This window comes from Aromatoleum sp., from assembly GCF_036675785.1.
Classification (GTDB): domain Bacteria; phylum Pseudomonadota; class Gammaproteobacteria; order Burkholderiales; family Rhodocyclaceae; genus Aromatoleum.
In genome coordinates this window covers 1-55,464 of sequence record NZ_JAKFEF010000001.1, presented here as the reverse complement: position 1 = coordinate 55,464, position 55,464 = coordinate 1, and the positions used below count along the sequence as shown (strand labels likewise).

Sequence of the window (55,464 nt, the reverse complement as noted above, 5' to 3'; positions counted from 1 at the left end):
CGGAACTCACCGGCGAGCGCCAGCGCATGCCGGCGCAGCACGCGCGCGCGTTCGCCTTCGATCGCCGGGAGCTTGCCGCTCGTGCGGCGCGCGAGCTGGAGGAGTTCGTCGTCGGTGAGGTGCGGACCCGCGGCGACGTACTCCGCGCGAGGAATCGTCGCCGCGGCGGTGGTCGCGACGTCCAGATGATGACGATGCGACAGCACCGTCACGCCCGCCTTGCCGAGTTGCTTCGCGGTGATGGTCGGCATTCCCTGCAACACCATCGCGCCGAGAAGGTCGTGCATCGCCTGGCACAGGTTCTCGTGGCCGAGTTCGAGTAGGTCGTTCGCTGCGGATAGTTCGAACTCGAACGCGACGCTGAGCTTCAGGTTGGGTCGGGACATCGGGGGCGGGGGAGGGCGAGGCCGGGTTGGTGCCGCGAATGAGCGGCTGTACCGCCCGCCGCCGATGCGGCAGGCGGAGGCGGCTGCGGTTTCAGCGAACGACCTGGGTCAGATCGCCGTTCTTGTAGCGCGCGGCGACCTTTTCGAGCGACACCGGCTTGATCCGGCTCGCCTGGCCCGCGCAGCCGAAGGCTTCGAAGCGCGCCTTGCAGACGAGCTTCGCGGCTTCGCGGGCGGGCTTGAGGAATTCGCGCGGGTCGAACTTCGACGGGTTCTCGACCATGAATTTGCGCACGGCGCCGGTCATCGCGAGGCGGATGTCGGTGTCGATATTGATCTTGCGCACGCCGAACCTGATCGCGGTCTGGATTTCCTCGACCGGCACGCCGTAGGTTTCCTTCATGTCGCCGCCGTACTGGCGGATGATCGCGAGGAGTTCCTGCGGCACGCTCGACGAGCCGTGCATGACGAGGTGGGTGTTGGGGATGCGCGCGTGAATCGCCTTCACGCGCTCGATCGCGAGGATGTCGCCGGTCGGCTTGCGCGTGAACTTGTACGCGCCGTGGCTCGTGCCAATCGCGATCGCGAGCGCGTCGCAGTCGGTCTGCTTGACGAAGTCGGCCGCCTGGTCCGGGTCGGTCAGCAGCATCGAGTGGTCGAGCGTGCCTTCGGCGCCGACGCCGTCCTCCTCGCCGGCCTGGCCGGTCTCGAGCGAGCCGAGGCAGCCGAGCTCGGCTTCGACGGTGACGCCGATCGCATGCGAGAACTTCACGACTTCGCGCGTAACCGCGACGTTGTAGTCGTACGACGACGGCGTCTTGCCGTCTTCCCTCAGCGAGCCGTCCATCATCACGCTCGAAAAGCCCGAGCGGATCGCGCCCATGCACACCGCCGGCGACTGGCCGTGGTCCTGGTGCATGACGACCGGGATCTGCGGATAGGCTTCGATCGCGGCGTCGATCAGGTGGCGCAGGAAGGCTTCGCCGGCGTATTTCCGCGCGCCGGCCGAAGCCTGCATGATCACGGGACTGTCGGCTTCGGCGGCCGCTTCCATGATCGCCTGGACCTGTTCGAGGTTATTGACGTTGAACGCAGGCAGGCCGTAGCCGTTTTCGGCAGCGTGATCGAGCAGCTGGCGCATGGAAACGAGGGGCATGTTACTTCTCCGGTTGGGTCGCCGGCATAGCGGGCGTGCGACGTGGCAAATTGGCTCGCATTCTAGCGCCAGTTGCACCGCGCGGGTGGGAGCGGCCGGCGGGCGTCGCGGACCGGAAGCGATCCGCGACGCCGGGCGCTCGCCGGATATCGACGGCAATCGGCGCGCCGCGCGGGCGCCCGCCGGTGACCGATCAGTGCGCCGCGCCGTCCGGCCGCGGATGGTCGCCGACGCGGACGATCTTCAGGGTGTTCGTGCCGCCCGACGCGCCGATCGGCTCGCCGATCGTCAGCACGATGAGGTCGCCGCGTTCGACGACGCCCTGATCGAGCAGGATCTGCTCGGCCTCCCACAGCAGCACGTCGCGGTCCTGGTGCGACTGTGACATCAGCAGCGGGAACACTTCGCGGTACAGCGTCATCTGGTTGCGCGCGGTGGGCTCCGGCGTCAGCGCGTAGATCGGCACGCCGCTGTTCAGGCGGCTCATCCACAGCGCGGTCGAGCCCGTCTGCGTCAGCGACGCGATCGCCTTGACCTTCAGGTGCCACGCGGTCCAGATCGCGGCCATCGCGATCGACTGGTCGATGCGCGTGAAGACGCGGTTCAGCACGTCGCGGTCGAGCGTGACGTCGGACGACTTCTCGGCCTCGAGGCAGACCCGGCTCATCGCCTCGACGACTTCGACCGGAAACGTGCCCGACGCGGTCTCGGCCGACAGCATCACCGCGTCGGTGCCGTCGAGCACCGCGTTCGCGACGTCCGAGACTTCGGCCCGCGTCGGCACCGGGCTCGTGATCATCGACTCCATCATCTGCGTCGCGGTGATCGTCAGCTTGTTGCGGTCGCGCGCGGCGCGGATCATCTTCTTCTGCAGCGCGGGGACTGCGGCGTCGCCGACTTCGACCGCGAGGTCGCCGCGCGCGACCATGATGCCGTCGGAGGCGTCGAGGATTTCGTCGAGGTTCGCGACGGCCTCGGTGCGCTCGATCTTCGCGATCAGCAGGGCCTCGACGCCGGATGCGCGCATCAGCTGGCGCGCCATGTACATGTCGGCCGCGCTCTTCGGGAACGACACCGCGACGAAATCGACGCCGATCCGCGCTGCCGTCTTGATGTCGTCCATGTCCTTCGCCGTCAGGGCGGGGGCGGTGAGACCGCCGCCCTGGCGGTTGATGCCCTTGTTGTTCGACAGCGTCCCGCCGACCTTCACGACGGTGTGGATCTCGTGGTTGAGCACGCGCACGACCGACAGCTTCAGGCGGCCGTCGTCGAGCAGCAGCACGTCGCCGGCCTTGACGTCCTTCGGCAGGTCCCTGTAGTCGAGCCCGACTCGTTCGGCATCGCCGAGCTCGCAGCGCGCGTCGAGGATGAACGGCGCATCGCGATGCAGCTCGACGCGGCCGTCGGCGAACTTGCCGACGCGGATCTTCGGCCCCTGCAGATCCGCCAGAATCCCGACCGGCCGGCCCGCGAGGGCGGCTGCCTCGCGGACGGCCGCGGCCCGCGCGACGTGGTCCTCCGCCGTGCCGTGCGAAAAATTCATCCGCACGACGTCGATGCCGGCATGCACCATCCGCTCGAGCACCTGCGGGTCGGATGATGCGGGGCCGAGGGTGGCGACGATCTTCGTATGGCGCGGCATGAGCTTTTCCGTGAGGGTTTGGCGGAGGCGGATCAATCGGCGAAACGCGCTTCGAGCGCGGCGATCGCCGGCAGCTTCTTGCCCTCGAGGAATTCGAGGAACGCGCCGCCGCCGGTCGAAATGTAGCCGATGTCCTCCGCGATGTGGAATTTCGCGATCGCCGCCAGCGTGTCCCCGCCGCCGGCGATGCAGAAGGCTTCCGAATGCGCGATCGCGGAGGCCATCATCTTCGTGCCCCCGGCGAACTGGTTGTGCTCGAACACGCCGACCGGCCCGTTCCAGACGATCGTGCCGGCGTGCGCGATGATCTCGGCGAGCTTTGCCGAGCTCTTCGGTCCGACGTCGAGGATGCGGTCCTCGGGGCCGACGTCCTCGACCGGAATGCGGTTCGCGCGCGCGAGGGCCGAGACTTCGTCGGCGACGACGACGTCGACCGGCAGCGGCACTTCGGCGCCGCGCGCCTTCATCATGTCCATGATCGCCTGCGCTTCCTTGACGAGCTCGGGTTCGGCGAGGGATTCGCCGATGCGCTTGCCGGACGCGAGCAGGAAGGTGTTCGCGATGCCGCCGCCGACGATGAGTTGGTCGACCTTCTCGGCGAGCGTCTTCAGGATCGTTAGCTTCGTCGACACCTTCGCGCCGCCGACGATCGCGACGAGCGGGCGCGCCGGGTTCTCGGTCGCCTTCGTCAGCGCGTCGATTTCGGCGCCCATCAGCATCCCGGCGCACGCGACCGGCGCGTAGCGCGCGATGCCGTGGGTCGTCGCCTCGGCACGGTGGGCGGTGCCGAACGCATCGTTGACGTAGACGTCGCACAGCGTGGCCATCTTCTTCGCGAGCTCTTCGTTGTCCTTCTTCTCGCCCTTGTTGCAGCGGCAGTTCTCGAGCAGCACGACTTCCCCGGGCTTCACGTCGAAGCCGCCCTCGACCCAGTCGCGGATCAGCCGCACCGGCTTGCCGAGCAGGTCGCCCAGGCGCACCGCGATCGGCGCGAGCGTATCTTCGGCGCGCACTTCGCCTTCGGTAGGGCGCCCCAGGTGCGAGGTCACCATCACCGCGGCGCCGCGCTCGATGCAGTAGCGGATCGACGGCAGCGACGCGCGGATGCGCGTGTCTTCGACGATGTTGCCGGCGTCGTCCTGCGGCACGTTGAGGTCGGCGCGAATGAAGACGCGCTTGCCGGCGACGTCGAGGTCAGCGAGTTTCTTGACTTGCATGGAGAGTTCTTCCGGACGAAAAAAACGCCCTGCGGGGCAGGGCGTCGGGATTGTTTCGAATTACTTGGCGAGATGCAGCGCGCGTGCCGCGTCGAGCATGCGGCAGGAATAACCCCACTCGTTGTCGTACCACGCGAGCACCTTGACGAGGTTGCCGTCCATCACGCGGGTCTGCGTCGCGTCGAACACCGACGAATGCGAATCGTGATTGAAGTCCATCGACACGAGCGGCTCCTCGTTGACCGCGAGAATGCCCTTCAGCGCGCCTTTCGCGGCTTCCTTCATCAGCGCGTTGATCTCGTCCTTCGACGTCGCGCGGCTCGCGTTGAACGTGAGGTCGACGAGCGACACGTTCATCGTCGGCACGCGCAGCGCGAAGCCGTCGAACTTGCCCTTCAGCGCCGGCAGCACGAGGCCGACGGCTTTCGCCGCGCCGGTCTTCGTCGGGATGATGTTCTGCGCCGCGGCGCGCGCGCGGCGCAAGTCCTTGTGGCGCACGTCGACCAGCACCTGGTCGTTGGTGTAGGCGTGCACCGTCGTCATCAGGCCCTTCTCGATGCCGATGTTGTCCTGCAGCACCTTCGCGACCGGCGCGAGACAGTTCGTCGTGCACGACGCGTTCGACACGACGGTCATCGCTGCCGTCAGCACGTTGTGGTTCACGCCATAAACGATCGTCGCATCGACGTCGTCGCCGCCCGGCGCCGAGATCAGCACCTTCTTCGCGCCCTGCTTCAGCAGCACTTCGGCCTTCGCCTTCGCGGTGTAGGCGCCGGTGCATTCGAGCAGCACGTCGACGCCGAGGTCGCCCCAATTGACCGCGAGCGGGTCCTTCGTCGAGAAGAACGGGATGCGGTCGCCGTCGACGATCATCACGTTGTCGCCTTCGGTCTCGACCGGGAAGCCGAAACGGCCGTGTGTCGTGTCGTACTTCGTCAGGTGGGCGTTGGTCGCGAGGTCGCCGGACGCGTTGATCGCGACGATCTCGAACTGGTCGCGCAGGCCCAGTTCGTACACTGCGCGGAGCGTGCAGCGACCGATGCGGCCGTATCCGTTGATGGCGACTTTGATGGTCATCGAAGAATCTCCCTCGAGGAAGGTGAAGTAAGCGTTGGACGGGCGATTAGAGAAGGACGGAGCGTACGGCGCGGACGACGGCGTCGGCGGTGATGTCGAAATGCTTGAAGAGGTCGGTCGCGGGAGCGGATTCCCCGAAGGTGTCGATGCCGACGACCGCGCCGTCGAGGCCGACGTACTTGTGCCACAGCCCGGTCACGCCGGCTTCGACCGCGACGCGCGGGATGCCGTGCGGCAGGACGTCGGCCTTGTATGCGGATTCCTGGCGGTCGAACACGTTCGTCGAGGGCATCGACACGACGCGCACCGCGACGCCGGCTTCGGCGAGCGTCTGCTGCGCGCTCATCGCGAGGCCGACTTCGGAACCGGTCGCAATGATGACGGCCTGGGGCGCGCCGTTCGCGGCATCCGACAGCACGTAGCCGCCGCGACGGATCGCTTCGACCTGCTCGGGTGTGCGCGCCTGGAACGGCAGGTTCTGGCGCGAGAACAGCAGCGACGACGGGCCGTCGCGGCGCTCGATCGCGTGCGCCCACGACACGGCGGACTCGACGGTGTCGCACGGCCGCCACACGTCCATGTTCGGAATCAGGCGCAGCGTCGCAGTCTGCTCGACCGGCTGGTGCGTCGGGCCGTCCTCGCCGAGACCGATCGAATCGTGCGTGAACACGAAGAGCTGCCGGATCTTCATCAGCGCGGCCATGCGCAAGGCGTTCCTCGCGTACTCGCTGAACATCAGGAAGGTCGCGGTGTAGGGGATCAGGCCGCCGTGCAGGCTGAGCCCGTTCGCGATCGCCGCCATGCCGAACTCGCGCACGCCGTAGTAAATGTAGTTGCCGCCGGTTTCCTTCGACACGCCCTTCGAGCCGGACCACAGCGTGAGGTTCGAGCCGGCGAGGTCGGCCGAGCCGCCGATGAGTTCGGGCAGCGCGGGCGCGAAGGCTTCGATGCTGTTCTGGCTCGCCTTGCGAGTCGCGATCGTCTCGGCCTTGGCAATGACCTTCGCGAGCACCGACTCGACGTGCTGCGACCAGTTCGCCGGCAGTTCGCCGTCCGTGCGGCGGCGGAATTCGGCCGCGGCGTCGGGGAACGCGGCCGCATACGCGGCGAACTTCGCGTTCCAGTCGGCTTCGTGCTGCGCGCCGGCCTCGCGCGCATCCCACTCGGCGTAAACGTCCGCGGGAACCTCGAACGGCGCGTGCGTCCAGCCCATCTGCTGGCGCGTCGCGGCGATTTCGGCGGCGCCGAGCGGTGCGCCGTGGCAGTCGTGGCAACCCTGCTTGGTCGGCGCGCCGGCGCCGATGATCGTCTTGCAGCAGATCAGCGTCGGGCGGCCGGTCTCGGCTTTCGCGGCACGGATCGCGGCGTCGATCTCGGCTGACACGTGACCCTGCACGTCGCGCACGACGTGCCAGCCGTAGGCTTCGAAGCGCTTCGGGGTGTCGTCGGTGAACCAGCCCGCGACTTCGCCGTCGATCGAGATGTTGTTGTCGTCGTAGAACGCAATCAGCTTGCCGAGACCGAGCGTGCCGGCGAGCGAGCAGACTTCGTGCGAGATGCCTTCCATCAGGCACCCGTCGCCGAGGAAGACGTAAGTGTGGTGGTCGACGATGTCGTGGCCGGGGCGGTTGAACTCCGCGGCGAGCACTTTTTCGGCGATCGCCATGCCAACCGCGTTGCTGATGCCCTGGCCGAGCGGGCCGGTCGTCGTCTCGACGCCCGCCGTGTAGCCGTATTCCGGGTGGCCCGGCGTCTGGCTGTGCAGTTGGCGGAAGCGCTTGAGCTCGTCGATCGGCAGGTCGTAGCCGGTCAGATGCAGCAGCGCGTAGATCAGCATCGAGCCGTGGCCGTTCGACAGCACGAAGCGGTCGCGGTCGGCCCATTTCGGGTTTGCGGGGTTGTGGCGCAGGTGGTGGCGCCACAGCACTTCGGCGATCTCGGCCATGCCCATCGGCGCGCCGGGGTGGCCCGAGTTCGCGTGCTGGACCGCGTCCATCGCGAGGGCGCGAATCGCGCCAGTTACCGGGTTGAAGACCGGGGGAGTGACGTTGCGCGGATTCGGCACGGCGACTGGCTGCATGGCTTTCTCTTGCCCGAAGGGCCTGGAAAAAGCGGAATTATCGCCGAAAACGAGGGGGCTTGGGTAGCGCGTGCTACAGCGCAAAAGAGGTAAGTGTCTGGTGGGGCGGAGTTATTACCGGCGGGGTAGAGCCGTGAGAACGCGTCAGACCCACTGTCGCCGCCGTTCCATCAGCTTCCAGATCAACGGGGTCAGGATCAGCTGCATTGCGAGGTCCATCTTGCCGCCCGGAATCACGATCGAGTTCGCGCGCGACATCGACGAGTCGTGGATCATCCGCAGCAGGTAGGGGAAGTCGACGCCGCGCGGGTCCTTGAAGCGGATCACGACCATCGATTCGTCGAGCGTCGGCACTTCGCGCGCGATGAACGGATTCGACGTGTCGACGACCGGAATGCGCTGGAAGTTGATGTGGGTGCGCGAGAACTGCGGAACGATGTAATGCACGTAGTCGTACATGCGGCGCAGGATCGTGTCCTGCACGGCTTCCATCGAGTAGCCGCGGATCTTGGTGTCGCGGTGCAGCTTCTGGATCCATTCCAGGTTGATCGTGGGCGCGACGCCGATCAGGAGGTCGACGTGGCGCGACACGTCGACCTTGTCGGTGACGACCGCGCCGTGAAGGCCTTCGTAGAACAGGCAGTCGGTGCCGACCGGCAGGTCTTCCCACTCGGTGAAGGTGCCGACCGGAAGGCCGAGCCGGGCGGAGTGTTCCTCGTTGTGGATGTAGTTGCGGAACCGTCCGGTCGCCGATTCGCCGTACGCCCGGAACAGGCTTTCGAGTTCCTCGAACAGGTTCGCTTCCGGGCCGAAGTGGCTGATGCCGCGCTGTCCGCCGCGCTCGGCGTCCTCGATCAGGCGTTTCATTTCGCTGCGCGTGTAGCGATGGAAGCTGTCGCCTTCGACGATCGCGGCATTGACGTGTTCGCGATGGAAAATCGCCGCGAAAGTGTCTTTCACCGTGCTGGTTCCCGCCCCCGAGGAGCCGGTCACAGCGATGATCGGATGTTTCATGGACATGACAGGTTCCGGAAAAGGGCAGTTGGAGGAAACGAAGGAATGATCAGGAAACGCCCGATTCGGTCGTGTCCGTTGCGTACATGCGGCGCGACGCGACGACGAGGACGTGTACCTCTTCAAAGGACAGTTCCGGATAACGGTCGCGGATCACGCGGTATGCGAGATGATCGAGGGTCGAATTACCCCAGCGGTTTTCCTTCGCGAAGAATGGCGCGATCAGCGCGCTCGCTTCCGCGAAAATCTCGCGGACATGGTCGTATCTGCGCCGCTCGGAAGTCGCAGGGGCGGGTGGCGCGGGCGAAAGCATCGGGATCTCGGGTGCTGCTGGCAGTCGAAAATGATAGCGTGAATCGGGCGCCGCGGCTCGGCGGTCAGGAGTGGACGGTCACCCAGTTGCGCCATTCGGTGAACAGGGTCGGATTGGCCGCGGCGATGACGCCCCGCTTGACCGCGGGGCCGGCCATCAGCGAGCCGCCGTCGAGCGCCGCGGCTTCGCCGCCGGCTTCGGACAGGATCAGGCGTCCGGCGGCGTAATCCCATAGCATCTGTCCGCCATGCAGGTAGACGTCGAGGCGCCCGGCGGCGACGAAGCACCACTCGAGCGCGCTCGAGCCGAAGTTGCGCTGCGAGAAGTACGGCGGACGGACCGCGAGCTCGTCGCCGAGGTGACGGCTGACGCGCTTGAAATCGACGCCGGCGACCGCGTCGAGCAGACGCGGGGCGGCCGGACGCAGCGGAAGTTCGACGCCGTTGAGGAAGGCGCCCGCGCCTTTCGCCGCGTAGAACGACTCGTCGGTGACCGGGTTGTAGACGACGCCGAACTGCGTCTCCTGCTCGACGAGATAGGCGATCGACACCGCGAAGAACGGGATGCCGTTGGCGAAATTCGTCGTGCCGTCGATCGGGTCGATGCACCACATTCCGCTGCGGCCGGCGCTCCACAGTCGCGCCTGTTCCGGGCCGGTCATTTCCTCGCCGAGCACCGGCCCGGGCATCAGTTCCGGCAGCGCCTGCGCGAAACGGTGCTGCGATTCGAGGTCGGCCTCGGTAAACAGCGAGCCGTCAGCCTTGCGGTTGCGCGCGGTCTTGAGGTAACGCGGCAGGATAACGTCACGCGCAATTTCGCGCACCAGCGATTCGAGCGCGTGCACCGAGGCGAGACGTTGTGCGCCGGTATGCACTAGCTGTCCTTCCACTTGATCGAACAGCCGATGCTCGGCGTCTGCACGCGCGGGCCTTCCCCGGTGCGCGCGACCTGCAGCATCGCGTCGAAGAGTTCGCGCGCGGCGTCGGGCGCCGCCGGGCCGCGCCCCGACGGGTCGAGACGGCCGCGATATTGCAGCTCGAGCCTGGCGTTGAAGCCGAAAAAATCCGGCGTGCAGACGGCGCCGTAGGCCTTCGCGACGGCCTGCGTCTCGTCCATCACGTACGGAAACGGAAACGCGAGTTCGCGCGCCACGCGCTCCATGTTCGGCCACGAGTCCTCCGGGTAGTCGGAGGGATCGTTCGACATGATCGCGATGCTGCCGATTCCGTGCGGCTCGAGCTCGCGGGCGTCGCGGATGATCCGGTCGATGACCGCCTTGACGTAAGGGCAGTGGTTGCAGATGAACATCACGAGCAGGCCGTTCGGCCCGCGCGCCGACGCGAGGCTGTGACGTCGGCCGTCAACGCCGGGAAGATCGAAATCCGGGCCGTGCCATCCGAAGTCGCACACCGGGGTGGTCATCGCGGCCATTCGGGCGCTCCCGTGAAACAAGTTTTTCTATAATAGCACGATGATTTCGCGCTTCTTTTTCCCCCAGCCCTTGCCTGCCGAGGGCGAAATTCCCCTTCCCGACGCGCTCGCGCACCACGCGTTCCGGGTGCTCCGGCTGCGCGACGGCGCCGCCGCCGTGCTGTTCGATGGCAGCGGCGATGAAGTCTCGGTCCGCCTGATGTCGCGCGGAAAGGGCGGCGTCGCGCTGCTGGCGGAGCGCCAGGCGGTCGGCCGCGAGTCGCCGCTCGAACTCGTGCTCGTGCAGGCGCTCGCGAGCGGCGAGAAAATGGACTGGATCGTCCAGAAGGCAGTCGAACTCGGCGTGTCGACGATTATCCCGCTGCAGGCCGAGCGCTCGGTCTTGCGCCTCGCGGGCGAGCGCGCGACGAAGCGCGTCGAGCATTGGCGTCAGGTCGCGATCGCGGCGTGCGAGCAGAGCGGCCGGAACCGCGTCCCGGCAATCGAGCCGATCGTCGGCTTGCGCGAATACCTCGCGCGCGGCGGTGACGCGCAGCGGCTCGTTCTGTCCCCGGTCGGCGGCGTGCGGGTCGCGACGCTCCCCCGGCCCGACACTGCGCTTCACCTGCTGATCGGGCCCGAGGGCGGCTGGTCGGACGAGGAGTTCGCCGCCTGTCACCGCGCCGGGTGCGTCGCGATCGGGCTCGGGCCGCGCGTGCTGCGGACCGAAACCGCCGGCCTCGCCGCGGTCGCTGCGCTGCAGACCCTTTGGGGAGATTTCTGACGGCCGAAGAACCGCCTGCACGCGCGCAGCCGTCTTCGACACGTCCCCCCGGTTACAGCGTGCAACCGCCGCAGCTTCGAGGAACTGTCATTCCGCTAGAATAGCGGCAGACAGCGCGCCCGCTCGCGACGGACGCGGCTCAACGACATGGACCGGTGACGGCTTGAACGGCGAAACGACTCAGACCCAGACTCTGGCTTCAAACGAAATGCCCGATACCACCGATCAGTTCGTCGCCTGGGTGCGCGGCGCCGCCCCCTACATCCATGCGTTCCGCGGAAAGACTTTCGTCATCGGCTTCGGCGGCGAGGTCGCGGCCGGCGAACGCGCGCAAAGCCTCGCGTACGACTGCAACCTGCTCGCGGCGCTCGGGATCCGCCTCGTGCTCGTGCACGGCGCGCGGCCGCAGATCGACGCGGAGCTCGCGCGCCGCGGGCTCGAGCCCCGCTATCACAACGGGCTCAGGGTCACCGACGCGGCGGCGCTCGAATGCGTGAAGGCGGCGATGGCCGTGACGCGGATCGAGGTCGAAGCGCTGCTGTCGCAGGGGCTGCCGAACACGCCGATGGCGGGCAGCTACATGCGCGTGACCGGCGGAAATTTCATCACGGCCCGGCCGGTTGGCGTTGTCGACGGCGTCGACTACCAGTACACCGGGGCGGTGCGGAAGATCATCGCCGAGGAGATCAACGCCGATCTCGACCAGCAGAACGTCGTGCTGATCAGCCCGCTCGGCGTGTCGCCGGCCGGCGAGATCTTCAATGTCCCGATGGAGGAGGTCGCCGAAGCGGTCGCGGTCGCGGTGAAGGCGGAGAAGCTGATCTACCTGTGCGACGCCCCGGGACTGCTCGATGCCGAGCAGCGTCTGATCGATTCGGTGACGGCCGACGAGGCCGAGCGCATGTTCGACGCGGGCGAGGGGTTGACCGAGGATCTGCACCTGTATCTGCCGTGTGCGATCCGCGCGGTGCGTCGCGGCGTCGCGCGTGCGCATCTGATCGATCACGACAAGGACGGCGGCCTGCTGCTCGAGTTCTTCACGCACGCGGGCGTCGGGACGATCGTGTCGCGCGACCCGCTGTTTCGCCTGCGCGAGGCGACTGTCGAGGACGTCGGCGCGCTGGTCGCGATGATGTCGCCGATGGAGGCCGACGGGACGTTGGTGCGGCGAGGCCGGGAGTTGCTCGAGCAGGAGATCGGCCGCTTCTCGGTCGTCGAGCACGACGGCGTGCTGGTTGGCTGCGCGGCGCTTTACCCGTTCAGCAACGAGCGCGCGGCCGAACTGGCGTGCCTTGCCGTCACCCCTGAATTCCGCCGCGCCGGGCTAGGCGACCAGCTCCTGCGGCGCATCGAACAACGTGCCCGCGGACAGCGGCTCGAGCGGCTGTTCGTGCTGACGACGCGCACCGCGCACTGGTTCCGGGAGCGCGGTTTCAGCGAGACGGATCCGGAGGCGCTGCCGCGGCAGAAGCGCGAGTTGTACAACTACCAACGCCGCTCCAAGGTCTTCACGAAGCCGCTATGACCGGAACGGGCCCTTTTTCGCCGGCGCACGGTCCGAAAGCGCGGGACCATCGGGTCGCGGCCGTGACGAAGAAGGGCGCCCGTCGCGCAGCTTGGGCGCCGTTCGTCGCGGGCGCGGCCGCGCTCCTGCTTTCGGCGCTGTCGGCCGTTGTCGGCTCGAGTTCGGCCGCCGACGGGAACGTCTTCGCGGTCGCCGCCGTCGTCGTCGCGACCGGTGTGCTGGCGGGTGTCGCCTATCGGCTCGAGTTCGTGCGACGCGACAGGCGCCGGGAGGACGACGAGAGCGTCCTCGGCGCCCGTCTCGATGCTCTTTTCGGCGCGCCGGACGAGGCGTCCCCGGACACGCGCGATCCCTTGTCGCGGCTCGATGCGGTAGGCGACGAATTGCGGCGCTTGCGCGAGATCGCGGAAGGCGTCCACGGCGTCGAAGCCTTGTTTGAAGACGAACGCGTGGCGTGGATCAGCCCGTCGATCGAACGCCTCACGGGGTGGCGGCCGGCCGACTGCGTCGCCGCACCCGACGCGCTCGCGCTGCTCGTGCATGAGTCGGACCGCGCCTACTGCCTGCGGATGGCGCAGCGTGTCGCCGACGGCGCGGCCGGCGAGGACTTCGAGATGCGGTTGGTGCACGACGATGGCAGCATCTGCTGGGTTGCCTGTCACTGGCGTCCGCTCGGGGACTGCAGCGCGAAGCCGCTGCGGCTGAGAATGTCGGCCGAAGACATCCAGGGGCGCAAGGAAACCGAGTATAAGCTGCTCGAAACCGTCACCGAGCTGCGCCGGGCGCAGGCGCTGCGCGAGCGCTACCTGTCGCGCAGCAACGACGAACGCCAGCGTCTGGCGGCGCTGCTGAATGTGATCCGGCTCGGCATTCTGTTCATGGACCGGGATCATCGCGTTCTTTACTACAACCGCGCGATGCTGCGCATCTGGGGGTTCGGGCCGGACGAAAACCTCATCGGTGTGCGCGATGTCGTGATCCAGAATCGCGTCGCCCCGTTGCTTGAACAACCGGAAGCGTATTTCGAGCATATCGAGGGCGTGCTGCACCAGCAGGGGGTCAGCGAGCCTTACGAAATTCACATGCGGGACGGACGCACGGTTACCGATATCTCGGCGGTCGTCGAAGCGGCGCAGGGACGTCGTTGGATCGGCCGCGTGTGGATCTACGAGGACGTCACCGAACAGCGGCAGATCGCGCAGCGGATGGTGGAACTGGCCGAACGCGACCCGCTGACGAACCTGTTCAACCGCCGACGATTCCATGAGGAGCTGGACCGCCTTCTTGCCGATGCCGAGCGTCGGGGCGTGAAAGTCGGGCTGGTCGCGATCGATCTCGACGGGTTCAAGCCGATCAACGACAAGTTCGGCCATCAGGCGGGAGACGAAGTGCTCATCGGTCTGGCTCACGAGGTCGGTGCGGTAATCCGCCGCAACGAAATGTTCTTCCGCCTCGGGGGCGACGAATTCGCCGTCCTGGTGGCCGACACACGAGAGGCGGATCTGCGCGAGCTCGCCCGGCGTCTTCTCGACGTCATCGGGACCCGTCGCTTCGTGTTCGCCGGCGAGACGGTCGGCGTCACCGCGAGCCTCGGGCTCGCGACCTTTCCGTGTCACGCGGATTGCGCCGAGCGGCTCATCGCGGTCGCCGACGAGGCGATGTACTGCTCGAAGAATCGCGGGCGCAATCGCTGGACGCTCGCGGGACAGGACGGCGAATCCGATAGAATGCAACGACTCGAGTCCGATTAACCCGATTGCGGAGGGGAATGAAAGATGGCCCGTATGGTTGAATGCATCAAGCTGGGGCGGGAAGCGGAAGGGCTGGACGTGCCGCCGGTGCCGGGCGCGCTCGGCAAGCGCATCTACGAAAACGTGTCGAAGGAAGCGTGGCAGCAATGGGTCAAGTACCAGACCATGCTGATCAACGAGAACAGGTTGAACCTGATGGACGCCCGCGCTCGCAAGTACCTCGCCGAGCAGATGGAGAAGCATTTCTTCGGCGGCGGGGCCGACCAGGTCGGCGGCTACGTTCCTCCGTCGCAATAAGCTCGGGTTCCCGGCAACGGTAAACGAAAAAAGGGACGGTGACTCCGTCCCTTTTTCGTGGGCCTTCGGCGGCCAGTCGGGTCTTAGCCCCGGTGGTGCGCGCCGTCCGCGGCGTCAGATCCGGCCCGCTTCCCGCTCCAGCGCCTCGATGCCCTCGTGGCGGACGTCGCGTCCCTTGACCATGTAGACGACGTATTCCGCGATGTTCTTCGCGTGGTCTCCGACCCGTTCGATCGATTTCGCGATGAACAGCACGTCAAGCGCTCGGGTGATCAGGCGCGGATCTTCCATCATGTAGGTGATCAGCTGGCGCGTGATTCCCTTGAAGATCGCGTCGACCTCCTTGTCCTTGCGCGCGATGTCCGGCGACGACGACGGATCCATCCGCGCGAAGGCGTCGAGCGAGCGTTGCAGCAGGTCGACGGCCATCGACGCAATGTGACGCAGCTCGACCTTGGGTACGAAGACGGCGTCCGAGTCGACGATATGCCGGCCCGCCTTCGCGATCTTCTTCGCTTCGTCGCCGACTCGCTCCAGGTCGGTGACCATCTGCACCATCGTCATGACCATGCGCAGATCCCCGGCTTGCGGTGCATGCCGCGCGATCAGCTCGATGCAGGCTTCGTCCAGCGCGACTTCCTGCTCATTCACGCGACGGTCGTCTACGATCACCGCCTCGATCGCGGCGAGATCTCCGCTGTCGAGCGCGTCGATCGCGCGCGTCAGTTGCTGGACGACGAGGCCGCCCATCTCGAGCAAGCGTTTTTGAAGGCCTTCGAGTTCCGTGTCGAATTGCGTAAAGGTGTGTTTGTTGGCCATCGTATGTCCTCTCGATCCGCGCAAGCCTAGCAGCGGAATGTGACGCCGGTGTTTAACCGCGCCGCCGCTCGATGACGGGCGCGACCCGTTGCGCGACGCCCTCTGCAGTCGCCAGCAGCAGCACGTCAGCACCGCGGCGGGCGAACAGGCCGTTGGTCACGACGCCGACGATCTGGTTGATCTCGGATTCGAGCGACCGGGGGTCGGTGATCTGCAAGCCGTGGAGGTCGATGATGAGGTTCCCGTTGTCAGTGGTGCATCCGTCGCGCAGCTTCGGCGAGCCGCCGAGGCGCGCGAGTTCGCGTTCGACCTGGGCCCGTGCCATCGGGATGACTTCGACCGGCAGCGGAAAGCGGCCGAGACGCTCGACGAGCTTGCTCGCGTCGCAGATGCAGACGAAGCGTCGGGCGACCGCGGCGACGATCTTCTCGCGCGTCAACGCCGCGCCGCCACCCTTGATCATGCAGAAGCCGCCGTCGATCTCGTCCGCGCCGTCGACGTAAATCGGCAAGTCGGCGACGTCATTCAAATCGAAGAGGCGGATGCCGAGCGCTTCGAGACGGCGCGAGCTCGCTTCGGAACTCGATACCGCGCCGGCGATCCGGCTCTTCATCGCGGCGAGCCCGTCGATGAAATGATTGACCGTCGAGCCGGTGCCGACTCCGACGATCATGCCGTCCTCGACGTAATCGAGCGCGGCGGTCGCGGCGGCTTTCTTGAGTTGATCCTGGTCCATTGCGATATCCCGCCCGTTGAGGTGCTTATACGAGACCGTCGAACAGCTGCACGAGCACCGCATCGCCGGCTGCGACGTCTCCGCGTTCCTCGGGAAGCACGATGAAGCAGTTCGCCTCCGACATCGAGCGCAGCACGCCCGAGCCCTGGGTCCCGGCGAGGCGGACCACGTTTCGTCCGCCGGCCGCGGAGAGATGTCCGCGCAGGAACTCGCGGCGGCCCGGCCGTTTAGGGATCGTTTCGGCAATCGTGACTTCGAACATCACCGGCTGCGGCAGCGGCGACACCCCGGAAAGTGCGAGCAGCGCTTCCTGGACGAACTGATAGAACGTCACGAGCACGGCGACCGGGTTGCCGGGGAGGCCGAACAGCCATGCGTCGCCGATGCGCCCGAACGCCATCGGGCGGCCGGGCTTGATGTCGATCTTCCAGAACGCGACTTCCCCGAGGCGGTTGACGAGCTCGCGAATGAAATCCGCCTCGCCGACCGACACGCCGCCGCTCGTCAGGATGACGTCCGCGTTGCGGGCGGCTTCGCGGAAAGCGGCTTCGAGCGCCGCCGGCTCGTCCTGCACGACGCCCATGTCGAGGATGTCGCAGCCGAGCCGCGCTAGCGCCCCGAAGAGCGTGTAGCGGTTGCTGTCATACACTTCGCCGGGGCCGAGCGGCCTGCCGATCGACGCGAGTTCGTCGCCGGTGGAGAAGAACGCGACGCGAAGCGGCCGCCGCACGACGACGTCGGCGATGCCGAGCGATGCGATCAGACCGAGTTCCGCCGGCCCGCAGCGCTTGCCGCGGGGGAGTGCGACGCTGCCGATCGCGAGATCCTCGCCGGCAAGCCGCAGATTCTGTCCCGATCTCTGGCCCGGCGGGACGAAAACGCGGCCGGCTTCGCTCCGTGTCATTTCCTGCACGACGATCGTGTCCGCGCCCTGCGGAATCGGCGCGCCGGTCATGATTCGTACCGCCTGGCCCGCGCCAACGATGCCGGTAAAGGGCTTGCCGGCGAACGCCGTGCCGACGACGGCGAGCGTGGTTTCATCCTCTCCGAGGTCCGCGAAGCGCACGGCGTACCCGTCCATCGCGGAGTTGTCGTGCGCGGGGACGTTGCAGGGGGCGATGACGTCTTCGGCGAGGACGCGGCCGAGTGCGTCGCGAACTGCGACCCGCTCCCAGCCTGTCACCGGTGACAGCCGTTCGAAGATCGCGCGCCGCGCATCCGTGGTCGAGAGGCTTGGGGGGCGGGGCGAGCGATCCTGCGCAGAGTTCTGTTCCATGGGTCGATTCCGGTGCTGCGGCCCGATGGCCGTCGTGAGGGCCATTATTATCACAGATGCCGCCTCGCCGGCATCCGCGTTTCAGGCAAGAAAAAAGGGCGGTCCGGCCGCCCCTTTTTTCATCCGCGATGCGGTGCGAATTTCAGCGCAGGCCGGCTGCGTAGTCCGAGACCGCCTTGATCTCCGCGTCGGTCATTTTCAGTGCGATCGTCTGCATCATCAGGTTGGGGTCGTTCTTGCGGACCCCGTCGCGGAACGCCTTTAGCTGCGCTTCGGTGTATTCGGCGAACTGGCCCGAGATGCGCGGGTATTGGGCGGGCAGACCGGCGCCGGCGGGGCCGTGACAGCCAGCACATGCCGGAACGCCCTTCGACGCGATGCCGGCGCGCCAGATGTCCTGGCCGCGCTTCGCGGTTTCGGCGTTCGTGGCGGCCGCGGGCTGAAGCTGCTGCGACGAGAAATGGACCGCGAGCGCCTTCATGTCGGCATCCTCGAGTCCGGCGACCATCGCGCCCATCACCGGGTTTTCGCGTACGGCGGGCTTGCCGTCCCACGACTTGAACTCCCTCAGCTGCTTGTAAAGGTATTCCTCGTGCTGATCGGCGATCTTCGGATTCACCGGAACGACGCTGTTGCCATCCGCGCCATGACAGCCGGCGCAAATCGTCTCGGCGGTCTGTTTCGCCTTGGCGAGATCGGGAGCCTGGTCCTGGGCGTGGAGGCCGCCTGCAACCAGCAGCAGCGAGAGCAGCAGGGAACGCTTGATCATGATGTCCTCAGAAAGCCGTGAGCGGGTGTCACAAACGCGCTATTCTATATCAAGTACCCCGTTTTGCGCGATGCAAGGTGGGCAAGTGCGCAATCCCGCCTCCGCTTTCTCCGATTTCCGATGCCAATCTTCCGCAACGCACGATTCGAAATTTCCGTCTCGAAAACAGCCGGGCTGCCGCCGCCGGACGGAGCGGAGATCGCGTTCGCCGGGCGCTCGAACGCGGGCAAGTCGAGCGCGATCAACACGCTTGCCGGGCATACTCGCCTCGCCTATGTGTCGAAAACGCCGGGGCGCACGCAGCTGATCAATTTCTTCCGGCTCAATTGCGGCGCCGTGCTCGTCGACCTTCCGGGCTACGGGTTCGCGAAGGTGCCGGAAGCCGTGCGGCGACAGTGGCAGGGGCTGCTCGAGGACTATCTCCGGAGGCGCGAGAACCTCGTCGGCCTCGTGCTTATCATGGACTCGCGCCATCCGCTGACGCCGCTCGACCGGCAGATGATCGACTGGTTCGTCCCCGGAGGGCGGCCGATCCACGTGCTGCTGACGAAGTCCGACAAGCTGTCGCGCAACGAGGCCGCGGCGACGCTCGCGAGCGTGCGCCGCGAGCTTGCGGCGCTCGGGCCGCAGATCAGCGTGCAGCTCTTCTCGAGCCTGAAGAAAATCGGCATGGAGGAGGTCGAGCATAAAGTCGCCGAGTGGCTGAGCCTTCCGACCGAGGATCTTCCGGCGATTCCGACGGCCGCGGAACTGCGCGCGGCGGGAAAGTGAGCACAAGGCGCCGCAGAAAATAAAAAACCCCGGGCTAAAGGGGATAAAGCCCGGGGTCAAACGCCTTAACTGGATTAAGGCACCCGCTCAGGGAGGTGAAGCGGGAGATGGCTCGTCGCCATCTGAAGAGTAAGATGAGCCTCTTTCCGGCGAAGTTCCACTTCACCGCGTTACCGAGTGTATCCCCCCTCAATTCCCTGGATCGACGATGCGCCCTAACGGAATATTTCCCGCGACCCGCATGCGGCGGATGCGCCGCGACGATTTTTCGCGCCGCCTGATGCGCGAATCACGCCTCTCGACCGATGACCTGATCTACCCCGTGTTCGTCCTCGAAGGCAACGGCGTGACCGAGGCCGTGCCGTCGATGCCCGGCGTGAACCGGGTGTCGCTCGACAAGCTGCTGCACGTTGCCGAGGAGGCGGTCGCGCTCGGCGTGCCGGCGCTGGCGCTGTTCCCGGTCATCGATGCGAAAGGCAAGACTCCCGGCGCGGAAGAGGCCTGGAATCCCGACGGACTCGTGCCGCGCGTCGTGCAGGCGTTGAAGGCGCGCTTCCCGGAACTCGGCGTGATCACCGACGTCGCGCTCGACCCGTACACCAGCCACGGCCAGGACGGGCTGATCGATCCGGACGATCCGCGCGGCTATGTGCTCAACGACGAAACGCTCGAGGCGCTCGCGAAACAGGCACTGTGCCATGCCCAGGCCGGGGCCGACGTCGTCGCGCCGTCGGACATGATGGACGGGCGCGTCGGGCGCATCCGCGCTGAACTGGACGGCGATCGCCGTATCCACACGCGGATTCTCGCGTATGCCGCGAAGTACGCGTCGAGCTTCTACGGCCCGTTTCGCGACGCGGTCGGCTCGGCCGGGAATCTCGGCAAGGGCAACAAGTACACGTACCAGATGGACCCGGCGAATTCAGACGAGGCGATCCGCGAAGTCGCGCTCGACATCGCCGAAGGCGCCGACATGTTCATGGTCAAGCCGGGCATGCCTTACCTCGACATCGTGCGTCGCGTGAAAACGGAACTCCAGGTGCCGACCTACGTGTATCAGGTCAGCGGCGAATACGCGATGCTGAAGGCCGCGATCGCCAACGGCTGGCTCGCGGAGGAAGCGTGCGTGATGGAAGCGCTGCTCGCGTTCAAGCGCGCCGGCGCCGACGGCATCCTGACCTATTTCGCGCTCGACGCCGCGCGTTGGCTGAAGGCGGCCGGCTGAGCTTCGCGCTGCGCTCCGCCGCCTTCAGGCCAGCCAGGGCCGCGCGGCGCGATGCAGATCCAGAATCGAAGCGATCTTCAGGTCGACATACGCCGGCTGCCGCAGCCCGCGGCCGACCAGCACCGTCTTCATCCCGAGCCGTTTCGCGGTGCGCAGGTTTTCGGCCGTGTCCTCGACTAGTACGCAGCGGCCCGGGTTCAGCCGATGGTCGTGCAGCAGGTGGCGGAAGGCCGCGACGCCGGGCTTCGGATGAAAGCGCATCTGCTCGATGCCGAAAACATCGTTGAAATGACGCCGGATGCCCATTACGCTTACGACCGCTTCGGCGTAACGCTGCGGCCCGTTCGAGAACACGATCTTTCTGCCCGGCAGCCGGCGCAGCATCGCGCGCAGCGCGCGGTCGAACACCATCAGCTTGCGTAGTTTCTCGAAGCGGTGCGTCGCTTTGAGAAAGTGATGCGGGTTCGTGCCGTGATGGCGGACCAGTCCGAGCAGCGTCGCGCCGTAGCGGTGCCAATACTGCACGCGCAGCGCGTTCGCTTCTTCCTGACTCAGCGACAGCTGCTGCGCGACGTACGCGGTCATGCTGCGGTTGATGTGCGGGAAGATGTGCGCGCTGGCGTCGTGGAGCGTGTTGTCGAGGTCGAACAGCCACACCGGTGGCGCGAGCCCCGGGCTCATGCTGCGGATTTGCGCGGCTGGAAGCGCATCACCGCGCGTCCGTCGTCGGTGACCTTCGGCTGCGCCTTCCACGCGTGACCCTGGACGATTTCGAAGGTGGCGGGCAGCCGGCCCTCCCGGCGCAGCGCGTCGAGCGCGCTCCGTGCCGCGGCCCAGCCGGATTTACCTGTGAGCCCGCGGGGCCGTGCCGTGCTTGCGTTGGCGCTGCCGGAGAGCCGCAAGTCGCGCAGCAATTCGTCGAGGTCGCTGTACGTAAGCGTCAGGACTTCCATGTCCATCACGGGGTCGGAGAATCCGGCCGCGACCAGCGCGTCACCGAGGTCGTGCATATCGATGAAGCGGTGCACCCGCTCGCCGTACGCTTGGGGCAGCGCGACGCGCAGTTCCGCGAGCGTGTCGGGGCCGAGCGACGAGAACATCAGCATGCCGTCGACTTCGAGCACACGGTGCATTTCACGCAAGGCCGGCAGGGGGTCGGCGAGCCAGTTCAGCATCAGGTTCGACCACACGAGCGACATGCTGGCCCGGGCGAGCGGCAGCGCGCCGGCGTCGGCGCAGACGAGCGATGGCGTGGCAGGGCGGCCGAGGGCGCGCAGCCGGCCGAACAGCCCGCGGTCCCCGCGCGCGCGTTCGAGCATCGGCAGCGCGAAGTCGACGCCGACCCGCGTCGCGGACGGGAACCGCTTGGCGAGCACGTCGAAGTCCGCGCCCGTGCCGCAGCCGAGATCGAGGATGCGCTTCGGCGCGATCCGGATGTAATCGAGCCGCTCGTCCATCCGGCGCGCGACTTCGCGCGCGAGTACCGAGACTTCGTCGTACGTTGCGGCGGCGCGGCCGAAACGCCGGATCAGCAGGTCGCGATCGAGCGCGAAGTCCTTCCCCGTCGCCATCCGCTCAAATCGCGCGCAGCCCGAGGCGTTCGAACAGCGCCTCGTCGCGGTCGGCGTCCGGGTTGTCGGTCGTCAGCAGACGGTCGCCGTAGAAGATCGAATTCGCGCCGGCCATGAAGCACAGGGCCTGCAGCTCGTCGTTCATCTGCTGGCGGCCGGCCGACAGGCGCACGTAGCTTGCCGGCATCATGATGCGGGCCGCTGCGATCGTCCGCACGAATTCGAACGGGTCGATTTTCTCGACGCCTTCGAGCGGCGTGCCGGGCACCGCGACGAGATTGTTGATCGGCACCGATTCGGGCGGGGGTGCCATGTTCGCCAGTTGCGCGAGCAGGCCCGCACGGCCCGCACGGCCTTCACCCATGCCGACGATGCCCCCGGAGCAGACGTTGATGCCGGCTCCGCGGACCTGTTCGAGCGTGTCGAGGCGGTCGGCGAGCGTGTGCGTCGTGATGATCCGGCCGTAGAACTCCGGCGCGGTGTCGAGGTTGTGGTTGTAATAGTCGAGCCCAGCTTCCTTCAGTTGCAGCGCCTGGTCGCCTTTCAGCATGCCGAGCGTCACGCAGGTTTCGAGGCCGAGCGCCTTGACCTCCCGCACCATCGCGAGCACGGTGTCCATGTCCTTGTCCTTGGGACCGCGCCATGCCGCGCCCATGCAGAAGCGCGAGGCGCCCTTCGCCTTCGCCGCCTTCGCATGCTCGACGACCTCGGCGACGCGCATCAACTGTTCGCGGTCGAGCCCGGTGTGGTGCCGGGCCGATTGCGAGCAGTAGCCACAGTCCTCCGAGCAGCCACCGGTCTTGATCGAAAGCAGAGTCGAACGCTGTACCGCGTTGGCGTCGAAATGCTCGCGGTGGACCTGCTGCGCGCGGAACAGCAGGTCCATGAAAGGCTGCTCGAACAGCGCGACCGCTTCGGCGACGGTCCATTTTCTCGGCGGCGTGACGACCGCCGCGTCCGGGCTCTCGGTGGTCCTGCACTCAGAAGTCATTGTCATGAAAGCGATTCCGCAGTGTAATTCAAAATTACCGCATATTCGTCGATAGCCCGAAACCTTGTCAAACGTGCTCGCTGTCCTGCGCCGCGGCCTGCCCGCAGTCGCCAATTTTCTGCTGCCGCAAGACTGCTTCGTGTGCGGTGACGAGTGCGGCCCCGATCCGCTTTGCGTCGCGTGCCGGGCGATGCTGCCGCGCCAGCCGGCAGGCTGCCCGGTGTGCGCGGTGCCGACGACGGAGGGGGTGACCTGTGGCCGTTGCCTGCGGGACCCGCCCGCTTTCGACGCTACGCACGCGGCGTTCGCGTACGCGTTTCCACTCGACCGCATCGTGCAGGCGCTCAAGTATCGGCACCGGCTCGCACTCGCCGGCTTCCTCGCCGATGGGCTGCTTCCGTTCGTTCCGTCGGAGAAAGCCGTGCTGCTGCCGATGCCGCTGCATGTTCGCCGCCTGCGCGAGCGCGGTTTCAACCAGGCGGTCGAAGTCGCGCGCCCGCTTGCGCGCGCCACCGGCCTGCCGCTCGAACTCGGCGCCGTGGGGCGCGTGCTGAACACCGCGCCGCAGGCCTCCTTGCCGTGGAAGGCGCGGCGCGTCAATATGCGCGGCGCCTTCCGATGCGATGCGGTGTTCACCGGCAAGACCGTGATCGTCGTCGACGACGTCATGACGACCGGGGCGACGCTCGACGAACTCGCCCGGACGCTCAAACGCCACGGCGCCGCACGGGTCGAAAACCTCGTCGTCGCCCGAACGCCTTCACCTGCCTGACATGCTCGACATCGTCCTGTTCCAGCCCGAAATCCCGCCGAACACCGGCAACACGATCCGGCTCGCCGCGAACACCGGCGCGCGGCTGCACCTCGTGCGGCCGCTCGGCTTCGATCTTTCCGATCGCCAACTCGCGCGCGCCGGGCTCGACTATCACGATCTAACGACCGTGACGATCCACGACGACTGGAACGCCTGTCTCGATACACTCGGCGGGCGTCGCATCTTCGCGCTGAGCACCGGAGGGCAGACACGCTACGACCGCGCCGATTATCGGCCCGACGACGTGCTGCTGTTCGGGCGCGAAACGAGTGGGCTGCCACCGGAGATTCTGGCAGCCGTGCCGGACACGCAGCGGCTGCGGATTCCGATGTTTCCATCGAATCGCAGCGTGAACCTGTCGAACGCGGTCGCGGTCGTCGTTTTCGAGGCCTGGCGGCAGATGGGGTTCGTGGGCGGCCGATAGGATCGCGCCGCCGCCCCCGCGGTCGGCGGCGGACTTACTCGTGCTTCGGCTCGCGCGACAGGAGCTGCTCGACGACTTCGCGCGGTCCGAGGCGCGGGCTGTGCAGCAGCGCGTCGACCGCCTCGCACAGCGGCATGCGGACGTCGTGGCGCGCAGCGAGCTTCACGACCTCGCGCGCGGTCGGGACGCCTTCGGCGACATGGCCGAGTTCGCCGAGGATCTCGTTCAGCGTCTTGCCCTGCGCGAGCGCGAGGCCGACGCGCCGGTTGCGCGACAAGTCGCCGGTGCACGTCAGGATCAGGTCGCCCATGCCGGCGAGGCCCATCAAGGTCTCGGCACGTCCGCCGAGCGCTTCGGCGAGCCTCGCGATTTCCGCCAGCCCGCGGGTGATCAGCGCGGCGCGGGCATTCAGGCCGAAGCCCATGCCGTCGGACACGCCGGCCGCGATCGCAAGCACGTTCTTTACCGCGGCGCCGATTTCGGCCCCGGGAAGGTCGGAGTTCGCGTAGATGCGAAACCGCGGCTGGTGAAGCGTCTGCCCCCAGTGTTTCGCGAACGCGGGGTCGGTAGCCGCGAGCGTCACCGCGGTCGGCATCGCGCGTGCGACTTCGGCGGCGAAGCTTGGACCGGTCAGTACCCCGCATGCGGCGTCCGGTCCGAGGGCGTCGGCGACGATTTCGTGCGGCAGCTTCCCGGTCCCGGCTTCGAGCCCCTTGCACGCCCAGATCAGCGGCGTGCCCGGCTGGAAACGATGAAGGTCGTTGACCGCGGCGCGCAGGCCCGCGAGCGGCGTGACGACGAGGTGGAGGTCGGCTTCACGGGCCGCCGCGCCGAAATCGGCGGTCAGTTCGAGTTCGCCGGGCAGCGGGACGCCGGGGAGGTAGCGCGCGTTGCTGCGACTCTCGGCAAGCGTACGCATGTGCTCGGGATCCCGTCCCCACAGGACGACACGATGTTTCGCGCAGAATGCGAGCGCGAGCGCCGTGCCCCACGCTCCGGCGCCGAAAACGGCGATGCGCACCGGGCTCAAACGCCCCACGCCTCGGTTACGCGCAGGTAGCCCGAAGCGCCGTCCTTGTGCCGGACCTGGATCCAGCCGTTGCCCGGCTGCGAGACGAACTCGAGGACGACATCCTTGACGGTTTCGAATGCGACGGGCGCGTCTTCGGCGGGATTCTGCCGGACCGAAGCGCGCGCGGCCGTCACCTGCACAGTGCGTTTGTCGGACAGCGCCCGCCGTTCGACCCAGGTCAGCGCGCCGGCCGCGTCACGCACCTTCACCCACTTGTCGAGCGTGACGACAACTTCGAGCGGCGTGCCGGCGGCGACGATGAACAGACGCTTGCCCTTCTCCGAAGGCGCGTCGTACATGATCGACGGCTGCCCCACCGAACGGTACTCGATCGCCTGCGCGAGGCTCGTCGAACTGACGAGCACCGCGACGAGACCGAGGACTCGGGAGATCGCGAGCGCGCGGCTCACTGGATCGGAAGCTCGCCGGTCTTTGCCGACGCCGCCTGTTGTTGCTGGGCTTGATACAGCGATTCGAAGTTCACCGGAGCGAGGATCACCGGCTGAAATCCGGCGCGGGTGATCGCGTCGGAGATCGTTTCGCGCGCATACGGGAACAGGATGTTCGGGCATCCGATCATCATGACCGGTTCGAGATCGTCTTCCGGCACGTTGCGGATCTGGAAGATGCCGGCTTGGGCGGCTTCGACGAGGAAGACGTTGCGGTCATCGGGCAGCTTCGCCGAAACGGTGACTGTCAGCGTGACTTCGAAGACGCCTTCGTCGATCTTGCTTCCCTCGGTCCGCAGTTGGACGTTGACCTGCGGATTTTCGCGATCGAGGAAAATGCGCGGCGCGTGCGGGACTTCGAGCGAGAGGTCCTTGACATAGAGCTTTTCGATCGAGAAGACGGGCTGTTCGGCTTGGGCGTTTGCGGTCATGTTTGGCCTGAAGTTTTGCGGATCGATTAGGGGCCCGGGTGCGGGCGGCGAAGGGTGTGTCAGGAGGCCGTGTGTCAGGAGGCCGCGAGCAGGTTGTCGAGTTTGCCGGCGTGGTCGAGCGCGAACAGATCGTCGCAGCCGCCGACATGGTAATCGCCGATGAATATCTGTGGAACCGTCCTGCGCCCCGTCAGCTGCGTCATTTCGTCGCGCCGGGCGGGATCCTGGTCTACGCGGATCTTCTCGATGTCGGCGACGCCCTTGCGCTTGAGCAACTGCTCGGCGCGCACGCAGTAAGGACAGACCGCGGTGGCATACATCCTGATGTTCGGCATGTTCATTTCCTCTTTCGGCTGATCGGCTGTCCGGCTTTCTCCCACTCGTGGAGACCGCCCCGCAGATTGAAGAGTTTCTCGAAGCCGGCTTTCCGAAGCGTCCCGATCGCGGCCGCCGAGCGGGCTCCCGTCGCGCAATAGACGATCAGCGGACGCGACTTGAGCTTTTCGAGCTCGGCCTTGCGGCGCTCGAATTCGCTGACCGGGATGTGGCGCGCGTTCGGGATGTGACCGCTCGCAAATTCGGCCTGATCGCGTATGTCGATGACGGTCGCGTCTTCCCGATTGATCAGGAGCGTCGCCTCGACCGGCGACACGAGCGTCTTGTCGCCCTGTGCGCGGACGAGGTCGAACAGCAGCCAGGCGCCGCTTGCTGCGGCGAGCGCCGCCCAATACCAGTTTTGCTGGAGAAATTCCACGAAATCCTGCTCCGTTGTTGGTTCTTGATTCAGGTCTTGGCGGGGGAAACGCCGCAGAAGAGTTCGCGCATCAGCACGATCAGCTGCAGAGTCCGCTGGTCGCCGACGCGGTAATAGACGCGGTTCGCGTCCTTGCGGGTCTGCAGCACGCCCTTGTCCCGAAGGATGGCGAGGTGCTGGGAGATGTTGCTTTGCGACGTGCCGACCGCCTCGACGATTTCCTGCACGCAGATCTCGCTCCCGCCGAGCACGCACAGGATCTTCAGCCTCAGCGGGTGGGCGATTGCCTTGAGCGCACGTGCGGCGGTCTCGATGTGCTCGTGCTTGTCGATCAGGTCGATTATGGCGTTGTGGTCCACGGGAGGCGGGAGTGCGGGCGGGACGACTAGTATAAAATACTGCGCCGGTTACGCGCGATTCGCCGCGCCTCGTGTTCGGATTTCCGCGGCGGTTCGCATTGCACGTCGCCGTTTCCATCTTCCTCAATCTTTTTTTCCGAGTGCTCATGTACAAAATCGTTTTGCTTCGCCATGGCGAGTCCACCTGGAACAAGGAAAACCGTTTCACGGGCTGGACCGATGTCGATCTGACCGAGAAGGGCGTCGACGAGGCTCTCGCTGCCGGTCAGCTGCTGAAGCGCGAAGGGTTCGCGTTCGATCTCGCGTACACCTCGGTGCTCAAGCGCGCGAACAAGACGCTCAACATCGTGCTCGAGGAACTCGACGCGCTATGGCTGCCGGTCGAGCATTCGTGGCGGCTGAACGAGCGCCACTACGGCGACCTGCAGGGCCTGAACAAGGCGGAAACCGCCGCGAAATTCGGTGACGAGCAGGTTTTGGTCTGGCGTCGCTCGTACGACACGCCGCCGCCGCCGCTGCCCGAAGGCGACGAACGGCTCACCAGCGCGGATCCGCGCTACGCGGCGCTGCCGCGCGCGCAGTTTCCGCGCACCGAGTGCCTGAAGGATACCGTCGCGCGATTCGTGCCTTACTGGGAAACCGTCATCGTCCCGAACATCCTGGCCGGCCGCCGCATCCTGATCGCGGCGCACGGCAACAGCCTGCGCGCGCTGATCAAGTATCTCGACAACATCTCCGACAGCGAGATCGTCGGGCTGAACATTCCGACCGCGCAGCCGCTCGTGTATGAACTCGATGCGAATCTGCGTCCGATCAAGAGCTACTACCTTGCCGACGAGGAAACCATCCGTGCGGCCGAAGCTGCGGTAGCCGGACAAGGCAAGGCGAAGGCCTGAGAGTTTCAGCGATGCCTCTTGGGGGAGGGCGCGCGTTCCTGGGAGCCCTGGTCGCGGCCGGGATGCTGGCGTTCGCCGCTCCCGCCCCGGCGAACGAGCCCGGCGAGGTGGCGCAGAAGCGGTCGGATCTTGAGGACGTCAAGCGGCGTATCCGTGAGCTGCAAAAGGAAATCGCGGGCACGGAGGAGTCGCGTTCGGGCGCGGCGGACGAACTCGCGGAGGTGGAGCGCGCCGTGTCTCGTGCCCAGCGCGAGCTGCGCCGGCTCGCCGACGAGCGCGAGGCGGCGGGGAAGTCGCTCGCGGTGCTCGAAGCGGAGCGGCGCGAAGTCGAGGAGCACATTGCCGGGCGGCAGAGCGAACTCGCGGAGTGGCTGAGGCGGCATTACGTGCACGGCGCGGGCGGTGGAGTCGCGCCCTTCTTGTCGACGCGCGACCCGAACCAGCTCGCACGCGACGCCCGCTATCTCGAGCACCTAGGCAAGGCGCGAATCGAGCTGATCGAAACCTTGCGCGGCGACCTGCGGCACAAAGCGCGACTGGGCGAAACGATTGCGGCTCGGCGCGACCGCGTCGCGGCGCTCGAAAGCGAGCGCTCGGCCCAGCACGCCGCGCTCGAAGCCGTGCAGGCGAAACGCAAGCAGGCGCTCGCGGGCCTGTCCGACCAGTTGCGCAGCCAGCGCAAGGAAGAGGAAATCCTGCGCCAGGATCAGTCACGACTCGGGCGGCTGGTCGCGATTCTCGCGAAGCGGGCAGCCGAGCGGGAGGCTGCGCGGGTCGCGGCGGCAAAGGCGGCCGAGGCGAGGGCGGCGGAAGCGCGGGCGGCCGAAGCGAGGGCCGCGCAGGCAAGGGCAGCAACGCAGGGGCGCTCGCAAGGCAGTGGAGGGAAGACGCGCGCGCGGTCCGAAGTGGTCGGCGAGGTCCGCGAGGCTTCCGGTCCGACGCCGACCGGCGTCAGCTTTGCCCAGTTGCGGGGAAAGATGCGTTTTCCGGTTCGCGGAGAACTGCTCGGACGCTTTGGCGCTCCAAGGGCGGAAGGTGGAACGACGTGGCGGGGGGTTTTCATCCGCGCCGCGGGAGGCGAGCCCGTGCGGGCGGTGGCAGGGGGAGAAGTCGTGTTTTCGGACTGGCTCAGAGGCTACGGCAACCTGATCATCGTCGACCACGGCAACGACTATCTGTCGATCTATGGCAACAACGATGCGCTGCTCAAGGAGTTGGGCGACGACATCACCGGCGGGGATGCGATCGCCAGTGTCGGGGCGAGCGGAGGCGGTCTGGAATCGGGTTTATACTTTGAAATTCGTCACCGCGGCCAGCCGCTCGATCCCCTCCAGTGGGTCAGGCTCGACTAGGCCTTCCCCGGTGATTTTCCCTCGACGGAGTCGTCATGCGTAACAAGTTTCAGAAGGTGGGTCTGGTCATGACCGGCGTCTTTGCCGGAGTCCTGATCAGCCTCAATTTTTCGGCCAGCGCGGACAAGGTCGCGCCGGCGCCTTTGCCCGTCGAGGAGTTGCGCGCGTTCGCCGATGTCTTCAACGCGATCAAGCAGGGCTACGTCGAGCCGGTCGAAGACAAGACGCTGATCAACCACGCGATCGGCGGGATGCTGAACGGGCTGGACCCGCATTCGTCGTATCTCGATGCGGAGGCGTTCAAGGAGTTGCAGGTCGGCACGCACGGCGAATTCGGCGGCCTGGGCATCGAGGTCGGCATGGAGGACGGGTTCGTCAAAGTGATTTCGCCGATCGAGGATACGCCTGCGTTCCGCTCCGGCGTGAAGGCGGGCGACCTGATCGTCAAGCTCGACGAAACGCCGGTGAAGGGCATGAGCCTCAATGACGCCGTCAAGCGGATGCGCGGCAAGCCGAAGACCGACATCACGCTGACGATCGTCCGCAAGGGCGAAGATCGCCCGCTGGTGCTGACCCTCACGCGCGAAGTCATCAAGGTGCAGAGCGTGAAGTCGAAGGTCGTCGAGCCCGGGTACGGCTACCTGCGCGTTGCGCAATTCCAGGAGAACACGGCGCAGTCGGTCGTGGAGCACCTCGGCAAGCTGGCCAAGGAGGGCGAGCTGAAGGGACTCGTCCTCGACCTGCGCAACGACCCGGGCGGTCTCCTGCACGGGGCCGTCGGCGTCGCGTCGGCGTTCCTGGCGCCGAACTCGCTGATCGTGTCGACCGATGGACGGACCGAGGACGCGAAGCGCGAGTACCGGGCAGTCTCCGAAGACTACCTCCGCGGCAATCGCGACGACTTCCTGAAGACGCTGCCGGCCGGCGCACGGTCGCTGCCGATGGTCGTTCTCGTCAATGCCGGTTCCGCCTCGGCGTCGGAAATCGTCGCCGGAGCGCTGCAGGACCACAAGCGGGCTGTCGTCATGGGCACGCAGACCTTCGGCAAGGGCTCGGTGCAGACGATCCTGCCGTTGAACAGCAGCACGGCGATCAAGCTTACGACTGCGCGGTACTACACGCCGAACGGGCGTTCGATCCAGGCGAAAGGCATCGAACCCGACATCCTCGTCGAGGAAACGACGAACGGCTCGTCGCGGCGGCTGCGCGAAGCGGACCTCGAACGCCATCTCGGCAATGATCGCGACCCGGACGTCGAGCGCCTGAAAGCGGTCGAGCCGAAGAGCGGCACCAAGCCGGCCTCGGACGACGACGACAGCGCGGCGACGGTCCGCTTCGAACTCGCGGGCAAGGACGACTATCAGCTGAATCAGGCGATCAACCTTCTCAAGGGCCTGCAGATCGTCCAGAATAAAAAGGAATGATTCGGCCAATAGGAGGCGTGATGCGGCGGGAGACTGCTTACAAGCTGGCCGGCAGGCATCACGATCATCCGGTCGCCGGTGCCGGACTGCACAAGCGGCGCGAGATCCGGTTCGCCGCGGCGCCCGACGGTCAGGTGCGGCAGGCGCTGCGGGCGCTTCAAATGGTGAAGGGAGTGCGGGCCGCGTACGCCGAGCGGCCCCGCAGCCTCCTGGTTTCCTACTCGGTGCTCGATCATTCCCTGGAAATGCTCGAGGATGCCCTGCGCGACGCCGGCTTTCGCCTCGACGACACGATTTACGTGAAGTTCGTCAGGGCGGTCGTCTATTTCTGCGAGGAAACGCAGCGTCATAACCTCGTGTCGCCGGAGCGGCTGATCAAGAAGTCGAACGAGGTGTACGTGACGGTCTACGATCAGCATCCGCATGGCGACCACGACGATACGCCGGCGGAGTTCCGCGAGTACAAGTAGCCTCCATTCGTTCGCGGCAGCGTCGCCCGCGGACAGCCGGTCCGACAATTTCCCCCAATCAGCCTTGCCGATGGATGACGATCAACTCCTGCGCTACAGCCGCCACATCCTGCTGCCCGAAATCGGCGTCGAGGGGCAGGAGGCGATTCTTTCCGCGAGAGTGCTGATCGTCGGCGCGGGCGGGCTCGGATCGCCGGCTGCGATGTATCTCGCCGCCGCCGGGGTCGGCACCGTCGTGCTGTGCGACAACGACACCGTCGACCTGACGAACCTGCAGCGGCAGATCCTGCACAGCGCAGACGCGGTGGGAAGCCTGAAGGTCCACTCGGGGCGCGACACGCTGCTGCGCCTCAATCCGCAGGCGCGCGTCGAGACGCTCGCGATACGGCTGCAAGGTTCGGCGCTCGACGAGCAAGTCGCGGGCGCAGACCTCGTTCTCGATTGCTCGGATAATTTCGCGACGCGGCACGCGATCAATCGGGCGTGCGTGCGTTTCCGCAAACCTCTCGTCTCCGGTGCGGCAATCCGCTTCGACGGGCAGATTTCGGTGTTCGACCTGCGCCGCAGCGACAGCCCCTGCTACCACTGCCTGTTTCCGGAAGGACAGGACGTCGAGGAGGTGCGCTGCGCGGTGATGGGGGTGTTCGCGCCGTTGACCGGGATCATCGGCGCGACCCAGGCAGCCGAGGCGCTGAAGTTGCTCGTCGGCTGCGGCAAGTCGCTCGACGGCCGGCTGCTGCTGCTCGACGGCCTCGCGATGGAGTGGCGGACCGTGCTCCTCGGGCGCGACCCGGCGTGCGAGGTGTGCGGCGGACGCGACGACTGACCGGCCGAGCCGCTCGGGTCAGGCTTTCGTCGGCCGCGCGAGCACGCGGAGGTCCTTGCCCACGCACCGTACGTCGCGCACGTCGAGACGCATCGCGGTTCCGAGTCCGGTGAGTTCGGGCAGGTGGAAGAGTCCCTGTGCGGTGTCGCCGACGATCATGGGCGCGATGTAAAGCAGCAGTTCGTCGACGCAGCCCGCGCGCAGCAGCGAGCCGTTGAGCTTCAGACCGGCTTCGCCGTGCACCTCGTTGATGCCGCGTCGGCCGAACTCCCGCATCAGGCCAAGCAGGTCGACCTTGCCTTGCGAATTCGGCAGGCGGACGACCTCGACGCCGAGGCCGGCGAGTTCGAGCGTCTTCCCCGGATTCTCCGCGGCGGTGACGACGAGACAGTTGCCTCCCTGCAGCAGCTTTGCCGACAAAGACACTTCGAGGCGGGCGTCGACGAGCACGCGCAGCGGCTGGCGCTCGCACGGCACTGCGCGAACCGTGAGCTGGGGGTCGTCTTCGCGTACCGTGCCGATGCCGGTCAGCACCGCGCAGGCACGGGCCCGCCAGCGGTGACCGTCGCGGCGCGCGGCGTCACCGGTAATCCACTGGCTGACACCGTTGTTCAGCGCCGTCTTGCCGTCGAGCGAAGTCGCGGCCTTCAGGCGCAGCCACGGCCGCCCGCGCGTCATCCGCGAGACGAAGCCGATATTCAGTTCCCGCGCTTCGTCCGCCATCAGGCCGGTGTCGACGGTGATGCCCGAGACGCGCAAGCGGGCGGCGCCAGCGCCGCCGACGAGCGGATTGGGATCTTCCATCGCCGCGACGACGCGCGCGACGCCGGCCGCGATCAGCGCGTCCGCGCAGGGCGGCGTTCGCCCATGATGCGCGCAGGGTTCGAGCGTCACGTACGCAGTGGCGCCGCGGGCGGCCTCTCCGGCGGCCCGCAGCGCGAGGACTTCGGCGTGGGGTTCGCCCGCGCGTCGATGCCAACCTTCGCCGACGATTCGGCCGTCCCTGACGATGACGCTGCCGACCCGCGGGTTCGGCGTCGTCGTCTCGAGGCCGAAGCGTGCGAGTTGCAGCGCGCGTGCCATCGATGCGTGGTCAGTTGCCGAAAAGGTCATTTTCGGGGGCTGGTTCGGGCGGCTCGTCGCCGCGATTGCGCTTCGGGCGCGCCTTGACTTCGCGAACAACCTCGGAGAATTCGTCGACGTCGGCGAAGTTGCGATAGACGGATGCGAAGCGTATGTACGCGACCTTGTCGAGATTCTTCAGCTCGCGCATCACGAGTTCGCCGACCTTCTCGCTCGGTACCTCCTGTTCACCGAGCGCGAGCAGCTTCGCCTCGATGCGGTCGACCGCGGCTTCGAGCGCTTCGAGCGTGACCGGCCGCTTGCGCAACGCGAGCTTCATGCTTCCGGCGAGCTTTTCGTGGTCGAACTCGCTGCGAAGACCGTTGCGCTTGACGATGACCGGCATCTTCAGGTCGATGCGCTCGTACGTCGTGAAGCGCTTGTCGCACTTCGCGCAGCGACGGCGGCGGCGAACGACTTCGCCGCCTTCATTCTCACGCGTGTCGGTGACCTGGGTGTTCGGGTCGCCGCAGAACGGGCATTTCATCGCAGCGACCGGACGGGGCAGGGCGGCGCGAGCGTAGCCGAACGCGCCATCGATACGGGAAGCGGGCCCGCGTTACTTCCCATATACCGGGTGGCGCGCGCACAGCTCGGCGACCTTGCTGCGGACCTGCTCGAGCACCGCCTCGTCCTGCGGCGCGTCGAGCACGTCGGCGATCAGGTGAGCGATCTGTTCGGCCTCGATTTCGGTGAAGCCGCGCGTCGTCATCGCCGGCGAGCCGATACGGATGCCGGAGGTCACGAAGGGCTTTTCCGGGTCCTTCGGGATCGAATTCTTGTTCACCGTGATATGCGCGGCGCCGAGGACTGCCTCGGCGGCCTTGCCCGTGATGTTCTTCGAGCGCAGGTCGACGAGAAACACGTGGCTTTCGGTGCGCCCCGACACGATGCGCAGGCCGCGCTCCTCGCCGAGCACCCGCGCCATCACGCGCGCGTTCGCGATCACCTGTTCCTGGTAGTCGCGGAACTGCGGCGACAGCGCTTCCTTGAACGCGACCGCCTTCGCCGCGATCACGTGCATCAGCGGACCGCCCTGCAGGCCCGGGAAAATCGCCGAGTTGATCGCCTTCTCGTGCTCGGCTTTCATCAGGATGATGCCGCCGCGCGGGCCGCGCAGCGTCTTGTGCGTCGTCGAGGTCACGACGTCGGCGTGCGGGACCGGGTTCGGGTAGTAGCCGGCCGCGATCAGGCCGGCGTAGTGGGCCATGTCCACCCAGAAGATCGCGCCGATTTCCTTCGCGATCTTCGCGAAGCGTTCGAAGTCGATGCGCAGCGAATAGGCCGACGCGCCGGCGATGATGATGCGTGGCTTGTGTTCGCGTGCGAGCCGCTCCATCTGCTCGTAGTCGATCTCTTCATTCTCGTCGAGGCCGTACGCGACGACGTTGAACCACTTGCCCGACATGTTCAGCGGCATGCCGTGCGTGAGGTGGCCGCCTTCGGCGAGGCTCATCCCCATGATCGTCTCGCCGGGTTTCGCGAACGCCATCAGCACCGCCTGGTTCGCCTGCGAGCCGGAATTGGGCTGGACGTTCGCGGCTTCCGCGCCGAACAGCTTTTTGAGCCGGTCGATCGCGATCTGCTCGGCGACGTCGACATGTTCGCAGCCGCCGTAGTAGCGCTTGCCCGGGTAGCCTTCGGCGTACTTGTTCGTCAGTTGCGAGCCCTGCGCTTCCATCACGGCGTGGGAAACGTAGTTTTCCGAAGCGATGAGTTCGATGTGGTCTTCCTGGCGACGGTTTTCGGCCTGGATGGCGGCCCACAGTTCGGGATCGATCTTGGCGAGGGTGTCTTGCGCAGAGAACATGGGACGGACTCGAAGCGATTGGTTTTAAAAGCGGATATTAGCAGGGCTGCCGACCGGCAGGCTAGCGGAGGGCGCGCGTGCGGCGCGATCGGAAGGCCGATCGGCCGCCGGGGGAATGGAGTTCGCGCTCAGGGCGAACGCGGCGCGAGCTCAGCCGTTCGGCAGTTCGTCGCGTGCGCTTTGCAGATGGGCTTCGTCCGCCCACGCGACGAGGCGCCAAGCGGCGCCGTCGAACTCGATCCAATTGAGTGCCGCGTTGGGAATCGTGAAATCGCGCTTTGCTTCGAGTGACCGTCCGCTCGTCAGGCGATGCGCGATGTCGAGGACGCCGCCGTGCGTGACGACCAAGACTTGCTGGCCCGGGTGGGCCGACGCGATGCGGGACAGCACGCGTCGAATGCGTGCGGCGAAGGCGGTCAGACTCTCTCCGCCGCCCGTGAAGGCGAAATCCGCGTTCCGGGCGTGGAAGCGGTCGTACTCGGTGGGGAAACGCTCCCGGGCCTCGTCATAGGTGAGGCCCTGGAAATCCCCGTAGTGCCGCTCGCGCAGCTCCGGCTCAATGGTCAGGTCCAGCGCGAGCGCGCGGGCGGCGGCGATCGCCGTCTCCCGCGCGCGGCACAGGTCGCTGGAATACGCCGCGGCGAACGTCTGCGCGGCAAGACTGCAGGCCGCAGCCTCGGCCTGAAGGCGTCCCGCCTCGTTCAGCGGAACGTCCAGGTGACCCTGCAGGCGCCGTTCGGCGTTCCATGCGGTTTCGCCGTGCCGGACGAGGCAGAGCCGGGCGCTCTGCGTCATTGCCATGCGCCGCCGCTCTCCTCGCCCCAGCCTCCCGCTCCGCCCGGCGGCGCCTGGATCTGGATCTTGTCGAGATCGACCTCGGTCTTCTTGTCGAGGCCCCCGGATACGAGCCCCGGGAACGCGATCACGAGGCCGACCATCACCAGCTGGATCAGCACGAACGCGACCGACCCGCGGTAGATGTCGCCCGTCTTCATCCCTTCGATGTGCTTTTTCGTGACGCGGTCGATGTAGGCTGAGTTGGGCGCGACGCTGCGCAGGTAGAACAGCGCGAAGCCGAACGGCGGCGTCAGGAACGACGTCTGCAGGTTTATCGCGATGATGACGCCGAACCAGATCAGGTCGATCCCCATGTTCTCCGCGACCGGCCCGAGCAGCGGCAGCAGGATGAACGCGATTTCGAAGAAGTCGATGAAGCAGCCGAGGAAGAAGATCACGACGTTCACGAACAGCAGGAAGCCGAGCTGCCCGCCGGGGAGACGGTCGAACAGGTGCTCGACCCAGACCTGGCCGTCGATCGCGGTGAAGACGAAGCTGAAGATCGTCGAGCCGACGAGGATGAACATCACGAAGATCGACAGCCGAGCGGTCGATTCGAGCGCCTGCACCAGCGTCTTGAAGTCGAGGCGGCGACGCGCGACGGCCATGATCATCGCCCCGACCGCGCCCATCGCACCGCCTTCGGTCGGCGTCGCGACACCGAGGAAGATCGTGCCGAGCACGAGGAAGATCAGGATCAGCGGCGGAATCAGCACGAAGGTCACGCGTTCGGCGATGCGCGACAGCAGGCCGAGCCTGAGTCCGCGGTTGATCAACGCGAGGACGAGCGCGAAGATCGTGCCGAACGTCAAGGCGACGACGATCGTTTCGTCGAGCGCCGGGGGCAGGACTTCCCGACCTTCGAGCCAGGTGAGCACCGCGCCGTAGTTCTGCCCGAGCGCGACCGATGCCGCGATCACGAGGATCGCCAGGACGCCGAGCGAGCGCAGGCCCGCACCGCCGTCCGGCTCGCGGTAGGCGAGCGCTTCGGGCGGCAGCGCCGGCACCATCTTCGGCCGGAAGATCGCCAGGCCGATAACGAACAGCGCATACAGGCCGACGAGCGAGAGCGCCGGGATCATCGCGCCCTTGTACATGTCGCCGACGCTACGGCCGAGTTGGTCGGCCATGACGATCAGCACCAGCGATGGCGGAATCGCCTGCGCGAGCGTGCCCGAGGCGGTGATGACGCCGGCCGCGATCGGGCGACTGTAGCCGTAGCGCAGCATGATCGGCAGCGAGATCAGGCCCATCGAGATCACCGACGCCGCGACGACGCCGGTCGTCGCGGCCAGTAGCGCGCCGACGAAGATCACCGCGAGCGCGAGGCCTCCGCGGACCGGACCGAACACCTGCCCGACGGTTTCGAGCAGGTCCTCGGCCATGCCGCTTCGTTCGAGGACGAGCCCCATCAACGTGAAGAACGGGATCGCGAGCAGCGTGTCGTTCTGCATGATGCCGAACACCCGCAGCGGCAGCGCCTGGAACAGCGCCGAAGGGATCAGGCCGAGCTCGAGGCCGATGAAGCCGAAGAAGAGCCCGCAGGCGGACAGCGAAAAGGCGACCGGGAAGCCCGACAGCAGGAAGAAGATGATCACCCCGAACATGATCGGGGCGAGATTGGCGGAGACGAATTCAATCATTTCTGGGGCTCGCCGGCGGCGTTGTTCGGGGAGGCGTCGCCCATCGCGGCGTGGACGTGCTCTTCGGCGTCATCGTGCGTTTCGGTGGTGAGGCAGTCCGGGCCGCGCCCGGTGAGGAAGGCGATGCGCTTGATCAGTTCGGACACCGCCTGCAGCGCGAGCAGCGCGAAGCCGGCCGGAACGAGCGCATAGACCGGCCAGCGGATCAGGCCGCCGGCGTTCGACGACACTTCGCCGGAGACATACGCTGCCTCGACGACCGGCCACGAGAAGCTGATCATGAAGTAGCAAAGCGGCAGCAGGAAGACGATGATGCCGACGACGTCGACATAATTGCGCGAGCGCTGGCTCAGCTTGTTGGCGACGACGTCAATGCGCACGTGGGCGTTCTGCAGGAACGCATAGCCCGCGCCGAGCATGAACACCGCCGCGAAGAGATACCACTGGATCTCGAGGAAGGCGTTCGAGCCGATGTTGAACGCCTTGCGTGCGACGGCGTTGACCGCGCTGATGACCGTCGTCGCGAGGATGAACCAGATGACGACCTTGCCGATCAATCGGCTCAGTGCGTCGATGGATTGTGAAAGCTTGAGCAGGATTCCCATCGGGTGTTTGCCTGGAACGTGGGGGTGGAGCTTATGCGCGGCCGGAAGACCGAGCGCGCCCGGGAGCCGATGCTACAACTCCGCTCCCGGGCGCGGAAGCGGAAACGGCCCACTGGGGCGGGCCGTTCGAAGTCCGGATCAGAGCTTCTGCAAGGACATGTACTGGTCGTAGCTGCCTTCGGCGATGCCCTGCCACTGGTAGGCGTCGGCCAGGAAGCGCGAGTAGTCGGCGTAGATCTTCTTCCAGTTCGGATTCTTGTCGTTCAGCTCGGCATAGACTTCGCGCGACGCCTTGAAGGCGGCGTCCATGACGTCCTTCGGCAGACGCTGGAGCTTCGCGCCTTCGGCGATCAGCTGCTTGAGCGAAGTCGGGTTGTGGGCGTCGTAGCGCGCGAGGACTTCGATGTGCGCGTCCGCTGCAGCCTGCCGCACGATGGACTTGTACTCGTTCGACAGCGCGTTGTACGCCTTGCTATTGATCAGCAGCGAGAACTGTGTGCTGCCTTCCCACCAGGCCGGGTAATAGTAGTTTTTCGCGACCTTGTGCAGCCCGAGGCGCAAGTCGTCGTACGGCCCGATCCATTCGGCGGCGTCGACCGTGCCCTTTTCGAGCGCCTGGTAGATCTCGCCCGCCGGGATGTTCTGCGGCACCGCGCCGAGCTTCGAGATTACGCGGCCGGCGAAGCCCCCGATGCGGATCTTCATGCCGTTCACGTCGGCAACCGACTTGATTTCCTTGCGATACCAGCCGCCCATCTGGGCGCCCGAGTTCCCCATCACGAAGTTCACGATGTTGTACTGCGCATAGAATTCGCGCAGCAGCTTGAGGCCGTTGCCTTTGTGCATCCACGCGGCCATCTGCCGCGCGTTCATGCCGAACGGAATCGCGCAGTCGAGCGCGAAAGACTCGTCCTTGCCGAAGAAATAGTACGGCGCGGTGTGCGCGCATTCGATGGTGTTCTGCTGCAGCGCGTCGACGACGCCGAAGGCGGGAACGAGCTCGCCGGCGGCGTGGACGCTGACCGTGAATTTGCCGCCGGTCGCCTCGGTGACGTTCTTCGCGAACGCTTCGGCACCGCCGAAGAGCGTGTCGAGCGATTTCGGAAAGCTTGATGCAAGCCGCCAGCGGAGATTCTGCTGCGCGTTGACGACGGCCGGCGCCGAGCCGGCGGCAATGATTCCCGCAATGCCCGCATTTCTCAGGAAGGAACGACGCTCCACGTTTTCTCCTCTTTTCTTGCTCGTTGGAATGGCGCAGAGAGTACAGGCGTGTAAGTAGGCCGAAAAACCGCGGAAAACCCTAACGACGTCGGATGACGCCGTGTGACCTCTTACGCATCGGCTGCCCATCCGGCGTCGGCGACAGCGGCAAGGGGGTGGAGACACGGCGGCGCGCGCGAGCGAGCGACCGCGCCGCAGCGCGCGGGGCGAGGCGTCGAGGGCGGTAGCCGCCATTGGCTCGAGGGAAGCGGCTAACCGGGAGGGAGCGTGAATTCCGGCGGCCGGGGAGCCGCCGGGTATGCCCGGTTTTCGACGGGCACGGGCGACGGCGCTGTCAGAGTTTCTGCGCCGCCATGTACTGGTCGTAGCTGGATTCGGCGAGCGCCGTCCACTGGTACTGCTCCTGCAGGAAGCGCGAGTAATCCGAGTAGATCTTCTTCCAGTTCGGGTTCTTGTCGTTCAGCTCGGCGTACACCTCGCGCGACGCCTTGAATGCCGCGTCCATCACGTCCTTCGGCAGGCGTCGGAGTTTCGCGCCTTCGGAAATCAGCTTCTTCAGCGCCGCCGGGTTGTGCGCGTCATAGCGAGCCTGCGTGACGACGTGCGAGTCGGATGCGGCCTGCCGCACGATGGCCTTGTACTCTTTCGACAGCCCGTCGAACGCTTTCGCATTGATGTACAGCGTGGTCTGCGCGCTGCCTTCCCACCAGGCGGGGTAGTAGTAATACGGCGCCACGCGGTGCAGGCCGAGCTTGAGGTCGTCATAGGGGCCGACGAATTCGGTCGCGTCGATCGTGCCCTTTTCGAGCGCGGAATAAATCTCGCCGGCCGGGATGTTCTGCGATACGACGCCGAGTTTCGCCAGCACGCGGCCGCCGAAGCCGCCGACGCGGAACTTGAGGCCGTTGAAATCGGCGACGGACTTGATTTCCTTGCGGAACCAGCCGCCCATCTGCGCGCCGGTGTTGCCCATCGGCAGGCTGACGATGTTGTATTGCGCGTAGAACTCGCGCATCAGCTTCTTGCCGTTGCCTTCGTACATCCACGCCGTGAGCTGGCGCGCATTCATGCCGAACGGGATCGCGCAGTCGAACGCGAACGCTTCGTCCTTGCCGAAGAAATAATACGGCGCGGTATTCGCGCACTCGATCGTGCCCTGCTGCAGCGCGTCGACGACGCCGAAGGCCGGCACCAGCTCGCCCGCTGCGTGCACGCTCACCGCGAACTTGCCCCCGGTCGATTCCGAGACGTTCTTCGCGAAGGTCTCGGCCGCGCCGATGAGGCTGTCGAGCGATTTCGGGAAGCTCGACGCGAGGCGCCAGCGGATGTTTTCCTGCGCACTGACGATGGCGGGCGCGGTGCCGCTGGCGAGCACGCCGGCCAAGCCAGCGCTCTTCAGGAATTTGCGACGTTCCAAGATGGCTCCTTATGTCCTTTTTACCGAAATGCGGGGCAAGTGTCGGCCCGATGCCCGATGGGTGCCGGCCGGAAGCGGCGAGCGGCACGGGCGCGAATCATAGCCCAGCTGCGGGGCGCGGGTAATCGGAATCCGGTAGGCGCTCAGCGTCCGGCGATCTTCATACGTTCGATGAGAACCGAGCCGCAATGCTTCGCGCCGCGAGGCAGCGCGTCGTTGCCGATCGCGACGATGCTGCGGAACATGTCGCGCAGGTTGCCGGCGATCGTGATTTCCTCGACCGCGTGCTTGATCTTGCCGTTTTCGACCCAGAAGCCCGCGGCGCCGCGCGAGTAATCGCCGGTCACGTAGTTGACCCCGTGGCCGAGGAGTTCGGTGACGATCAATCCGCGATCCATGTGCTTCATCAGCGCGACGAAATCCATGTCGCCGGCGCCGACGATCAGGTTGTGCGACCCGCCGGCGTTGCCGGTCGTCCGCAGGCCGAGCTTGCGTGCCGAGTAGGTGGACAGGAAGTAACCGTTCAGGACGCCGTCGGTGACCACTTCGCGGTCGCGGGTTGCGACGCCGTCGCTGTCGAAGGCGCTCGAGCCGAACCCTTTCCGGATCAGCGGCCGCTCGGAGATGTTCACGAGCGGCGCGAAAATCTGCTCGCCGAGACTGTCGAGCAGGAACGACGACTTGCGGTACAGCGATCCGCCGCTGACCGCATGGACGAAGTTGCCGACCAGCGCGACCGCGAGCGGCGCTTCGAACAGCACCGGCGCCTCGCAGGTCTTGATCTGGCGGGCGTCCAGACGCGCGAGCGCGCGCTCCGCCGCGCGGCGCCCGACGGTTTGCGCGTCCATCAGGTCGGCGTGGTCACGGCGCGAGTCGTACCAGTATTCGCGCTGCATGCCGTCGCCTTCGCCGGCGATGACCGAGCAGGACAGGCTGTGCCGCGAGCTCGCATAGCCGCTGATAAAGCCGGCACTGTTCGCCGAGATGAAGTGCGACTCCTGCGTCGAGACGCTCGCACCTTCGGAGTTCGTGATCTTCGGGCTCGCGGTGAACGCGGCTTCCTCGCACTCGCGCGCGGCGCTGATCGCGTCCTCGACGCTCGGCCGCCACGGGTGATGCAGGTCGAGATCGGGAAAGTCCGTCGCCATCAGTTCGGTGTCGGCAAGGCCCGCGCAGGGGTCGGGCGCCGTGAAGCGCGCGATCGAGACGGCGGCCTCGACGGTCGCCTCGAGCGCCTCCTTCGAGAAGTCCGACGTGCTCGCGTGCCCGCGCTGCTGGCCGAGATACACCGTGACGCCGATGCCTTTGTCGCGGTTGTATTCGATCGTGTCGACTTCGCCCTTGCGGACGGTCGCGGACTGGCCGAAGCCTTCCGAGACGTCGGTTTCGCAGTCCGAGGCGCCGCGCTTCTTCGCGAATTTCAGCACGTCGGCGGCGATTTCACGGAGGCGGTCGGGCGGGAACGAGAAGCCTTGAGCGGACATGGGCAGGGACCGATGAGCAAAGGGCTATAATCTTACCCCGTTCCCACCCACTGTACTTTTCATGATCCACGCCGACCACGACGACATGCTCCCGGGCGACGAGGAGGGCGCGCCGCTGCCGCCGAGCAAGAGCCAGCTCAAGCGGGAAATGCATGCGCTGCAGGATCTCGGTGAGCAACTCGTTGCGTTGTCGCTCGATCAGCTGAAGAAAGTGCCGATGCCCGACGCGCTCGCCGACGCGGTGCGTGAAGCGAAGCGGATGACGAAGCACGAGGCGCGCCGCCGCCAGATGCAGTACGTCGGCAAGCTAATGCGCAACATCGACCCGGCGCCGATCCAGGCGCAGCTCGATGTGTTCAACGGTGTGTCGAAAGCCGAAGTCGCGCGCCAACATCGCCTCGAGCGCCTGCGCGCCGACCTGCTCGAAGACGAGAAGACGCTGCAGACGATCGCCGAAACCTGGCCGGACGCGGATTTCCAGCAGCTGCGCACGCTGCGCCGCAACGCGCTGAAGGAGCGCGAGCAAAACAGGTCGCCGCGCGCCTTCCGCGAACTGTTCCGCGTATTGCGCGACCTCGATGTTGGAGAGGCGACGGAAACGGGCGACGGTCAGGACGAAGCGGAAGATTGAGCGCCGGACAGCTCTCGCTCGCCCGGTGCGCCGAATGATCAACAGGGAGTTTCGATGAGCGACGAAATCACGATTGGGCTGGTGTCGATCAGCGACCGCGCGTCCGAGGGCACCTACGAGGACCAGGGCATTCCCGCGTTGCGCGACTGGTTGGGCCGTGCGCTGACGTCGGCGTGGCGCGCCGAAACGCGGCTGATCCCCGACGACCGGGCGACGATCGAGCGCACGCTGATCGAGCTTGCCGACGAGGCGGGGTGCTCGCTGATCCTGACGACCGGCGGCACCGGCCCCGCACCGCGCGACGTCACCCCCGAAGCGACGCTCGCCGTCGGCGACAAGGAAATGCCCGGCTTCGGCGAGGAGATGCGGCGCATCAGCCTGAACTTCGTGCCGACTGCCATCCTGTCGCGTCAGCTCGCGGTAATCCGCGGCAAGAGCCTGATCGTCAATCTGCCGGGTCAGCCGAAGTCGATCCGCGAGACGCTCGAGGGCGTGCGCGCCGGCGACGGCTCGGTGACGCACGTCGGGATTTTTGCCGCGATTCCATACTGCGTGGACCTCATCGGCGGGCCGTACGTCGAGACGGACGAAACCGTCATCAAGGCGTTCCGGCCGAAACAGGCGATTCGTCCGAAGAAGGGCTGAGGGTGCCGCCGTCCGCGGCGGGCTACGGCGGGGAAGGGGCCACGGCAAAGCATGAACACGCGCGACCGCGCGTTCATTCCGGAACGCGGCGGGCGATGGCTGCGGCCGGCGCAGGCTCGGCCGATCTTCGGCTAGAATCGACCGCTTGCCAACGAATCCCTCCGAGTTTCGCCATGACCGCCTCGCTCAAGATCCATATCGACGACGTCCGCATCCGGGAAATCAAGGAGCTCATTCCCCCCGCGCACGTGCTGCGCGAGTTTCCGGCGACGCCGCGGGCGGCCGAAGTCGCTTACGAGGCGAGGCAGGGCATCCACCGCATCCTGTACGGGGCCGACGACCGCCTGCTGGTCGTCGTCGGGCCGTGCTCGATCCACGACGCCGACGCGGCGCTCGAGTACGCGCGCCAGCTGAAAGCCGAGTCCGACCGCCTGAAGGACGATCTCCTGATCGTCATGCGCGTGTATTTCGAGAAGCCGCGGACGACCGTCGGCTGGAAGGGGCTGATCAACGATCCTTACCTCGACAACAGCTTCCGCATCAACGAAGGCGTGCGGCTCGCACGCAAGCTGCTGTGGGAGATCAACGAGCTGGGTTTGCCCGCGGGCACCGAGTTCCTCGACATGATCACGCCGCAGTACATCGCGGACCTGATCTCGTGGGGCGCGATCGGCGCGCGCACGACCGAAAGCCAGGTGCATCGCGAGCTCGCCTCCGGCCTGTCGTGCCCGGTCGGCTTCAAGAACGGCACCGACGGCAACGTCAGGATCGCGGTCGATGCGATCAAGGCCGCGCAGTCGCCGCACCATTTCCTGTCGGTGACGAAGGCCGGCCATTCGGCGATCGTGTCCACACTCGGCAACGAGGACTGCCACGTGATCCTGCGTGGCGGCAAGAGCACGAACTATGATGCCGACAGCGTCGACGCGGCGTGCAAGGAACTCGCGGCGTCGGGCGTCACCGGCAAGGTGATGATCGATTTCTCGCACGCGAACAGCCGCAAGCAGCACCGCCTGCAGATCGACGTCGCGCGCGACGTCGGCGCGCAGATGGGGGCGGGCGAGGATCGCATCATCGGCGTGATGGTCGAGTCGCACCTGAAGGAAGGGCGCCAGGATCTCATTCCGGGCAAGGAACTCGAATACGGCAAGAGCATCACCGACGCGTGCATCGGCTGGGAAGACACGCTGACGGTGCTCGACATCCTCGCCGAGGCCGTGCGCCAGCGACGCGTGCGACGCGCGGATCTGGAGTGAAACCGGTGGCCGGGGACGATTCCGGCGTGACGCGGCGGCAGGCGGCGGAGAGCAATGGCGCACGCATCGTCGCGCTGGCGATTGCCGGTGCCTTCCTGCTGCTGATCCTCGCGTTCGTCGCGATGGCGTTCATCGACCACGACGAGGCGCGGCTCAATCCGGTCGGCCCGGTGGCTCGCGGTGCCGGTACCGAGCGCGGAGGCGTCGTCTTCTCGGGGGCCGCGGGCACCTGGGAAGTGCGGGGACAGGTCGCGATCGACGCGCAGAGACGCGCGCACGTCGCGTTCGACCTCGTCTCCCCGACCGGCCAGCCCGCCCCGGCGAGCCTCGTGCCGACGGTCGCGTTCGACCGGCCGGGTCGTGAGACGACGCCCCTGACCGCGACCGTGTCGCGCGAAGCGCCCGGCAGTTACGCCGCCGCGTCGCCGCTGCCGGCCGAGGGCCAGTGGCGGCTACGCATCGGGCTGCCGGAAATCGCGGCGGTTCTCCTCTTCGACGCGACGGAATGAGCGCGCGAGCAGGTCTCCGATCCGGCAGCGTGCGGAGCTGCGGAAGGTAAGACATGTCCTCCGGCACGTCAGCGTTGCGCGCTCCGCGTTCGGCGGATGCGGAGTCGCGAGCGACCGGGCCGGCTGCGGTGCGGAAGATCATCCATTGCGACTGCGACTGCTTTTACGCGTCGGTCGAGATGCGCGACGATCCGTCGCTCGTCGGCAGGCCGATCGCGGTCGGCGGCAGACCGGGCGAGCGCGGCGTCGTCGCGACCTGTAACTACGAGGCGCGCGGGTTCGGCGTGCGCTCGGCGATGTCGAGCGCTCATGCGCTGCGCCTGTGCCCGCAACTCCTGCTGCTGCCGCCCGATTTCACGCGCTATCGCGAAGCTTCGCGGCAGATCCTCGCGATCTACCGCGATTACACCGAGCTCGTCGAGCCGCTGTCGCTCGACGAAGCCTACCTGGATGTTTCCGCGGTCGACCGCTGTCGCGGCAGCGCGACGCTGATGGCGCGCGAAATCCGCGGGCGGATTCATGATGAAGTCGGTATCACCGCGTCGGCGGGGATCGCTCCGAACAAGTTCATCGCGAAGGTCGCGAGCGACTGGAACAAGCCGAACGGCCAGTTCGTCGTGCGGCCCGACGAGGTGGACGCGTTCGTCGCGGCGCTGCCGGTGAAGAAGATTTTCGGCGTCGGCAAGGTGACCGCCGAGCGGATGCAGCGTTTGGGCGTCGACACCTGTGCCGATCTGCGCCGGTGGGAGTTCGCCGACCTGACGCGCGAGTTCGGCCGTTTCGGCGCGAGCCTGCATCGGTTGTGCCGCGGCATCGACGAGCGACCGGTCGCGCCGGACCGCGAGCGCAAATCGCTGACGGTCGAAACGACGTACAACCGGGACTTGCCGGATCTCGCCGCCTGCCTTTCCGCGCTCCTCCCGCTGACCGAAGAGTTCGGGCAGCGGATGCGGCGGCTGCGTGACGGGGAAGTCGTGCACAAGGCGTTCGTGAAGGTGAGGTTTTCCGATTTCAGCCGGACGACCGCGGAGTGCGTCGACGCGACGCCGGGCGCGGAAACTTGGCGCCGGCTCCTCACCGAAGCGTACCGGCGACGCAGCCTGCCGGTGCGGCTCCTCGGGATCGGCGTGCGCTTCGCCGCCGGACAAGAGCCGGATCCTCAGTTGCCGCTGTTCGCGCAGGTCGGGACGGACGGGCAGGAACGCTGATGACCGAGGATTGGACCGGCCGGGCGGAAGCCGACCGGGCGCGTCGGCCTTCGCCGCGCTCACGCCGACCTACGGCTACGACGAATCTGCTGGTCGGATGACGCCGACCGCCCGGCCCGGGCGGGGTTATGCGTTCTTGCCCTTCTGCCACAGCACGTCGCCGCGGCCGGCAGCGCGGTTCAGCACGCGGCCGAGCACGAACAGCAGGTCGGAGAAGCGGTTCAGGTACTGCCGCGGGCCGTCGTTGACCGCCTCTTCCTGCGCCAGCGCGACGATCGCGCGTTCGGCACGGCGGCAGACGGTGCGGGCGAGGTGCGCGAGTGCGGCGGCGCGGCTGCCGCCGGGCAGGATGAAGTCCTTCAGGGGGTCGAGCGGCTCGTTCAGGCGGTCGAGCTCGGTTTCGAGCTTGCCGACATGCTTCTCGCTGATCATGCTCATTCCCGGGATGCAGACTTCGCCACCGAGGTCGAAGAGATCATGCTGGATGTCGGTCAGCAGCCCGCGCACGTCGTCGGGCAATTCCTCGCACAGCAGCAGTCCGACGACTGCGTTCAATTCGTCGACTTCGCCGAGGGTGTCGATGCGCAAGCTGTTCTTCGCCACCCGCTTGCCGTCGCCGAGGCCGGTGGTGCCGGCGTCGCCGGTACGGGTGTAGATCTTCGAGAGCCGGTGTCCCATTTCGTCGTCTTCCTCCCAGTTGAAGGGCCGGATTATAGGGGAAGCGTTGCGGTCTCCTTTCATCCGTTAGAATCGCCGCTTTACGTAACCGCTGCCGTCCCGGGCAGTCCACGCGAAGCCCACCCATGAAAAGCGCTGAAATCCGAGAGAAGTTCCTGAAGTTCTTCGAATCGAAAGGTCACCAGATCGTGACGTCGAGCTCGCTCGTGCCGCACGAGGACCCGACGCTGCTGTTCACGAACGCCGGGATGAACCAGTTCAAGGACGTCTTCCTCGGCTTCGACAAGCGGCCGTATTCGCGCGCGACGACGTCGCAGAAATGCGTGCGCGCCGGCGGCAAGCACAACGACCTCGAGAACGTCGGCTACACCGCGCGCCACCACACGTTCTTCGAGATGCTCGGCAACTTCAGCTTCGGCGACTACTTCAAGCGCGACGCGATCTCGTACGCGTGGGAACTGCTGACCGCCGAGTTCAAGCTGCCGAGGGACAAGCTGTGGGTGACCGTCTACGCCGAGGACGACGAGGCCTACGATATCTGGACGAAGGAAGTCGGTGTGCCGGCGGAGCGCGTGATCCGCATCGGCGACAACAAGGGTGCGCGCTACGCGTCGGACAACTTCTGGATGATGGGCGATACCGGCCCCTGCGGTCCCTGTACCGAGATCTTCTACGACCACGGCGCCGAGATCTGGGGCGGGCCGCCGGGATCGCCGGACGAGGATGGCGACCGCTACATCGAGATCTGGAACAACGTGTTCATGCAGTTCAACCGCGATGAGGCCGGCGTGATGCATCCGCTGCCGAAGCCGAGCGTCGACACCGGGATGGGCCTCGAGCGCATCTCCGCGGTGTTGCAGCACGTGCACAGCAATTACGAGATCGACCTGTTCCAGAACCTGATCCGCGCGGCGGCGCGCGAGACGGCCTGCGCCGACCTCGCGAGCCCGAGCCTGAAGGTCATCGCGGACCACATCCGCGCCTGCGCGTTCCTGATCGCCGACGGCGTGATTCCCGGCAACGAGGGACGCGGCTATGTGCTGCGGCGGATCATCCGGCGCGCGATCCGGCACGGCTACAAGCTGGGAGCCCGGGCGGCGTTCTTCCACCGCCTCGTCCCGGACCTCGTCGTCGAGATGGGCGACGCTTATCCCGAACTGAAGGCCGGCCAGTCGCGCGTCATGGACGTGCTGCGCCAGGAAGAGGAGCGCTTCTTCGCGACGATCGAGAATGGCATGGCGATCCTCGAGACCGAGCTTGCGGCGATGAAGGGCGCCGGGGCGAACGTGTTCAACGGCGACACCGCATTCAAACTGCACGACACCTACGGCTTCCCGCTCGACCTGACGGCCGACGTCTGCCGCGAACGCGAAGTCACCGTCGACGCGACGGCGTTCGACGCGGCGATGGCGCGCCAGAAGGAGCAGGCGCGCGCGGCGGGCAAGTTCCGCATGGCAGCGAACCTCGAATACGAAGGGCCGGAAACGGCGTTCCACGGCTACGAGCGGCTCGAGGAGCGCGGCCACGTGCTGGCGCTGTACCGCGACGGCGCGCCGGTCGACGCATTGCAGGAAGGCGAGATCGGCGTCGTCGTGCTCGATAACACGCCGTTCTACGCGGAGTCGGGCGGCCAGGTCGGCGACCGCGGCGAGCTGCGCGGCGCGGCCCTGTTCGAAGTCGAGGACACGCAGAAGATCCAGGCGGCGGTGTACGGTCACCACGGCGTCGTCAAGACGGGCCGGCTCGCGGTGGGGCAGGAAGTCGTCGCGCGTGTCGACGAGGCTGCGCGCGCGAGCACGCAGCGCAACCACTCGGTGACGCACCTGATGCACAAGGCGCTGCGCGAAGTGCTCGGCGGGCACGTGCAGCAGAAGGGCTCGCAAGTCGATCCGGACAAGACGCGTTTCGACTTCGCGCACACCGCGCCGTTGTCGCCCGCGGAAATCCGCGAGGTCGAGGAGATCGTCAACGCCGAGATCCTCGCGAACGTCGCGACCGAGGCGCGCGTGATGCCGATCGACGAGGCGCAGAAGTCGGGCGCGATGATGCTGTTCGGCGAGAAGTACGGCGACGAGGTGCGGGTGCTCGCGATCGGTTCGAGCAAGGAACTGTGCGGCGGCACGCACGTCGCGCGCACCGGCGACATCGGGCTGTTCAAGATCGTGTCGGAAGGCGGCGTCGCCGCCGGCGTGCGCCGCATCGAGGCGGTGACGGGTGCGAACGCGCTGCGCTACGCGCAGGAGCAGGAGCGCCGCGTGCAGGGCATTTCCGCGCTGCTGAAGGTGCAGCCGGACGAGGCCGCCGAGCGGGTCGCCGGCATCCTCGACAACGTGCGTGCGCTCGAGAAGGAGCTCGCACGGCTGAAATCGCGGGTCGCCGCGAGCCAGGGTGACGACCTCGCGGCGCAGGCGGTCGGAGTCAAGGAAGCGAAAGTGCTCGCGGCCGCGCTCGAAGGCGCCGACGTGCCGACGCTGCGCGAAACGCTCGACAAGCTCAAGGACAAGTTGAAGTCAGCGGTAATAGTGCTCGCGTCGGTCGCCGATGGCCGGGTTAGTCTGATCGCCGGCGTTACCGCCGACTTGACCGGCAAAGTGAAGGCCGGCGAGCTCGTGAACATGGTCGCGCAGCAGGTCGGTGGCAAGGGCGGCGGTCGTCCCGACATGGCGCAGGCGGGCGGCAACGATTCGGCGAACCTGCCGGCGGCTCTCGCTTCGGTGCGAGCCTGGGTCGAAGCGCGTCTCTGACCTTCGGCTGCTGCCGCGAAAAGCCGCCCGCGAGGCGGCTTTTTGTTCATGCTGCGTGGAAACACAACAGGGATTCATGAATTTCGAATTTCGAAGTGCCGTTCAGCAGCGACAGGACGAGTGGTCCAGCGTCTTCGATCGATTCGCGCACTCGTATCTGGTGTGGGCCTTGGTCGTCGTCATCGTCGGCTTCTGGCTCTTCAACCTGCGGACCGTCCTGGCCGACTACGAGGCGCGCGAGGAGCAGTTCCTGCGCGGCCATCAGCAGGCGGTCCTCGACAATAAGCGCGAGGAGATCGAGGCCGTTTTCCGCTCGATCTACCAGCACCTGCGCACGATCTCGCTGATTCCGGCGATCCGTTCCGTTCCCGGCGGAAACCGGCGCGACGCGCGCGAAAACGCGGTGCGCGAGGGGCGCCTGTCGCTCGACACGGACCAGACGGTCCGCCAGATCTTTGTCAATCTGTCGCGCAACGTCCAGCTGTCCGAGATCTACACCGTTCTCGACGGTTTTCGCCCGGACCAGGGCGAGGTGCCGCTGCTGATGTACGACTCGCATTCGGACGAGGACGAGGCCGCTGCTACCGGCGGAACGGGGCCGGACGAGCCGCCCGAGGACGAGTCGAGCGAGTACGCATATTACGTTCGCCAGCTCGATTGGTTCCGGCTGCGCTTTCCGCAGTGGACATTCACCGAGAACATCGACGGCATCCCGGCAATCATGTCGCCGCTGCTGCGTACCTGCGACAACGCGCAATACACCGTCACCGAAGGCGAAGTCCGGGACACGCACGGGCTGCTGTATTCGGTGCCGGTCTATCGCAACGATGACGGACGTTTCAAAGGTCTCGTCACCGCCATCCTGCGCGCGAACGTGATCGAGGCGATGCTCGTCGGCGTGCCGCTGATTCCCGTCACCGTGCAGGACCGCGCCACCGCCTCGCAGCAAGGCTGGAAAATGCCGGAAATGCCCTCCGGGCTCGCGGTGACGCACGACGGGTACGACATCGAGATATTCGACAGGCGCAACCACGCGTTTTCGGAGGGTGTCGCCGCAGCTCGCGCGGGCCTGCCTGGGCGATGGGCGGCGATGGACGTGCGCGTGCACACCGACGGGACGATGCGCCTGCATCACTACCTCGCGCCGGGGCAGATCGATGCGCTCGTCGCGCCGCTGCGTCACGAGCGCAACGGCGCCATCGGCGCCCGCCTCGCGCTGCTGGTCGTGCTGATGCTGATTTTCTTTCGCGCGATCCGCGACCAGCGGCGGCACCACGCCGAACTCGTGCGGCTCGCGCTCTACGATTCGCTGACTTCGCTGCCGAACCGGCGACTGTTCGTGCAGCGGCTCGACCAGTCGATCGGCCGGGCGCGGCGTCACGGCAAGCGGGTCGGACTGATGTCGCTCGATATCGACAATTTCGGCGGTATCAACGACACGCTCGGCCATCAGACCGGCGACGCGCTGCTCGCCGCGGTCGCCACGCGGCTGCGCGAGACCCTGCGGATATCCGACGAAGTCGGCCTGCGGGGACTGCGCGACAGCGGCCTGTCGCTCGCGCGCCTCGGCGGCGACGACTTCACGCTGATCCTCGAGGATCTCGACCATCCTGAAAGCGCAGTGCTCGTCGCTGAGCGGATCATGGTCGCTTTCCGCGAGCCGTTGATTCTCGGCGGCCACAAAGTCGAGCTGTCGTTGTCGGCCGGTCTCACCGTTTTCCCGGAAGATGCGAACGACAGCGCCGACTTGATGATTTGCGCCGACCACGCGTTGCGTCAGGCAAGCGCTGCCGGCGCCGGCCACTACCGAATTTTCAATGACGAGATGCGGCGCAAGGCCGAACGGCAGAACCAGTTGATCCGCGAGATTGCGATCGCGGTGCGTGCGCAGCAGTTCTCGCTCGCGTACCAGCCGAAGCTCGATCTGCGCAGCGGCGACGTGGTGTCGTTCGAGGCGCTGCTGCGCTGGCAGCACGCCGAACTCGGCTGCGTCTCGCCCGTCGAGTTCGTGCCGCTGCTCGAGCGCAGCGGCCAGATCGTCGAAGTCGGACGCTGGATTCTCGAAACCGCGTGCCGACAACTGCGCGCGTGGCAGGCCGGCGGTCGTCCCGGACTGCGGATGAACGTCAACGTGTCGGCGCGGCAACTGCTCCTTTCCGATGTCGTCGGCACCGTGCGGGAGGTGCTGGCGCAGACCGGCGTCGCGCCGCGGACACTGACGCTCGAGATCACCGAGTCGATGGTCATCGACAACCTGCAGGATGGTCACGGTGCCCTCGAGCGGCTGCGCGCGCTCGGGGTGCGCATCGCGATCGACGACTTCGGCACCGGCTACAGTTCGCTGACCTATCTGCAGCGGCTGCCGGTCGACTGCCTGAAGCTCGACAAGTCGATGATCGACACGGTGCTCGATCCGAAAGGCGGGCACGTCGTCCGCTCGACGATCGGCCTCGCGCACGGTCTCGGGCTGGAAGTCGTCGCCGAGGGCGTCGAGCACGAGGCGCAGCGGGATGCGCTCGCCGCGATGGATTGCGACGTCATGCAGGGCTACTTCCTGTCGCGCCCGCTGGCCGACCGCGACGCGACCACCTTCCTGGAGCGCCATCCGGTCGCCGAACCGTTAGACGGCGCGTGAAAGCGGCGGGAAAGGCGAAACGTTAGGAGCGGCAAAGCCGGAACCCCTCGCGGCCTGACGGTCGCGTCGGCGAGGGATGGGAACAGACCGGGACGTTCCGCGGGACCGTCCCGTTACGGCATTCGACGCGCGGTCAGAACGGCAGTTGAACGCCCGGCCAGATGCCTTCGATTGCGCGGCGGAAGTCCGCCTGGATACGGGCGAGGGCTTCGTCCGAGTCGGCTTCGAAGCGCAGCACAACGACCGGCGTCGTGTTCGACGGCCGTGCGAGGCCGAAGCCGTCCGGGTATTCGACGCGCACGCCGTCGAGCGTGATCACTTCGCTCGCGCCGTCGAAGCGCGCGGACTCTTTCAGCTTGCGCACCAGTTCGAACGGCTCGCCTTCGGCCATCTTGATGTTCAGTTCCGGCGTGCTGACGGCGTCCGGCAGCGCATCGAGCACCGCGCTCGGGTCGGCCGACCTGGACAGGATCTCGAGCAGGCGCGCCCCCGCGTAGAGGCCGTCGTCGAAGCCGAACCAGCGCTCCTTGAAGAAGACGTGGCCGCTCATCTCGCCGGCGAGCGGGGCGCCGGTTTCCTTCAATTTCGCTTTGACGAGCGCATGGCCGGTGTTCCACATCGTCGGCTTGCCGCCGTGGCTGCGGATCCAGCCGGCGAGGTTGCGCGTGCATTTGACGTCGTAGATGACCTCGCCGCCCGGGACGCGCGACAGCACGTCGGCCGCAAACAGCATCAGCTGGCGGTCCGGATAGATGATGCCGCCCGCCTTCGTGACGACGCCGAGCCGGTCGCCGTCGCCGTCGAACGCGAGGCCGAGTTCGGCGTCGGTGTCGCGGAGTGCGCGGACCACGTCCTGCAGGTTCTCGGGCTTCGACGGGTCCGGATGATGGTTCGGGAAGGTGCCGTCGACGTCGCAGAAGAGTTCGACGAGCTCGCAGCCGAGGCGACGGAAGAGCGCCGGAGCGACCGCGCCGGCGACGCCGTTGCCACAGTCGACGACGATCTTCATCGGACGCGCGAGCCGGACGTCGGAGGCGATGCGCTCGAGGTAGGCGTCGACGACGTTCTCCTCGCGCAGGCTGCCGCCGCCATGCACGAAGTCGTTATCGACGATGCGGCGGCGCAGATCCTGTATCAGTTCGCCGTACAGGGTCTGTCCGCCCAGCACCATCTTCAGCCCGTTGTAGTCGGGCGGATTGTGGCTGCCGGTGACGCTGACGCACGACTCGGTGCCGAGGTGGTACGCGGCGAAATAGGTGAGCGGCGTCGGCACGCAGCCGATGTCGATGACGTCGATTCCCGCGGCCCGGATGCCATCGGCCAGCGCGCCGGCGAGCTCCGGCCCCGACAGGCGCCCGTCGCGTCCGACCGCGATCGCGCGCTGCGATCGTGCGCGGGCTTCCGAGCCGAGCGCATGACCGATCGCGCGCACCGCGTCGGCGGTGAGCGTCTTGCCCACGATGCCGCGAATGTCGTAGGCCTTGAAGATCTCGGGCGCGGGCGGCGTGTAGCGGGTCGCGGTCATCTCGTGTCGTGTCCTCGGAGTAGAAAATTGCCGCGATTATCGCAGAGGCGTGTGGCGGCGGCATTCCAATGGCGAGCTTCGTTGCAAATTGCGCCGGACGCAGGACCGGTTCGGGGCGGGCGTTTCGGTCTTTGTCGGCGCGCGCGGGGTGGCGGCCGCCGGTCGCGACATGAGGAAGTGATGAAGCGGGAGAGCGGTTCGAGCGCGGCCGGCGGACGAGGTTCAGTGGACGATGCGCGGCGCGTCGGGGCGGGCGGCGTGCGGACTGTCGGGGGCTGCCGACGCGTGGTGCATGACGAGGCGCCAGCCGAGGGGGCCCCTGATATACACGTTCGTCGCGATCATCGGCGGCTGCAGCCGTTTTTCGCCTTCGACCGCGATGTGCTCGACGACGTTATGCACTTCGAGCTGCGGATTCGCCGTCACGACGCAGTGCGAAGTCCGGACACTGATCTTGACGTTGCCCGAGAAAAGCTGGCGCCACGATTCTCGCACTGCCGCGAGGCCGACGAGGCGCGGGTTGTCCGGGTGCACGCAGATGACTTCCTCGTCCTCGGACCAGACCGTCATCAGTGCGTCGAGGTCGGATTTCGTGATCGCGTCGTAGAAGGCCGCTTCGGCTTCGGCGGCCGAGGTGAAGATCGGTTTGTGGCTCACGATGAAGGCTCGGGACGGTTTGACTCGGTCGAGAGCTGCGGCAGTCGAAAAGGGAAGGGGGCGTCCCCGCCCCCCGGTCACCCAAGCAGCCGTCGCAGCGAAGGCTTCAATGATGACCTTTCGGGTGTTCGCCGGTGAAGACATATTTCGCGCTGCAGTACGGACATACCGCTTCGCCCTCCTTCAGGACATCGAGGAACACCCGCGGATGCTGCGCCCACAGGGGCGCGCCGGGACGCGGGCAATGCAGCGGCAGGTCGTGGGCGGTGACGGCGATCGGCTGGGTCTTGTCGCGAGTTTCGGCCATGAAGGAATCCTCAGACGTAAGCGAGCCAGCGCTCGTATTCCGGCGCGCGGCCATTGACGATGTCGAAGAAGCGGGACTGGATCTTCGTCGTGATCGGACCGCGGCGGCCTTCGCCGATCACGCGGTTGTCGAGTTCGCGGATCGGCGTGACTTCCGCGGCGGTGCCGGTGAAGAACGCTTCGTCGGCGATGTAGAGGTCGTCGCGCGTGAGCCGGCGCGACTCGACTTCGTAGCCGAATTCGCGGGCGATGTTGATCACCGAGTCGCGCGTGATGCCGGTCAGCGCGGAGGCGATTTCCGGTTCGTAGATCTTGCCGTCCTTGATCACGAAGAGGTTCTCGCCGGAGCCTTCGGCGACGAAGCCCTGCGTGTCGAGCAGCAGCGCCTCGTCGTAGCCGTCCTCGGTCGCCTCGAGGTTCGCGAGGATCGAGTTCGCGTAGCTGCCGGAC

At 66.6% G+C, this 55,464-nt stretch carries 57 protein-coding genes (1 of these 57 only partly in view); 20 read left to right on the top strand and 37 right to left on the bottom strand.

Annotated features, from left to right (window positions below; translation table 11 throughout):
• The 10 genes from V6M37_RS00285 to V6M37_RS00240 all read right to left on the bottom strand — a co-directional run.
• On the bottom strand, window positions 1-386 hold the 5' portion of the coding sequence (locus V6M37_RS00285) for a hypothetical protein (RefSeq protein ID WP_332669867.1). It extends 283 nt beyond the left edge of the window; 386 of the gene's 669 nt are visible here — the first part of the coding sequence; it begins with the start codon at window positions 384-386; the stop codon falls past the left edge of the window.
• Between the two features lie 91 nt (window positions 387-477).
• A complete protein-coding gene (gene fba / locus V6M37_RS00280) occupies window positions 478-1,542 on the bottom strand; it encodes a class II fructose-bisphosphate aldolase (protein WP_332669865.1) in 1,065 nt (354 codons plus the stop codon).
• A gap of 193 nt (window positions 1,543-1,735) precedes the next feature.
• Window positions 1,736-3,184, bottom strand: coding sequence for a pyruvate kinase (gene pyk, locus V6M37_RS00275; RefSeq protein WP_332669862.1), 1,449 nt, complete (start codon window positions 3,182-3,184; stop codon window positions 1,736-1,738).
• Window positions 3,185-3,216: 32 nt separating this feature from the next.
• Window positions 3,217-4,401, bottom strand: a complete 1,185-nt coding sequence (locus V6M37_RS00270) for a phosphoglycerate kinase (RefSeq protein WP_332669860.1) — start codon at window positions 4,399-4,401, stop codon at window positions 3,217-3,219.
• A 60-nt stretch (window positions 4,402-4,461) separates the two neighbouring features.
• The gene (gene gap, locus V6M37_RS00265) at window positions 4,462-5,478 is read right to left on the bottom strand and encodes a type I glyceraldehyde-3-phosphate dehydrogenase (RefSeq protein ID WP_332669858.1); all 1,017 of its coding nucleotides are present in this window, start codon (window positions 5,476-5,478) and stop codon (window positions 4,462-4,464) included.
• Window positions 5,479-5,524: 46 nt separating this feature from the next.
• Complete coding sequence (gene tkt, locus V6M37_RS00260) at window positions 5,525-7,558, bottom strand: transketolase (protein WP_442880959.1); 2,034 nt, start codon at window positions 7,556-7,558, stop codon at window positions 5,525-5,527.
• A 144-nt stretch (window positions 7,559-7,702) separates the two neighbouring features.
• A complete protein-coding gene (locus tag V6M37_RS00255; protein WP_332669857.1) occupies window positions 7,703-8,578 on the bottom strand; it encodes a phosphoribulokinase in 876 nt (291 codons plus the stop codon).
• A 43-nt stretch (window positions 8,579-8,621) separates the two neighbouring features.
• The gene (locus V6M37_RS00250; protein ID WP_332669854.1) at window positions 8,622-8,885 is read right to left on the bottom strand and encodes a hypothetical protein; all 264 of its coding nucleotides are present in this window, start codon (window positions 8,883-8,885) and stop codon (window positions 8,622-8,624) included.
• A 64-nt stretch (window positions 8,886-8,949) separates the two neighbouring features.
• Window positions 8,950-9,759, bottom strand: a complete 810-nt coding sequence (locus V6M37_RS00245; protein WP_332669909.1) for an inositol monophosphatase family protein — start codon at window positions 9,757-9,759, stop codon at window positions 8,950-8,952.
• Window positions 9,759-10,316, bottom strand: coding sequence for a thioredoxin family protein (locus V6M37_RS00240; protein WP_332669852.1), 558 nt, complete (start codon window positions 10,314-10,316; stop codon window positions 9,759-9,761). The genes V6M37_RS00245 and V6M37_RS00240 overlap by 1 nt, the downstream gene beginning before the upstream one ends.
• A 40-nt stretch (window positions 10,317-10,356) precedes the next feature.
• Here V6M37_RS00240 and V6M37_RS00235 point away from each other — a divergent pair, with 40 nt between their 5' ends.
• From V6M37_RS00235 to V6M37_RS00220, 4 genes are all read left to right on the top strand, one after another.
• Window positions 10,357-11,079: a 16S rRNA (uracil(1498)-N(3))-methyltransferase gene (locus V6M37_RS00235; protein ID WP_332669851.1), complete on the top strand. Its 723-nt coding sequence runs from the start codon at window positions 10,357-10,359 to the stop codon at window positions 11,077-11,079.
• Window positions 11,080-11,287: 208 nt separating this feature from the next.
• Window positions 11,288-12,604 (top strand): amino-acid N-acetyltransferase, encoded by a 1,317-nt coding sequence (gene argA, locus V6M37_RS00230; RefSeq protein WP_332669849.1) that lies wholly within the window; start codon window positions 11,288-11,290, stop codon window positions 12,602-12,604.
• Window positions 12,601-14,355, top strand: a complete 1,755-nt coding sequence (locus V6M37_RS00225) for a sensor domain-containing diguanylate cyclase (protein WP_332669847.1) — start codon at window positions 12,601-12,603, stop codon at window positions 14,353-14,355. Before argA ends, V6M37_RS00225 begins: the two co-directional genes overlap by 4 nt.
• 24 nt (window positions 14,356-14,379) lie before the next feature.
• The gene (locus V6M37_RS00220) at window positions 14,380-14,652 is read left to right on the top strand and encodes an oxidative damage protection protein (protein WP_332669845.1); all 273 of its coding nucleotides are present in this window, start codon (window positions 14,380-14,382) and stop codon (window positions 14,650-14,652) included.
• A 114-nt stretch (window positions 14,653-14,766) separates the two neighbouring features.
• Here the strand turns inward: V6M37_RS00220 and phoU are convergent, their stop codons facing one another.
• The 4 genes from phoU to V6M37_RS00200 all read right to left on the bottom strand — a co-directional run bounded on the left by phoU (window position 14,767) and on the right by V6M37_RS00200 (window position 18,252).
• Entirely contained in the window at window positions 14,767-15,471 is a 705-nt protein-coding gene (phoU, locus tag V6M37_RS00215) for a phosphate signaling complex protein PhoU (protein ID WP_332669843.1), read from the bottom strand.
• Between the two features lie 52 nt (window positions 15,472-15,523).
• Complete coding sequence (gene rpiA / locus V6M37_RS00210; protein WP_332669841.1) at window positions 15,524-16,207, bottom strand: ribose-5-phosphate isomerase RpiA; 684 nt, start codon at window positions 16,205-16,207, stop codon at window positions 15,524-15,526.
• Window positions 16,208-16,232: 25 nt separating this feature from the next.
• On the bottom strand, window positions 16,233-17,483 hold the full coding sequence (moeA, locus tag V6M37_RS00205) for a molybdopterin molybdotransferase MoeA (protein ID WP_332669838.1): 1,251 nt from the start codon (window positions 17,481-17,483) through the stop codon (window positions 16,233-16,235).
• Window positions 17,484-17,625: 142 nt separating this feature from the next.
• On the bottom strand, window positions 17,626-18,252 hold the full coding sequence (locus V6M37_RS00200) for a c-type cytochrome (protein ID WP_332669836.1): 627 nt from the start codon (window positions 18,250-18,252) through the stop codon (window positions 17,626-17,628).
• Window positions 18,253-18,372: 120 nt separating this feature from the next.
• Here V6M37_RS00200 and yihA point away from each other — a divergent pair, with 120 nt between their 5' ends.
• Both yihA and hemB read left to right on the top strand, forming a co-directional pair.
• Window positions 18,373-19,023, top strand: a complete 651-nt coding sequence (yihA, locus tag V6M37_RS00195) for a ribosome biogenesis GTP-binding protein YihA/YsxC (protein WP_332669834.1) — start codon at window positions 18,373-18,375, stop codon at window positions 19,021-19,023.
• 208 nt (window positions 19,024-19,231) lie between these two features.
• On the top strand, window positions 19,232-20,248 hold the full coding sequence (gene hemB, locus V6M37_RS00190) for a porphobilinogen synthase (protein WP_332669832.1): 1,017 nt from the start codon (window positions 19,232-19,234) through the stop codon (window positions 20,246-20,248).
• Between the two features lie 24 nt (window positions 20,249-20,272).
• Here hemB and V6M37_RS00185 read toward each other — a convergent pair whose 3' ends face one another.
• The 3 genes from V6M37_RS00185 to bioB are packed head-to-tail and all read right to left on the bottom strand — an operon-like array spanning window position 20,273 to window position 22,810.
• A complete protein-coding gene (locus V6M37_RS00185) occupies window positions 20,273-20,929 on the bottom strand; it encodes a pyrimidine 5'-nucleotidase (RefSeq protein WP_332669829.1) in 657 nt (218 codons plus the stop codon).
• A complete protein-coding gene (locus V6M37_RS00180) occupies window positions 20,926-21,819 on the bottom strand; it encodes a methyltransferase domain-containing protein (RefSeq protein WP_332669827.1) in 894 nt (297 codons plus the stop codon). The genes V6M37_RS00185 and V6M37_RS00180 overlap by 4 nt, the downstream gene beginning before the upstream one ends.
• A gap of 4 nt (window positions 21,820-21,823) precedes the next feature.
• Window positions 21,824-22,810 carry a biotin synthase BioB gene (bioB, locus tag V6M37_RS00175; protein WP_332669906.1) on the bottom strand — a complete coding sequence of 329 codons (987 nt, stop codon included), beginning with the start codon at window positions 22,808-22,810 and terminating at the stop codon, window positions 21,824-21,826.
• A gap of 73 nt (window positions 22,811-22,883) precedes the next feature.
• Between bioB and V6M37_RS00170 the strand changes: the two genes are divergently transcribed.
• On the top strand, window positions 22,884-23,582 hold the full coding sequence (locus tag V6M37_RS00170) for a ComF family protein (RefSeq protein ID WP_332669825.1): 699 nt from the start codon (window positions 22,884-22,886) through the stop codon (window positions 23,580-23,582).
• A 1-nt stretch (window position 23,583) separates the two neighbouring features.
• The gene (locus V6M37_RS00165; RefSeq protein ID WP_332669823.1) at window positions 23,584-24,048 is read left to right on the top strand and encodes a tRNA (cytidine(34)-2'-O)-methyltransferase; all 465 of its coding nucleotides are present in this window, start codon (window positions 23,584-23,586) and stop codon (window positions 24,046-24,048) included.
• A gap of 34 nt (window positions 24,049-24,082) precedes the next feature.
• Here V6M37_RS00165 and V6M37_RS00160 read toward each other — a convergent pair whose 3' ends face one another.
• The 6 genes from V6M37_RS00160 to V6M37_RS00135 all read right to left on the bottom strand — a co-directional run bounded on the left by V6M37_RS00160 (window position 24,083) and on the right by V6M37_RS00135 (window position 27,113).
• Window positions 24,083-25,078, bottom strand: coding sequence for an NAD(P)H-dependent glycerol-3-phosphate dehydrogenase (locus tag V6M37_RS00160; RefSeq protein ID WP_332669821.1), 996 nt, complete (start codon window positions 25,076-25,078; stop codon window positions 24,083-24,085).
• Window positions 25,075-25,530, bottom strand: coding sequence for an SH3 domain-containing protein (locus V6M37_RS00155; protein ID WP_332669819.1), 456 nt, complete (start codon window positions 25,528-25,530; stop codon window positions 25,075-25,077). Before V6M37_RS00155 ends, V6M37_RS00160 begins: the two co-directional genes overlap by 4 nt.
• Entirely contained in the window at window positions 25,527-26,000 is a 474-nt protein-coding gene (gene secB / locus V6M37_RS00150; protein ID WP_332669815.1) for a protein-export chaperone SecB, read from the bottom strand. Before secB ends, V6M37_RS00155 begins: the two co-directional genes overlap by 4 nt.
• A 74-nt stretch (window positions 26,001-26,074) precedes the next feature.
• Entirely contained in the window at window positions 26,075-26,335 is a 261-nt protein-coding gene (grxC, locus tag V6M37_RS00145; protein ID WP_442880957.1) for a glutaredoxin 3, read from the bottom strand.
• 2 nt (window positions 26,336-26,337) lie between these two features.
• The gene (locus V6M37_RS00140) at window positions 26,338-26,754 is read right to left on the bottom strand and encodes a rhodanese-like domain-containing protein (protein ID WP_332669810.1); all 417 of its coding nucleotides are present in this window, start codon (window positions 26,752-26,754) and stop codon (window positions 26,338-26,340) included.
• 29 nt (window positions 26,755-26,783) lie between these two features.
• Complete coding sequence (locus tag V6M37_RS00135; RefSeq protein WP_332669808.1) at window positions 26,784-27,113, bottom strand: ArsR/SmtB family transcription factor; 330 nt, start codon at window positions 27,111-27,113, stop codon at window positions 26,784-26,786.
• A 146-nt stretch (window positions 27,114-27,259) separates the two neighbouring features.
• Between V6M37_RS00135 and gpmA the strand changes: the two genes are divergently transcribed.
• From gpmA to V6M37_RS00110, 5 genes are all read left to right on the top strand, one after another.
• Window positions 27,260-28,009, top strand: coding sequence for a 2,3-diphosphoglycerate-dependent phosphoglycerate mutase (gpmA, locus tag V6M37_RS00130; protein WP_332669806.1), 750 nt, complete (start codon window positions 27,260-27,262; stop codon window positions 28,007-28,009).
• Window positions 28,010-28,020: 11 nt separating this feature from the next.
• On the top strand, window positions 28,021-29,361 hold the full coding sequence (locus tag V6M37_RS00125; RefSeq protein WP_332669804.1) for a murein hydrolase activator EnvC family protein: 1,341 nt from the start codon (window positions 28,021-28,023) through the stop codon (window positions 29,359-29,361).
• 35 nt (window positions 29,362-29,396) lie between these two features.
• Window positions 29,397-30,785, top strand: a complete 1,389-nt coding sequence (locus tag V6M37_RS00120) for a S41 family peptidase (protein ID WP_332669802.1) — start codon at window positions 29,397-29,399, stop codon at window positions 30,783-30,785.
• Window positions 30,786-30,805: 20 nt separating this feature from the next.
• A complete protein-coding gene (locus tag V6M37_RS00115) occupies window positions 30,806-31,255 on the top strand; it encodes a hypothetical protein (RefSeq protein ID WP_332669800.1) in 450 nt (149 codons plus the stop codon).
• Window positions 31,256-31,325: 70 nt separating this feature from the next.
• A complete protein-coding gene (locus V6M37_RS00110) occupies window positions 31,326-32,081 on the top strand; it encodes a HesA/MoeB/ThiF family protein (protein ID WP_332669798.1) in 756 nt (251 codons plus the stop codon).
• An 18-nt stretch (window positions 32,082-32,099) separates the two neighbouring features.
• Here the strand turns inward: V6M37_RS00110 and ribD are convergent, their stop codons facing one another.
• The 9 genes from ribD to pmbA form a co-directional block, all read right to left on the bottom strand.
• Complete coding sequence (ribD, locus tag V6M37_RS00105) at window positions 32,100-33,194, bottom strand: bifunctional diaminohydroxyphosphoribosylaminopyrimidine deaminase/5-amino-6-(5-phosphoribosylamino)uracil reductase RibD (RefSeq protein ID WP_332669796.1); 1,095 nt, start codon at window positions 33,192-33,194, stop codon at window positions 32,100-32,102.
• Complete coding sequence (nrdR, locus tag V6M37_RS00100) at window positions 33,175-33,690, bottom strand: transcriptional regulator NrdR (protein WP_332669795.1); 516 nt, start codon at window positions 33,688-33,690, stop codon at window positions 33,175-33,177. Before nrdR ends, ribD begins: the two co-directional genes overlap by 20 nt.
• 72 nt (window positions 33,691-33,762) lie before the next feature.
• Window positions 33,763-35,013, bottom strand: a complete 1,251-nt coding sequence (gene glyA, locus V6M37_RS00095) for a serine hydroxymethyltransferase (protein WP_332669794.1) — start codon at window positions 35,011-35,013, stop codon at window positions 33,763-33,765.
• Window positions 35,014-35,163: 150 nt separating this feature from the next.
• Window positions 35,164-35,814, bottom strand: coding sequence for a histidine phosphatase family protein (locus V6M37_RS00090; protein ID WP_332669793.1), 651 nt, complete (start codon window positions 35,812-35,814; stop codon window positions 35,164-35,166).
• The gene (locus V6M37_RS00085) at window positions 35,805-37,493 is read right to left on the bottom strand and encodes a TRAP transporter large permease (protein ID WP_332669792.1); all 1,689 of its coding nucleotides are present in this window, start codon (window positions 37,491-37,493) and stop codon (window positions 35,805-35,807) included. Before V6M37_RS00085 ends, V6M37_RS00090 begins: the two co-directional genes overlap by 10 nt.
• Window positions 37,490-38,098 carry a TRAP transporter small permease subunit gene (locus tag V6M37_RS00080; protein ID WP_332669790.1) on the bottom strand — a complete coding sequence of 203 codons (609 nt, stop codon included), beginning with the start codon at window positions 38,096-38,098 and terminating at the stop codon, window positions 37,490-37,492. Before V6M37_RS00080 ends, V6M37_RS00085 begins: the two co-directional genes overlap by 4 nt.
• A gap of 138 nt (window positions 38,099-38,236) precedes the next feature.
• Complete coding sequence (locus tag V6M37_RS00075) at window positions 38,237-39,319, bottom strand: TRAP transporter substrate-binding protein (RefSeq protein ID WP_332669788.1); 1,083 nt, start codon at window positions 39,317-39,319, stop codon at window positions 38,237-38,239.
• A 334-nt stretch (window positions 39,320-39,653) separates the two neighbouring features.
• Window positions 39,654-40,736 carry a TRAP transporter substrate-binding protein gene (locus V6M37_RS00070; RefSeq protein ID WP_332669786.1) on the bottom strand — a complete coding sequence of 361 codons (1,083 nt, stop codon included), beginning with the start codon at window positions 40,734-40,736 and terminating at the stop codon, window positions 39,654-39,656.
• A 143-nt stretch (window positions 40,737-40,879) separates the two neighbouring features.
• Window positions 40,880-42,220, bottom strand: a complete 1,341-nt coding sequence (gene pmbA / locus V6M37_RS00065) for a metalloprotease PmbA (RefSeq protein WP_332669784.1) — start codon at window positions 42,218-42,220, stop codon at window positions 40,880-40,882.
• 61 nt (window positions 42,221-42,281) lie between these two features.
• On the opposite strand from pmbA, the gene yjgA reads away from it, so the two are divergent.
• The 5 genes from yjgA (at window position 42,282) to dinB (ending at window position 46,469) form a co-directional block, all read left to right on the top strand.
• Window positions 42,282-42,851 carry a ribosome biogenesis factor YjgA gene (yjgA, locus tag V6M37_RS00060; RefSeq protein WP_332669782.1) on the top strand — a complete coding sequence of 190 codons (570 nt, stop codon included), beginning with the start codon at window positions 42,282-42,284 and terminating at the stop codon, window positions 42,849-42,851.
• 54 nt (window positions 42,852-42,905) lie between these two features.
• A complete protein-coding gene (gene mog / locus V6M37_RS00055; protein WP_332669779.1) occupies window positions 42,906-43,496 on the top strand; it encodes a molybdopterin adenylyltransferase in 591 nt (196 codons plus the stop codon).
• Between the two features lie 173 nt (window positions 43,497-43,669).
• Window positions 43,670-44,752, top strand: coding sequence for a 3-deoxy-7-phosphoheptulonate synthase AroG (gene aroG / locus V6M37_RS00050; protein ID WP_332669777.1), 1,083 nt, complete (start codon window positions 43,670-43,672; stop codon window positions 44,750-44,752).
• A 5-nt stretch (window positions 44,753-44,757) separates the two neighbouring features.
• A complete protein-coding gene (locus tag V6M37_RS00045) occupies window positions 44,758-45,261 on the top strand; it encodes a FixH family protein (protein ID WP_332669775.1) in 504 nt (167 codons plus the stop codon).
• A 128-nt stretch (window positions 45,262-45,389) separates the two neighbouring features.
• Window positions 45,390-46,469: a DNA polymerase IV gene (gene dinB, locus V6M37_RS00040; RefSeq protein ID WP_332669773.1), complete on the top strand. Its 1,080-nt coding sequence runs from the start codon at window positions 45,390-45,392 to the stop codon at window positions 46,467-46,469.
• Window positions 46,470-46,595: 126 nt separating this feature from the next.
• Here dinB and V6M37_RS00035 read toward each other — a convergent pair whose 3' ends face one another.
• Window positions 46,596-47,147, bottom strand: a complete 552-nt coding sequence (locus V6M37_RS00035; RefSeq protein WP_332669904.1) for a cob(I)yrinic acid a,c-diamide adenosyltransferase — start codon at window positions 47,145-47,147, stop codon at window positions 46,596-46,598.
• 125 nt (window positions 47,148-47,272) lie between these two features.
• Here V6M37_RS00035 and alaS point away from each other — a divergent pair, with 125 nt between their 5' ends.
• A complete protein-coding gene (gene alaS, locus V6M37_RS00030; RefSeq protein ID WP_332669771.1) occupies window positions 47,273-49,891 on the top strand; it encodes an alanine--tRNA ligase in 2,619 nt (872 codons plus the stop codon).
• Between the two features lie 76 nt (window positions 49,892-49,967).
• The gene (locus tag V6M37_RS00025; protein WP_332669769.1) at window positions 49,968-52,526 is read left to right on the top strand and encodes a putative bifunctional diguanylate cyclase/phosphodiesterase; all 2,559 of its coding nucleotides are present in this window, start codon (window positions 49,968-49,970) and stop codon (window positions 52,524-52,526) included.
• Window positions 52,527-52,659: 133 nt separating this feature from the next.
• Here V6M37_RS00025 and V6M37_RS00020 read toward each other — a convergent pair whose 3' ends face one another.
• The 4 genes from V6M37_RS00020 to V6M37_RS00005 all read right to left on the bottom strand — a co-directional run.
• Window positions 52,660-54,051, bottom strand: a complete 1,392-nt coding sequence (locus V6M37_RS00020; protein ID WP_332669767.1) for a phosphomannomutase/phosphoglucomutase — start codon at window positions 54,049-54,051, stop codon at window positions 52,660-52,662.
• Between the two features lie 222 nt (window positions 54,052-54,273).
• The gene (locus V6M37_RS00015) at window positions 54,274-54,708 is read right to left on the bottom strand and encodes a YybH family protein (RefSeq protein ID WP_332669765.1); all 435 of its coding nucleotides are present in this window, start codon (window positions 54,706-54,708) and stop codon (window positions 54,274-54,276) included.
• Between the two features lie 106 nt (window positions 54,709-54,814).
• Window positions 54,815-55,015 carry a zinc-finger domain-containing protein gene (locus tag V6M37_RS00010; protein WP_332669763.1) on the bottom strand — a complete coding sequence of 67 codons (201 nt, stop codon included), beginning with the start codon at window positions 55,013-55,015 and terminating at the stop codon, window positions 54,815-54,817.
• A gap of 10 nt (window positions 55,016-55,025) precedes the next feature.
• Window positions 55,026-55,464 (bottom strand): aminotransferase class IV (locus V6M37_RS00005; protein ID WP_332669760.1); only part of this gene is annotated, 439 nt, incomplete at its 5' end.

What these genes read in the sequence shown, in the direction of transcription:
- fba (WP_332669865.1), bottom strand. Translation starts at nt 1,542, where the DNA reads ATGCCCCTCGTTTCCATGCGCCAGCTGCTCGATCACGCTGCCGAAAAC.
- V6M37_RS00165 (WP_332669823.1), top strand. Translation starts at nt 23,584, where the DNA reads ATGCTCGACATCGTCCTGTTCCAGCCCGAAATCCCGCCGAACACCGGC.
- V6M37_RS00200 (WP_332669836.1), bottom strand. Translation starts at nt 18,252, where the DNA reads ATGATCAAGCGTTCCCTGCTGCTCTCGCTGCTGCTGGTTGCAGGCGGC.
- glyA (WP_332669794.1), bottom strand. Translation starts at nt 35,013, where the DNA reads ATGTTCTCTGCGCAAGACACCCTCGCCAAGATCGATCCCGAACTGTGG.
- V6M37_RS00020 (WP_332669767.1), bottom strand. Translation starts at nt 54,051, where the DNA reads ATGACCGCGACCCGCTACACGCCGCCCGCGCCCGAGATCTTCAAGGCC.
- yihA (WP_332669834.1), top strand. Translation starts at nt 18,373, where the DNA reads ATGCCAATCTTCCGCAACGCACGATTCGAAATTTCCGTCTCGAAAACA.
- V6M37_RS00185 (WP_332669829.1), bottom strand. Translation starts at nt 20,929, where the DNA reads ATGAGCCCGGGGCTCGCGCCACCGGTGTGGCTGTTCGACCTCGACAAC.
- mog (WP_332669779.1), top strand. Translation starts at nt 42,906, where the DNA reads ATGAGCGACGAAATCACGATTGGGCTGGTGTCGATCAGCGACCGCGCG.
- yjgA (WP_332669782.1), top strand. Translation starts at nt 42,282, where the DNA reads ATGATCCACGCCGACCACGACGACATGCTCCCGGGCGACGAGGAGGGC.
- grxC (WP_442880957.1), bottom strand. Translation starts at nt 26,335, where the DNA reads ATGCCGAACATCAGGATGTATGCCACCGCGGTCTGTCCTTACTGCGTG.
- V6M37_RS00255 (WP_332669857.1), bottom strand. Translation starts at nt 8,578, where the DNA reads ATGTCCATGAAACATCCGATCATCGCTGTGACCGGCTCCTCGGGGGCG.
- V6M37_RS00110 (WP_332669798.1), top strand. Translation starts at nt 31,326, where the DNA reads ATGGATGACGATCAACTCCTGCGCTACAGCCGCCACATCCTGCTGCCC.
- V6M37_RS00180 (WP_332669827.1), bottom strand. Translation starts at nt 21,819, where the DNA reads ATGGCGACGGGGAAGGACTTCGCGCTCGATCGCGACCTGCTGATCCGG.
- V6M37_RS00085 (WP_332669792.1), bottom strand. Translation starts at nt 37,493, where the DNA reads ATGATTGAATTCGTCTCCGCCAATCTCGCCCCGATCATGTTCGGGGTG.
- V6M37_RS00220 (WP_332669845.1), top strand. Translation starts at nt 14,380, where the DNA reads ATGGCCCGTATGGTTGAATGCATCAAGCTGGGGCGGGAAGCGGAAGGG.
- rpiA (WP_332669841.1), bottom strand. Translation starts at nt 16,207, where the DNA reads ATGGACCAGGATCAACTCAAGAAAGCCGCCGCGACCGCCGCGCTCGAT.
- V6M37_RS00125 (WP_332669804.1), top strand. Translation starts at nt 28,021, where the DNA reads ATGCCTCTTGGGGGAGGGCGCGCGTTCCTGGGAGCCCTGGTCGCGGCC.
- nrdR (WP_332669795.1), bottom strand. Translation starts at nt 33,690, where the DNA reads ATGAAATGCCCGTTCTGCGGCGACCCGAACACCCAGGTCACCGACACG.
- phoU (WP_332669843.1), bottom strand. Translation starts at nt 15,471, where the DNA reads ATGGCCAACAAACACACCTTTACGCAATTCGACACGGAACTCGAAGGC.
- V6M37_RS00035 (WP_332669904.1), bottom strand. Translation starts at nt 47,147, where the DNA reads ATGGGACACCGGCTCTCGAAGATCTACACCCGTACCGGCGACGCCGGC.
- secB (WP_332669815.1), bottom strand. Translation starts at nt 26,000, where the DNA reads ATGACCGCAAACGCCCAAGCCGAACAGCCCGTCTTCTCGATCGAAAAG.
- bioB (WP_332669906.1), bottom strand. Translation starts at nt 22,810, where the DNA reads ATGACTTCTGAGTGCAGGACCACCGAGAGCCCGGACGCGGCGGTCGTC.
- V6M37_RS00080 (WP_332669790.1), bottom strand. Translation starts at nt 38,098, where the DNA reads ATGGGAATCCTGCTCAAGCTTTCACAATCCATCGACGCACTGAGCCGA.
- V6M37_RS00010 (WP_332669763.1), bottom strand. Translation starts at nt 55,015, where the DNA reads ATGGCCGAAACTCGCGACAAGACCCAGCCGATCGCCGTCACCGCCCAC.
- aroG (WP_332669777.1), top strand. Translation starts at nt 43,670, where the DNA reads ATGACCGCCTCGCTCAAGATCCATATCGACGACGTCCGCATCCGGGAA.
- V6M37_RS00270 (WP_332669860.1), bottom strand. Translation starts at nt 4,401, where the DNA reads ATGCAAGTCAAGAAACTCGCTGACCTCGACGTCGCCGGCAAGCGCGTC.
- V6M37_RS00250 (WP_332669854.1), bottom strand. Translation starts at nt 8,885, where the DNA reads ATGCTTTCGCCCGCGCCACCCGCCCCTGCGACTTCCGAGCGGCGCAGA.
- ribD (WP_332669796.1), bottom strand. Translation starts at nt 33,194, where the DNA reads ATGACCTTTTCGGCAACTGACCACGCATCGATGGCACGCGCGCTGCAA.
- alaS (WP_332669771.1), top strand. Translation starts at nt 47,273, where the DNA reads ATGAAAAGCGCTGAAATCCGAGAGAAGTTCCTGAAGTTCTTCGAATCG.
- V6M37_RS00240 (WP_332669852.1), bottom strand. Translation starts at nt 10,316, where the DNA reads ATGGCCGCGATGACCACCCCGGTGTGCGACTTCGGATGGCACGGCCCG.
- moeA (WP_332669838.1), bottom strand. Translation starts at nt 17,483, where the DNA reads ATGGAACAGAACTCTGCGCAGGATCGCTCGCCCCGCCCCCCAAGCCTC.
- pyk (WP_332669862.1), bottom strand. Translation starts at nt 3,184, where the DNA reads ATGCCGCGCCATACGAAGATCGTCGCCACCCTCGGCCCCGCATCATCC.
- V6M37_RS00225 (WP_332669847.1), top strand. Translation starts at nt 12,601, where the DNA reads ATGACCGGAACGGGCCCTTTTTCGCCGGCGCACGGTCCGAAAGCGCGG.
- tkt (WP_442880959.1), bottom strand. Translation starts at nt 7,558, where the DNA reads ATGCAGCCAGTCGCCGTGCCGAATCCGCGCAACGTCACTCCCCCGGTC.
- gap (WP_332669858.1), bottom strand. Translation starts at nt 5,478, where the DNA reads ATGACCATCAAAGTCGCCATCAACGGATACGGCCGCATCGGTCGCTGC.
- pmbA (WP_332669784.1), bottom strand. Translation starts at nt 42,220, where the DNA reads ATGTCCGCTCAAGGCTTCTCGTTCCCGCCCGACCGCCTCCGTGAAATC.
- gpmA (WP_332669806.1), top strand. Translation starts at nt 27,260, where the DNA reads ATGTACAAAATCGTTTTGCTTCGCCATGGCGAGTCCACCTGGAACAAG.
- V6M37_RS00115 (WP_332669800.1), top strand. Translation starts at nt 30,806, where the DNA reads ATGCGGCGGGAGACTGCTTACAAGCTGGCCGGCAGGCATCACGATCAT.
- argA (WP_332669849.1), top strand. Translation starts at nt 11,288, where the DNA reads ATGCCCGATACCACCGATCAGTTCGTCGCCTGGGTGCGCGGCGCCGCC.
- V6M37_RS00025 (WP_332669769.1), top strand. Translation starts at nt 49,968, where the DNA reads ATGAATTTCGAATTTCGAAGTGCCGTTCAGCAGCGACAGGACGAGTGG.
- V6M37_RS00090 (WP_332669793.1), bottom strand. Translation starts at nt 35,814, where the DNA reads ATGGCAATGACGCAGAGCGCCCGGCTCTGCCTCGTCCGGCACGGCGAA.
- V6M37_RS00120 (WP_332669802.1), top strand. Translation starts at nt 29,397, where the DNA reads ATGCGTAACAAGTTTCAGAAGGTGGGTCTGGTCATGACCGGCGTCTTT.
- hemB (WP_332669832.1), top strand. Translation starts at nt 19,232, where the DNA reads ATGCGCCCTAACGGAATATTTCCCGCGACCCGCATGCGGCGGATGCGC.
- V6M37_RS00235 (WP_332669851.1), top strand. Translation starts at nt 10,357, where the DNA reads ATGATTTCGCGCTTCTTTTTCCCCCAGCCCTTGCCTGCCGAGGGCGAA.